Here is a 57,671-nt window from a genome sequence, read left to right as displayed (position 1 = left end):
GCACTTTGCTTACCGAAGTTTTACAAGCAGCTGAGCAAATCAATGCTACAGTCATTGATATGCGTTTTGTTAAACCATTAGATGAAAAAGTCCTTTTGCACATTAGCCAAACTCATAATATACTTGTCACTATTGAAGAAAATAGTATTAAAGGCGGTGCCGGTAGCGGTGTCGGTGAATATTTATTATCGAAAAAAATAAAATGTGATGTTTTAAATATTGGACTCCCTGATAAGTTTATTTCTCAAGGAGCGCAAAGCGAAATTAGACAAGAGATGGGATTAGACCAAAAGCACATTATCGATAAAATTAATAATTTTATGAATCAATAGGTTAAATATGGAAACTCAAGCTGTCACTATTCAAATTTTTGGACGAACATTAAAATTTAATTGTCCGGTTGATGAAGTCGACGCACTTAATTGTGCAGCAAAGGATCTTGATGCGCGCTTAACAAATTTACGAGAAAAGTCTCCACAAGTTGGTAGCGATCAACTTATTATGACTGCCGCGCTAAACATTTCTTATGAATTAACCAAAGAAAAAGAAAAAAGCAATGAGTTTGGTAATCGGCTTAAAATGTTACAGCAATTACTTGATTCTGCCTTAAATCCCAACAATTAACCATTTAAATTGTAAATTTAATACAAATGGTATTGTATGATCCGTTAAATTTTGTATTATGGTATCCATCTCTGAGATGATCGCGATGCGGGTTAGTCCCCTGAGCCGATATTCTTAACTTAAGAACGGAGTGACTTTTAGTTGGTGTGTATGCCTTACTTGTAAGGAAACCTAAAAATTAAAACACGATGTTCACCTTGAACCTTGGGTTCAAGGGTTACGACCCTAACGACATCTTGGAGTGTTCTTTCGAACTTGCAGCAACAGTGAAAACTGATGAATATTAGGCAAATTATCCGTCAAAAAAGACGACAATTATCTCCCGATGAACGTGAGATTGCACAACAAGCTATATATCAAAAAATTGCCCGTCACCAAGCGATTAATGCTGCAAAAAATATTGCTATATTTTTATCATTTGATGGCGAAGTCGAAACCCAACCTATAATTAATTATTTATGGCAACAAAATAAATCTGTTTATTTACCTATTATTCACCCATTTTCCTCCAAACATTTACTCTTCTTAAAATATACTAGCCAAACTCAACTTATAAAAAATAAATTTGGTATATTAGAACCAGAATTAAATAGATTAAATGTGCTTCCTTCCCGCCAACTGGATATTGTTTTCACCCCGCTGGTTGCTTTTGATCAACGAGGTTATCGTATGGGAATGGGTGGCGGATTTTATGACCGATTACTAGCAGATTATCAAACCCAACAAATTTTACCTATTGGGCTTGCATTTGCTTGCCAAAAAGTACAACAGCTAGATAACAAACCATGGGATGTTCAATTACCTGAAATCATCTATGCTTAAATTGTTTTATTTTTTATTGAAACTATAAATTACAATTATTCTTATTATAAAGAATAAATTGTAACAGTTTTACCTTCATATCTAGAAATTCTGCCTAGATATAAAAATTAGTTTATTAGGAAAACGAAGATTCAAAATAAAAAGACTTGCCATAATTAGACACCTAAAATAAATAGAATAACCGTTGTTTAAGCAAATTTAATGGCTCATGGTTTAAACTGGAAACCATATTTTTGTTTATATAAGGCATCTTTTTGTCACTAAAAAGTTTGATTAAACAATAAGCCGATCATAATTATGAGAGTAGGACATAGAGATTACCCGTATAAAAACATCTAAAATATAGGATTAAAAGTAATACCCCATATGCTGGCTTATTACTTTAACTCCATAACAAAATTAATAATTTTATTGATTCAAGCTGTTATTTTCTTTTGGCAATAAAGTGAAAATTTTTGGATTTTTACCTAATAATTGCTTCGCTAAATGATTGATATCCTCCAATGCGATAGCTTCAATGATATTTGGTTGTGTCTTTAACTCATCAAAACGATCTCCATCAGCAGCTATTTGTGCCATAGCTGTTAACCAATAAGTAGAACTTGTCACCTTTTCTTGATGATCGAGTAACCATGATTTTTTCGCCTGCTCTAGTTCATCTAAGGTAATACCATCATGTGCTACTGATTGAATCACTTTATCAGCCAGTAAAGTTAAAGCGTTAACCTTATCTGGTGCCGTGGTGAAATTTAACCTAGCCAAATAATAAGGAGTCGGATATTTAATCAATTGTTGAGAAAAAATAATCGTATAAACACCAGAAGCTTGTTCCCTTACATAATGACGTAGCCTTAAATTAACAATATAATCAAGTAATTCAAGTTTCAGTTGATCACTAAGCTGCCATGATTTTTGCTCAGAATAAAGTATGCTGACCATCGATTTATCACTGCTAGCCATTGGATAGGCTTTTTGCATTGAATGATGAATTGGTGTGATACCATTATCTATCCATGTAGTTTTCCTATCAACAACAGGTAAACCTGCAAACCAACATTCCACTAAGGGCTTAATGTCATCAATATTAAAACGTCCAGAAATAATAATATTAGCTGATAGCGGTAAGCTAAACGTTTGTGAATAGAATTGTTTAAGTTGATCAGCAGTAAAATTGATCCAAGGTCCTTTTGGCGAAACGAGTAAACGCTCGCCATGGTTAAAAGCATTTTTATTGATTAAATCTAAAAATTGTCTTTCAACAGGTTGTTTTGCGTAAGCCAAGCCCAATTGTTGTTTGGTCTTAGCTAATCTTTCTGGGTCAAAATTAGCCGCTGTTAATTTCAAATAGAATAATTTAAATAATGATGCTAATTGATCATTGGGGGCTTTTCCACGTAAACCATGATAAAGTAATTCTGCATAAGGGTAAACGCTAACTTGATGTTGCCGTTCAAATTGGTTTAATTTTGCTGCACTATAAGATCCATATCCACTGGCTTCAGCCAATCTTTGAGACCAACGCATAATACCTAATTGTTGATAGGTATCTAGGGATAATCCTCCTGGAATTTGTAATAATATTTCAATATCACTTGATAAAGTATTATCAGGACGAGCAATAACACGAAGTCCATTGCTTAATTGCCACTCATATGCTTTTATTTCGCTGATGTTACGGGTTGTTTTAATCTTTCCTTGCTCTAACGGTACTATATCAAGGTTAACATCCACCTTTTTAAAAGAAAAGTCACCTAGCTGAGTTTGCCTAATAGATTGCCATAATTGTTTGATTTGAGATATATTAATAGCTTTTTCATCACTATCAGGTCCAATAATAGCAATCCGTAAATCAGCACTATTTAACCTTTCAGCCACCATTGTTTGCAATTGTTCTGGATTAACATTTTTTAAAATCTTTTCTGTTTGTGTTAATTGTTGCTGTTTATTTTGTATGGGCAAACTATTGGTGATGTTGTTAACTAATTGATTAGCTAAATAATCATTTTGATAATTACTTTCATTTTCTGATTGTTGTTTTAATTTTGTCAAGATTTGCGTTTTTACCTGCTGCAATTCAATTTCAGATACACGATTGGTTGACATCCGCTGTAATTCAGTAAAAAGATGCTTTATTACATCTAAATACTGTTGATCTTTTGGCTGTGCAAAAATAAGATATTGCATACGTTTATCATCAAATAAGATCCCTTGTTGATTAACTTGAGAATTAGGCAATATCTGATTTTCTACCAATAACGATAACCGTTGATTAAGTAGTGTTAACCAGACTAGATCAAAAACGTCTTCTTTTATGCCTTGTGGTGTATTTAAGGTTGTTGGCAAATTACGTTGTAATGCTAATTGTATTAGCCTTTGCCCTTGTTCACGATCAAGAATAATCTTAACTAATGGCTCACTCTGCGATGCAAAAGCCCTTAATTGAGGAACATCAACAGGTGCATTACCTCGAGGACGTTGACCAAAAAACTTAGCAATCCACTGTTTTGCGACTTTAGTATCAAAGTTTCCTACAACAACTAGGCTCATTCTTTGAGGTTGATACCAATTGGAATAAAAGGTTTTCGCCTCTTCTACAGGCGCATTTTTTATAATATCTAACGAACCAATCGGTGCTCGATCAGCATATAAGCTACCATGATAACGTAATTCATCTAAGATAGTATTAATACGATAAGCCACACCTTGTCGTAAACGCCATTCTTCGATAATAACATCGCGTTCACTTTCATAATCTTTCGATTCAAAAGAAATATGATAAGCCCAATCAGATAATACCATTAATCCCTTTTCTACCTGTTGATCTGTACTAGTTGGTAACGACAAACGGTATACAGTAGAATTAAAGCTGGTCGCAGCATTTATATGGCTACCTAAATGAATACCATGCTCTTCTAGCGACTTAAAACTTGATTTATCTGGGAAATTTTTTGTTCCTTTAAATGCCATATGTTCAACAAAATGCGCTAAACCTAGTTGCTTTTCATTTTCTTGCAAGGAACCACTGTGCACAATTAACCTTAATTCTAATCCTGCTTTTGGGCGTGGTTGTAGATAAACGGTTAAACCATTCTCTAATTGGTAAGTTTCTATTGCTGGATCAGTGTCAATTGGCGTTATTGCCCAACATAAATGAGGAAAATTTAGCAATAAAATAAATAAAGTACGATATAAATAATTTTTTAACATAGTATTTAAACCTTAGATACAAACACATTATCAACAATACTGTTCAGTTTAGCTAATTCTTGACTTGACGGATTAACATTAGTATCTAAATTGATCATGTATTTAACATAATTTTGTATCGGCTGATGAGAAACAAAGATCACTGCGCTTTCAGGCAGTTTTTCTTGTAATAACGAAATAAGTTGATAAACGCTTGGTAAATCCAATGCGGAAGTTACTTCATCTAATAATATCAGATCGGGTTTATTAAGTAATAATCGAGCAAACATTAAGCGTTGCTGTTCCCCACCCGATAGACGGTTGCTCCAATCATCTTCCGTTTCTAATTCACTATTTAATTTATCTAAACCCACCAATGACAACGTTTCAATTAGTGCATCTCGAGCAAAACTTTGCGGACACGCTGGATAAGTCAATAAATTATCTAATCTATCATAGCTAAGCCAAATTTTTTGTGGGATCCACAGATAATTATCTGTGCGTTGAATGACACCTTGATAGTTTGCCCAAAAACCACTAATGGCTTTTAATAGTGTCGATTTGCCTATACCAGAAAGCCCTTGAAGTAATAGAGTATCTCCCTTAGCTAACTCAATATTAGTTGATAATAATACCTGCTGATTATCCGCACTTCGTAATACTACTTGTGCATCGAGTAACTTATCCTTATTGGTAGATGGGATAATAGTGTTTTCAGGTAGCTCATCTAAAAGTCGAATAAAATGATAAAGCCGAGTTACCGTTGCTTGCCAAATAGCAATATCTCGGTATGCATAAATAAACCAACTTAATGCCGATGAAACCTGCATAAAGGCTTGCCTAATCTGCATTAAGCCACCTAAATTAATTAAGCCAGCAATAAATGCCGGTAAGGCAAAAAAAATGGGGGCTAAAGAAGAAACTTGTTGATAACCTACACTAAAAAATGAAAGATTTCTTTCATTATTCATCAAATTTTGCCAATTATGAATAATAGCAGTAAATTTGTTTTGTAATCTAGCTGTTTCTTGTTTTTCACCATGTTGACCAGCAATTGCTTCGCTAGATTGATGACAATAAATCAAGGCTGCACGATAATCAGCTTCACTTCTTTGTTTTTCCACATTAATCTTATGTAATGGTTTGCCTATAGCATGCGTACAAATAACGCCTAATAATGTATAAATAAGACAGACAAAAACCATATAACCTGGAATATAAATATCCATCGATAGCAAAGTAAAGGAAATAGCACCAGATAGTGTCCAAAGAATGGCAGTGAAAGAGATTAACGTCATACATGAACGCAAAAATGAAAGCAATAAATCCAATGATTGTTTGATTAGTAAATAAACATCTTCCGCAATACGTTGATCGGGATTATCTAGTTTATCTTGCCTACATTTAAGGTGATAGTGGTGAGAATGTTTAGATAACCATTGCTTAGTTACCTTTTCTGTCATGTGGTGACGCCAAATTATTAACAATTTCTTTTGTAAATAATCAGCGTACACAACAACCAAAATCATAATAACAATAAGAACTATAAAATCGCCTAATAAACGATAAAGAATTTGCCCATTTAAAGTCTGTAAAGCATTATAAAAATCACCATTCCATTGATTTAATTTAACATTAAACCATACAGTAGATAAGCTTAATACGATAACAGAGAGTAATAATAACCAAGCCACCTTTGATGCTGATGAACACCAAAATGGCTTTACTAAATATAAAAATTGTTTAATTTTTTGCATATTTATGCGGTACTAAAATTTATATTATTTTGACAAAAGTATAACGTTTTATGTAAATTAGAAGTCATAACCAACTTGAATCCAAAACTGACGACCTGGTGCATAAGCATTGACAACTCTATCATTACCAACCTTATCAGCACCATAAACATAACGATCGATAACATTTTTTTTATTTAAAATATTATTAACTTCTACCGAAAAATTAGCTCCTTTAGCAAAACTTGGTGTCCAACCGAGTTTAGTATCCCACCGAAAAGTACTGGCAAAGCGTTCTTTTTCGTATTTTGCCATTTTATTACCCGTAGTAGGATCTATGTAATATTGGTTACTATAGCGAACAGCTTGATGCCGTGAACTTTGCCATTGCACTAAATTATAAAGAGTTAAATCATATTCAGGGATCTTACTTGTGAGCTCAACATTGACTTTAACAGGGATATTAAAATCGGTTGCGGGTAAATCCGATGCATTAATTATTTTACCGTTATACCAAACTTTATCATGGCGAACGTTATTTGCTGGATCATAATGCGCATACCCTAATTCTTTAGGTGAATTACTTTTGCTTTGCTGCCATGAAATAGATGCTGATGCTGTATGTTCAGCATGATAAAACTCAATAGGTAGCCTATTTTTTACCGTTAGTGAAACAGTATCATGCTTACTACGCCCAGAATTATCAAAGGTTCGAACATTTGATCTACCATTATTATATTTAGGACGACTGCGAACTTCATCATAGCTTTCGCGATGCACATATTGTAATTGCCATAAACTATTATCTACGATCTGCTCAATGCCTAAGCTAATTTCGTCATTGTAAGGCGTAGAAAGTGAATCTAACCCCTCAAAATCACTTGAACTTATCCAATCTTCATCAACTTGTCCAGGAGTACAAAAATAATAACAGTTCTTTAATCCTGCATTTTGTGCACCATATAAAGCATAAGCCATCATAGTACGACCATAATAACGGTTAAACCCCGTAGTTAAGACAGTATTACCGTTACCAAAAGCATCAAAACTAGTCACTAATCTTGGGGCCAGATTGGCATCTTTAATAAAACTATCATAATCAATTCGTATCCCTGGACGAACAGTTAAGCGACCATATTGCATTGTATCATCAGCAAATAGTGTGTAATTATCATAGCTTGCTTGATAATGACCTGCTTGGAAAACTGAAGCATGATCAGCAAAAGAGAGCCAAGGAAGAGAATCCCATGTACCAGTATAGGTATAACGATAAAAATCTTCATTGCGAATATAGCGAGCTTTGGTTTTTGTCAATTCAAACCCCATAGAGGGCTCATGCGTTACATTCAACCAATTAATAGGCATAAACTCAAGCTTTGATTTAAATCCCCAATTATTTTGTTTAGTGGTTAAATTACCAACGCCTCCCGAATGATATTGCACGGGATTTCGCCAATCAGAATAATCAACTAACGTAACAAAATAATTTTGATCATTGGTTCTTTTATCTTCTAGCATTTGATAACTAGTGGTCACATCTAATTTGGCAAAATCAAACTCATGCATTAGTTGCAACGCCATACTTAACCCATTGTGCTTAGTATCATAGCCAGAATTAGCTACAGTTGCAGCAAAGGAATAATTATCATACTTAGAATAATTGGCCGAAAGATTGACGATTGTTTGGTCAGTAGCATACCAAGTAAATTTAGATGAAAAATTATCTGAAACGCGTGTTTGGTTTTTCATGCCACCGTTTTTTCGAATTTCAATCAAATCATCTCCTTCTAATAATAATGAAGGGCCTTGATAAGTGACTGAAGAAATATCCGATTCTCTTCTAGATGCAGCAAACATCAAACCTAGATTGTCGGTAATCCCCGTTTCAAACCAACCACCAAAATTTTGTTTACTATATTTAGGTTGAAATCGACTCGGATGACTTGCATCATTTGCTGAACTATCAAAATTAATTGCTGGATCAACATGTGTCTTATTCCATGAAGAGTGAGTTTTACGATAAAAAATACTACCATTAGTCTCATGATTCCAATGACGACTAATCACATCCACAACACCACCTGTAAACCCACCATATTCAACAGGAATATTATTGTCATATAATTTAATTTCATTGATTAGACGACTATCAATGTAAAGACCTTGTTCATCACTATCGACACGGGTATTGGTTACCCCTAATCCAGGATCAACCGGATCGACATCATTATTAAAACTAATGCCGTCTAACTGATAATTGTTCTGATAACTAGTATTGCCATGAATTGAGATATCGGCTGGTTTAATCTCTCCTTGAGTCATACCATTATAACTACTATTAGACATTTGTACTGCTGGTGACGTCTTTAATAGATCGGTGATGTTACCATCACCTGTATTCATTTGCGTTATTTGAGCAGAATCAACCGATTGTGGCTTCGATATTTTAGGAATAGGTGATGTCACAACAATAACATCATCTTTATTTTTGACTTCATCATCACTATTTTCGACGATAGTTTGACTGATTTGATTTTGCTTGGCGAAAACTGCAGGATTATAACTAACTAACAACAAAGGTAAAGCCGATATTACTACTTTTTTCATGTAAAAAATCCATCCACAAATATAATAACGATGCATTCATCGTTAAATTTTCACTTTATAATAATAATGATAATCATTCTTAATAATATTTCATCATAAAATTTATATTTGTCAATCGGAAAGAATAAATTTGTTATCAAATGGAGATAAATAGAACAATAACAATTAATTAATAACATTATAATTTTTATATTATTTTAATTAATTGAACGTTTTCAAAGCTTATTTAGTTTTAGTTTTGTTATTTAAATGGAGCATTTCTATATACACATAGGGGCCTTACCATCGTTACACAATAGGAGCTAATCACTAGTTGGTGCCCCCTTGTATTAATGTTTAGATGTAACCAAAAATCATTTCTGTTAAACTCTCTATGTTTTTATACTGAAACGGTATAGACTCCTGAATATTTTTAACAAGAGTTGATCTATTTAGAACCAATAACCAATAAAATAGGTGATAACCCCCATATAAATGAAAAATTCACTCAACCTGCTAGCCCAGCAACGAATAAGAAAACAGAAAAATTAATATGCACTTTGATGATGATATGGCATCAACCGGCAAATATTTAGCGATTCAAAAAATAGAAAACAGAAGTTTCAGCGATTTTGGATAAAATACCTTATAGTTTCCTAGAGGATTATTTTAAGCATATAATGTAAACAGTTCGACGTTTCTAATAGATTATGTTGGTTGAACAGGTGTGAAGTAATTATTAAAGGTTTTATTGAAACAACTTAATGTTTTACAAACCAATATTTGTAATATCTTCAAATCAAAAATATTCTACTTGAAAAGTAAAATATATTTTTTTAAAGTAGGTAAGATCAATTTAAAAATGATCTTTTTTATCACGCTCTACAAGTCCCAAACAAAGTCTCTGGGACACAATATTCAAAAAACGATTGAGTATTTATCCCTCAAGGCTTTTTTAATATCATATAAAGGAGTGTTGCAATGTCAGAAAAAAAAGAACTAACCAATAATAACGGTGCCCCAATAGCCGATAATCAAAACTCTCGAACTGCCGGTCCCCAAGGTCCTGTGTTGATAGATGATTTTCAGCTTATCGAAAAACTTGCTCATTTCAACCGTGAAAATATCCCTGAACGACGAGTTCACGCCAAAGGTTCTGGCGCACATGGTACTTTTACTGTCACTAATGATATCACCCAATATTCTTACGCCAGTCTATTTGCCAGTGTTGGTAAACAAACTCCAATTTTTGCTCGATTTTCATTGGTAGGAGGAGAGAGAGGCTCATCTGATACAGCACGGGATCCACGTGGGTTTTCAGTCAAGTTTTATACCGACCAAGGTAATTGGGATATCGTAGGCAATAATACCCCGGTATTTTTTATTCGTGATCCACTCAAATTTCCTGACTTTATTCATACGCAAAAGCGTGATCCCAAAACTAATTTAAAAGATCCACAAATGATGTGGGATTTTTGGTCTTTATCGCCAGAATCACTTCATCAAGTCACTATTTTATTTTCGGATCGTGGTATTCCTGATGGTTATCGTCATATGCACGGTTATGGTAGCCATACCTATAGCTTAATTAATAAAGATGGTATACGAACTTGGGTTAAATGGCATTTTCGAACCGAACAGGGGATCAAAAATATCCATCCTAAAAAAGCAACGGAAATAGATGGAACCAATCCAGATTCTGCACAAGAAGATCTGTTCAAAGCCATTGAGCGAGGAGACTATCCAAAATGGCGGCTTTATATACAAGTTATGACTGAAGAGCAAGCCAATAACCATCCTGAAAATCCGTTTGATGTCACAAAAGTGTGGTCACAAAAACAATATCCATTAATCGAAGTCGGCGTGATGGAACTCAATCGTAATCCAGAAAACTATTTTACGGAAGTTGAACAATCTGCCTTTGAACCAAGTAATGTGGTGCCTGGAACAGGTTTATCCCCAGATAAGATGCTACAAGGTCGAATTTTTGCTTATGCCGATGCACACCGCTATCGTATTGGTACTAATTATCAACAATTGCCGATCAATGCTCCAAAATGTCCTGTGCATAATTATCAACGCGATGGTGCAATGCGTTATTACAACCCTGATAATGCCCCTAACTATGAGCCTAATAGCGTAGATAGTGCACCAAAACAGCAACCACAATATGCCGAACCGCCAATGCATGTACCTGCTGGGACAATGGATAGGCATGATCATCGTGTGGATGGCGATTATTACTCACAGCCACGTGCATTATTTAATTTAATGAATCCCGATCAAAAACAACTGCTTATTGATAATATCGTTGGATCTATGAAAAACGTAAATCGAGACATTCAAATTAGGCAGCTCACACACTTCTACAAAGTGCATCCTGATTATGGTTCTGGAATTGCCAAAGGACTAGGGATCGATGTTGACCTAATAAAAAGCTAGTACTTAAAATAACAATGCCGACTAAAATTGGTCGGCATTTTCATTTTGATAATGGCACTATTTATAACTTAACTATTTGCTTCAACTCATTCAATAATCTTGAGTAATCTACTTTAGTAAAGTCAGTGACATCAACTTGAATCAAGTTACCTAAAACAAATTGATCATACTGCCGCATTTGGCAAACTTGATAGAATTGATCCTTAGTGATTAAATCATCAGCAAGATTTCGATTTTCTAACGTATCGCCATAATGATAATGTTGCATAATATGGCATAAATGGCGCTCAGGTGAACGATCACGCAGGTAACGACGTTGCCATATCACATCAAAATCAGCAACTAAGCGAATGGTTATCACTTGATAGTGATATTGCTCAGCAAATTCACTCAGTTGCCTTTTTTGCTTATCACTAAATGGATATTCAGAAATAATCACCCTTTTACCTGCATCCATATACAGTTGTAAAACACCGTAATAAAATTGCCAAACTTTGTGTTCTAACGCTTCCTTTTCAGCTTTACAATTAAAGCCAATAGACTCAGCATATAAAATTTTGGCTTCATCGGGTGTGATAACAAAGCTATCTTTAAATTGCTGTTGCAATTGATTAACTAGATAGGTTTTTCCCGTACATGGACAGCCTGCCAGTAAAATTAAATATTTCTGCATGCTTACATACCTTAGTTAATACGACTATTAACGTTAAGAAACAAACTCATTTTATGTTTGACAATTTCTTTAACCGCTTGATTAGCGGGAATAATATTGTGCCGTAATGATTTATTCACTTCAGTATCAGCAAACTTATCTTTGGCAACTTGCGTCCAATTAACTAAGAGCTCTGTGCCAACATTAAATTTACGAATACCATTATTAATCAGTTCTGGGTAATCTTCTTCTTTAACACCAGTACCACCATGAATAACCAAAGGAATATCTATCATAGCGTGAATCTCTTTTAATAGTGGAATATTCACCTCTGTTTTTGATTTAAACTGTCCATGATTAGTACCAATGGCAACAGCTAATGCATCAATACCCGTGGCTTGAACAAACGCTAACGCATCTTTCGGTTTGGTATAAACTCGATCGTTAGGATCAACATGAATGCCCTCTTCTGTTCCGCCTATCGTGCCTAATTCACCTTCGACCGATACGCCACGTGCATGCGCATACTCAACCACCGCACGGGTTTTTAAAATATTTTCTTTAAATGGTAAGGATGAGCCATCAAACATCACCGAGGTAAAACCACTATCGATAGCTTCTTTAATATCATCAAAATTTTTTGCATGATCTAAATGTAATACAGCATCAACAATCTCTTCATCGGCGATTGCTTTTACCGCATTAACCAATACTTTAAAGCCAATATAGCGTGCGGTATCAACGCTAGTTTGTATAATAATTGGTGCACCTACTTCTTTCGCTGCGCGTAGCATATCAGGCAGCATTTCTAAGTTGTGCGTGTTAAACGCACCAACAGTAAAATTGAGTTTTTGAGCTAATAAAGTGACATCTTTTAGTGTGGTATACATAATCATTTCCTTTAATCTCGTTGAACCGTAACTTGTTTGGCAATGTTGCGCATGGAATCCATCTTATTCATCCAAAAATCAATATCGTCCATTGAACCATGTTTTGCGGCATCGGCACGTTTATGGTTGTACAAATTCATTAATGCTTTATAACCTTCTCCAATTGATTTTTTATGTTGTAAACTCTTTTCTAAATACTCAATTGCAAAATCAACACGATCTAATTGGCAATAAAGAAGCCCTGTTGTTTCACATAATGAGGCTAAAGTTACCGCATCATCTGTATGATCAATTTGTTGTAACAATTGACTAATTGATTGTTCAATTTGGTCAATTTGTGTTGATGTCAGGCTACTTGTTATGTCTGGTTTATCAACCAACTCTTTTTTGGGCTTACTTTTTTTAAAAAAGTTAAACATAGCAAACTCCTATCCTAAAAATGCTTTAATAAAGGACTTAAAATCCATGCATAAAGTAACGCCGCTGTAACTGTATCAACATCGGTTGCTGTAGCATTAATAAAGCCCATTTGATTAAAGATAGTCACCAGTAATGCAGGTAATAAAGTAATAAAGAAACCATGCGCAATACCACCAATGAGCGCACCACGGCGACCACCAACAGCATTACCGAATATGCCTGCGGTACCACCAGCAAAAAAGTTAGTTAACATTCCAGGTAAAATCATGGCTAATCCAAAAGCTGGCAACGTCAACATCGCAATCACAGTACCAATTGATGTGGTAATAAACCCTAATATGACTGCATTTGGGCTATAAGGAAAAAACACAGGACAATCAAGCGCCGGTATAGCATTAGGAACCACTTTCATTGCAATACCTCTAAACGCAGGTACAATTTCGCCGAGCAATAACCTAACGCCAGCTAATAACACATAGATCCCCACAACAAAAATGATGGCTTGCGTAAAGGCATACATCACATAATGTTGGCTACCCGATAATGTTGAAGCATACGCCTCGCCGGCAAAAAGAACCGTAATAATATAGAGTGGGATCATAACGACCATAACTGACAGATAGGTATCTTGCAAAAATTCAAATGATTTAGGTAATTTCATCTCTTCTATTGAACGTTTGTTTTCACCTCGCTCCCCCACAACATAAGCAACACCCGCTTCAAATAAATAACCAATTGTACAAAAGTGACCAAGCGCAATGTCATTAGATCCCGTCACTTTACGAATAATCGGCTGTGCAATAGCTGGCATAAATACCGCAAAAAGTGCACCAATAAAACCGCCAACTACAATTAGCACGACTCCAGAAAGTCCAGCAAAACTACCAAATACCGTGGTCATGGTTGCCATCCAGAGAATAGCCTGACCAGTTAAAAAGATATATTTCCAGCGAGTAAAACGGGCAATTAGAATATTAAAGATAAAAATCATCAAAAAAGTCAGAGCAATATCACGACCTAAACCTAACTGATTCATGGCTTGACCATTAATCGCTTCAATAGACGGGATAATCCCTTGCATATCAAATCCAGCGGTAAAAATGTGCCCGAAATAGGTCAAACTGCCAACAATGATACTTGATCCCGCATTGAGCACTTGAAAGCCCAATAATGTTTTAAGCGATCCCGAAATAATTTGACCTACTGATTTACGTTGCAACATCAAGCCAAACATAGCAATGAGACTAATTGTTATCGACGCTTGCGTTAAAATATTATCGATAATAAAGTTAATTACGTTCATAGTATTCTCCTATTTGGCAATTTAAAGCAGTCCTTTTTGTTGCAATACTGGACTTAACTTCTCATCTATTTCAGTTTTTGAGACAATATTTTTGAGATAAACAATTGAGGTCTGTTCACGGATATTAAACTTAGCAAACTGTGGGCGAAAATTTTCAGCAGTGATAATAATATCGGCGTTCATAGAAGCAGCAGATGAGATATCAGTATGATCCAACTTGGCATCAATTCCTTTGGCTTTTAGCACATCTTCAGTCGCCATTTGCGCGGCAAAACTACTGCCTAATCCCGCACCACAAACAAATAAAATAGTTAAATTACTCATTTTCAATCCTCCTATAATTTAATGGTTCAATCCGAATTAGGTTCATTAAATAAAATGTTCTTAAATTGCTGTACCGAATGACACATTGTTAAGCTTTCAAGTTTTTGTTCATCATTAATCAACTCAATCAAACTACGCATAATATTGAGATGAGAAAACGAATCGATAGCAGCTAAACAAAATATGATTTTGACAGGTCCCATTTCTGAATTACCAAAATCCACGGGATGACGGAGAGTCACGACACTCACCCCTAACTGGTTTACGCCATCTTCAGGGCGAGCGTGTGCCAACGCTAAATTTTTGCCTATAACGATATACGGACCATATTGCTCGACCGACGTAATCATGGCATCAATATAAGATGGTAAAATAAATTGTTTTTTTAATAATGGCTCAGCCGCAATTTTGATCGCTTGTTGCCAATTTGAACTATCTTGCTGCAATATAATGTCATTATCGGTAAGAATATCTTTCAACATAGGCTGGATTTTCCTTTTATTGATTTTAAGATTATTAATCGCTAAACATTTTTCGAGTTGGTTATAAATAGGTGCTGACATGATGCCACCACTTTGTTGAATCAAATCAACCAATGAATAGAAAAGATCGGTCGCATCAACCAAATGATTTACAACGCGTTGATTAGCCCTGTGCTTAGCTAAGAAATCAGTGATAATAGGATGATTTTTCTCTTTTAAAATCGGTTCTAACACCAATACTGGATGAGCTAAGTGCGGTAATGGAAAAGTAGAAAATATTAAGTCAAAATCGAGTTGAGCTAATAAATTCTGATCATTACGTCCCAAAATGGCTAGTACATCAATATTAAAAAACTCTTTAAGTGTTTCTGCTAATAAGTTAGAAGTTGCTATACCATGGTCACAAAAGACCACTGCTTTAAAATAGTAGCTTCGCTCTTGATTAATTGCGCTTGCAAAGGTAGAAAAATGAATAGTTAAAAAGGCAATTTCGTCATCAGATACTTTATGAGTTAAGGTCGTTTCAAGTTCTTGCATAAACATAGCAATAACTGAATAAATTGCACCATAGTTTTGTTTGATGTTATCGAGTAATGGATTAATAATATGAATATTATTACTCACTCGCGCAATAAGACCTGCTAAATGTTTACATAAATTTTCGTACAGCTGTTCTTGTTTAGTTGAAAATGGAATTTGTGTTTTTTCTTCGACATAATTAACTAACTTAATCGCTAATAACTGTGCATTTACCCACTCTATATAGTTATTGATATCCTTGGTATTGAACGCTTCTAGCATATAAATAATGTATTGTTGTTCTTGCCTATTAACTTGCAAAGCAACATGCCGACAAACCAAATGAATAAATTTTGCTATTTCGCCCAAATCATTATTATTAAAATCAGTTCTTATCATGGTGAGATGATGTTGCTGCTGGTTTCTAATTACCCAAATAGCAGTAAAAACAACCAGTTGTTGAATATAAATCTCATCATGAATCTGGCTAATAGTTTGGTGGGCTAATTTTAATAAGTCACAGATAAGAGATTGAGGAATATAATTAAACAATGACTGCTGTATCAAGCTTAATTCATTTAATGGTTTATCAAATTCTAAATTACCTGCGAACTGATTAATCGCTTCATACATCATTAAACGAATAGAGCGTTCCAATCCAACAAACTGCATACCTTGTTTAGGCTGGCTGATTAATTCAATATCATATTTTTTCAGCCGAGTTTTAAGTTTTCTAATATCTTCATCTAAAACACTTTTTGAAACAAAAAAAACACTTTCTTTATGACTGAGAATGGTTGGAGAGGCAGAAAACGCAATAGACAGTAACAAATCAAACTGACGTTCATCTTTACTTAAAATTGATGAAGTTGGCACGCCCAACAATGCGTTGTGAATTAACTGTTTTTGATCTTGCGTCGCATTGATTATAAAACCTTTACTACGCACTGTTGAAATTAAAGGAAATTGTCTTTGCGTTAAAAACTCATTAATTTCTTGGATTTCATTGCGAATGGTTCGCGCACTAATCTGAAACTCTTCCGACAACATCTCGGAGGTGATCGGATAGTCGATTGAAATAAATTTCTTAAATAACTCAATGGTTCTTGTTCGCATAAGCTTATTCACCTATTGACTTCATAAATTAAGTATAAGTGAGATAGATTTGCTTACCTAGTTGGTATTTTTGCCAATAAAAATGGCAAATTAGTGATAGAAAATTCAATAAAAATGGGAAGAATAAAATAGCATTGAGCCAAGCCAAGCAATTGGATAATGTCTATCTATAGAATAAAAATAAGGTGTAGCAAAAAGCTGTGTTGTTTAAATTTCATGATTAAAATAGTCTTCTAAAAAGGCATAAGATGTTTTATCGGAAATCGCTTAACATGTTGCTTTCTATCCTTTGAATATTCAAATAGTTGCTAATTATGCCACATCACCATGAAAGTACTTCTCACGCTTTCTTATTCATTTAAGGGCAAGCGGTTTTGTGAATATTTGATTAATCTGACGGTTATCACACGTTTTAATAAATAGATACTGCAAATTCGTAATTAATCATGAAACGGTATAGACTCCTGAATATTTTTTACAAAAATATAATCTAAAAGTGAACACCACATCTTTATTAAAATCGCTATCGCTTTCAGCTTTCCCATGCATTTAAGGATAAGCGGTTTTGTGTATATTTGATTGTTCTGACGGTTATCACACGTTTTAATAAATAGATACTGCAAATTCGTAATTAATCACGAAACGGTATAGACTCCTGAATATTTTTTACAAAATATAACCTAAAAAGTGAACATAGGGTAAATACCTAGCTTATTTTCGTATTTTATATTCAATAAATTTTTCAACATTCAACAAACATTCAATGCTGTAATTGGTGGTTTTATAATATTCTTTCTTATGGGTTAAGGAGCAAATAGCTTCAATCAAGCTTTGTCTAGCATGTTATCAATAGTTAGATGGTGACTATAAAGGATTTAGTCCAACCTGTTGCGGTTATCTTTTTTGTGATATAAGCGCTAGATCGCTTGTCGGTGATCTGGCGTTATTATGTATATTTTTACCGTAGTTTCTAAAATTACCGTAAACAACGCCTATATAAGAATAATGTGAATAAGATCATCTTAAACCGTATTGAGTATAACCAATACGGTTATGACCATTGAGATTAGGTTTTGATAGTTGATTTTTGCCGAACAATTTCAAATAAACAAACACCAGTTGCTACCGACACATTAAGTGATGACACAATGCCAGCCATGGGGATGCTGACTAATTCATCACAATGTTCTTTTGTTAAACGGCGCATCCCTTCACCTTCCGCACCCATCACCAAAGCAAGTGAAGTCGCTGTTGATGTTTTATAAAAATCGGTTTGATAAAGTGTTCTATCTGCCTCGCCAGCAGTGCCCACAATCCAAACTTGATATTCATCTTGTAACATTCGCATCGTGCGTGCTAAATTGGTCACTCTAACCACCGGTACACTTTCAGCTGCGCCACAGGCAACTTTTTGTACGGTGGAATTAAGCGGTGCTGAGCGATCTTTTGGCACAATAATAAAATCGACTCCAGCGGCATCAGCGGTTCTTATGCAAGCGCCTAAATTATGCGGATCGGTCACACCATCTAAAATTAAGATAACGGGGTTTATCTGCCCTTCCATAAGTAAAGGAATATCATTTTCTTGATAACCTCGACTTGGTTTAACCATGGCTAAAATGCCTTGATGCACACCGTTTTTTGACTTTTCATCTAACCATTGACGGTTAGCTATTTTCACTGGCAAACCAAGTTGCTCTAACTGACGTACAACGGCAATAAGACGCTTATCTTCACGCCCTTTAATAATAAATACTTCAATAATTCTTTCTGGCGAACGCGCTAATAATGCTTCAATGGCGTGCAGGCCATAAACTGTTTCACTCATTTATCTGCTACTCTTTTATCTTATTAACTTATTTGGTTTTATTGACTGATTTTGGTTTCGATTTGCTACGTTTTTTACTTTTAGCTTTCGCTTCAACTTTCGTGTTTTGTTTAGCACTTGATTTAGCCTTCTTTTTGTTACTTGGCTTAGCACTACTTTCGCTAGTTGATTTTTTGCGTTTTCGCTTAAGCGGCAAATCAGCATGCTGATCGGTTTGGGATTGTTTAGACTTCTCTTTTGCTGTTTTACCTTGGCGTTTTGGCTTATTATTACTGCCAACCAGTGAAAAATCAATTTTACGTTCTTCTGGATTAACATTATCGACTTTTACTTGCACTTTATCGCCTAAACGATAAGTAAAACGTGTATTTTCACCAATTAAACGATTGTGCGAAGCATCATAAATATAATAGTCGTTTTCTAACGAGGAAACATGCACTAAACCATCAATGAAAAAATCGTCTAATCGAACAAAGAAACCAAAATTAACCACGCTTGAAATCGTACCGTTAAATACTTCACCGACATGATCTTGCATATAATCACATTTGAGCCAATCAACCACATCACGCACGGCTTCGTCAGCACGCCGTTCGGTCATTGAACAATGTTCACCAAAATAGAGCATTTCGCTGGTGGTATAGCAATGTCCGCCAGTCTTACTAGTTTTTTGCTGTTGGTCAGCTAAAATCCATTTAATCGCTCGATGTAATAACAAATCTGGGTAACGACGAATTGGCGAGGTAAAGTGCGCATACTCTTCAAGCGCTAAACCAAAATGCCCTCGATTTTCAGGATCATAAATGGCTTGCTTCATGGAGCGTAAAATTACTGTTTGCAACATATCATGATCGGGACGCGTTTCAACCACCGTCATTAATTCGGCGATATCTTTCGGTTTTGGACTGGCGCCACCACCTAGCGATAAGCCAAGTTCACTTAATACGCTGCGCAGATTGCTCATTCGATCTTCATCTGGCCGGTCATGCACACGAAATAATGATGGCACTTGCGCATCAATCACTAATTTTGCTGCCGAAACATTGGCTAAAATCATACACTCTTCAATAATTTTATGTGCGACATTACGTTGTGCAAGCTCAATACTTTCGATACGTTTATCGGCATTAAAGATAAATTTCGGCTCGTCTGATTCAAACCCTATCGCACCGCGTGCAATTCGTGCATTATCAAGCACTTTATATAATCCATACAGATTCTCAAGATGTGGCACTAACGCTTGGTAATGTTGACGTAACTCTTTATCACCCTCTAAAATTTTAGCCACTTTAGTATAAGTTAATCTAGCATGTGAATTCATCACTGCTTCATAAAATTCATAGCCTGTTAATCGCCCTTTGTTCGACACAGTCATTTCGCAAACTAAACATAAACGATCAACTTGTGGATTTAACGAACAAAGTCCATTAGATAATACTTCAGGAAGCATTGGTACAACTCGTGATGGAAAGTAAACCGATGTACCACGCAAGCAGGCTTCTTTATCTAAGGCCTTATCAGGCCTAACATAATAACTTACATCGGCAATCGCCACCCATAAACGATAGCCCCCACCACGATTTTTTTGGCAATAAACCGCATCATCAAAGTCACGTGCATCTTCACCATCAATAGTCACTAAAGGCAATTGACGCAGATCTTTTCGCCCTTTTTTAGCACTTTCTGGCACTTGTTCGGTAAATTTGCTCACCTCTTTTTCAACAGCTTGTGGCAATTCATAAGGAATTTCGTGGTTTCGCAGTGCAATATCAATCGCCAAATTAGTCCCCATGATTTCACCAAGCACTTCTTTTATGATGCCAACGGCTTTTTGACGACGTTCCGGACGTTGCTGTAACTCAACCACGACCACCGTTCCCATACGAACTGTGTGTTCAGGTTTGCCGGCAATTAAAATATCAAAGTTTAAACGGCTGTCATCCGGTACAACAAAACCAACGCCTTGCTCAACAAAATATCGCCCGACAATTTGATTATTGCGTGGTTCTAAAATTCGTACAACCCGAGCTTCCATTTTTCCACGGTATTTAGTACCCATTGGCTGCGCTAAGATCACATCACCTTGTAAAACTTTTTTCATTTGCTCTGGCGATAAAAAATAGTCCTCAGGGTTCCCCTCTACCCGCAAAAAGCCAAAACCATCACGGTGGGCAATAACCTTACCTTTGACCATGTCAAACTTTTCGGGCAAGGCATAACATTTGCGACGCGTAAACACAACTTGCCCGTCACGCTCCATAGCCCGCAAGCGACGATGCAACGCCACTTTTTGTTCTTCATCTTTAATAGCAACAGCTTGGGCTATTTTTTCTAAACTTGCCGGTTTTGCTTCTTGTTTAAGGTAATCTAAAATAAGCTCACGGCTAGCAATGGGGGAATCGTACTTCTCGGCTTCGCGGTCAAAAAATGGATCTTTTATCATAAAGGGATATCCTGTGACTAATATTAGCGCTAGCATAACATAGAGTGCTATAACTTAAAATGAAGATTCAATTTATAAACAAGAATCAAAGAGTTCTTACTCTATTTCAAAGTAGAATTGTGTCTGCATTCGGTTCTATACTTAAAAAATAATAAGAATCAAAATCCAAAACAATGAATTACAAAAACATAGAAAAAATCTTTACATCTGTATTAAAAATCATTGATTAGGCTTTAATTACATTGCTGGAGTTGTTCGTGGCAAGTTTGTTCGATGACTCAACAGATAATTGGTTTGAATTGATATATGAACATATTGTGTTGATTTTTATTTTGTTAACTATTTATGTATTAATGATATTTTTTTAATTAGAAATGATTAATTCCCTAACAATATCAATTACGCTCACCGTGGCAACATCCATATCGCAATTTTATCACCGCCTGTTGCCTATTTTATCAGGGGAAATGGTTTCTATAATTTAATGGCTTTTATACTTTTTATAATTATAAATATGCTGCCTGTTATCTTACTATCGACATAACCTTAGTTTGTTTTCCTCACAAAACAGTCAATTAAAAAATTAAATAAAATCAATACCTTTCCTGACCTATTTTTTGGTAAAAAATAAAGCTTTTTTTCAGAATAGAATGGATTAAATGTGGAGGGTTGGGGAGCGAACGTTTGCAGTTTAGTGTTCAAAATAAATATAGCGATCACGTCCGAGTTATAGAATTAGCAAATTCCCTAACAACCCACGCTTTGACTGAAAAATGTGACCTGCGCCAGCCCGCGCGAAGTAAAACAAACAACATAGCCAATTATTTTTTGGGGGTTATTATTTTTTTATAATTATCTGATTATTTTAATTACCGATTATACGGCGTTAAAGAAACGAACCGAGCAGATCAGTCACCGCTTGCATTTCTAAACCGCCTATACGGCGTTAAAGCTATTCTCCATCTAGCTGATAACTCAGGATCTTTTCTAAACCGCCTATACGGCGTTAAAGTAAATAAGATATATTTCATTTGAAAGTGTATTTTTCTAAACCGCCTATACGGCGTTAAAGTTTCAATAAAAAGTGGTGAAATTGTTGTGCTTTTTCTAAACCGCCTATACGGCGTTAAAGACCCCTAAATCGCTTTCTTGTGCTTTTTTAGTTTTCTAAACCGCCTATACGGCGTTAAAGTCCGCGTAATATTGGTGATGTATTGACCATTGTTTCTAAACCGCCTATACGGCGTTAAAGAATAATCAGTTATGTTGCACCGCAGTTTACGATTTCTAAACCGCCTATACGGCGTTAAAGAAAACATATAATTTTTCTTGAAAAAAGCCATATTTCTAAACCGCCTATACGGCGTTAAAGGGGAGCTCAAAACCGTACTCCCGTTCACCATATTTCTAAACCGCCTATACGGCGTTAAAGCAGAAAAAACATATTCTCCCCGCCCTGTAATTTTTCTAAACCGCCTATACGGCGTTAAAGACATTGAAGAAGCTGACGGTTTCAAAAAATCTTTTCTAAACCGCCTATACGGCGTTAAAGCAATGATATAACAGAAGACGATCTAACTGATTTTTCTAAACCGCCTATACGGCGTTAAAGAATCTTTTGCTCTGAAAGAACCTTTTTCTATATTTCTAAACCGCCTATACGGCGTTAAAGTAGAACTTAAGATTCGATAAATCTTTCTGTATAAAGATAAACAACAATTTTGGCTTTGAAAACCCTTTTTTTGAGCTATTTTTTAATATTTTGATTTTATTTAATTTTAAATCATCGCTAAAAAAAGGGTTTGTAAGATTGTGTATTCAAAAAAAACAGAAAATAAATCAAATAAAATTAATATTTTTCCTGACCACTTTTTTAGGTTAAATAGCTTTTATCTGGGTATGCTGTTTTTGGTTTTGCGGATTGATTAGTTACTAGCGTCCTGACATGGTTGTGTAAACTGTTGAACTTTCTTGAAAATAAATAAAAAATCAAATAAAATCAATACCTTTCCTGACAATTTTTTTGGATAGTGATGCACTGTTTTTTAATAAAAAAAAGCAACTCATAAAAAACACCCAAGGCCATGTTGCTTTTGTTATTCCTGAGTCAGAATGTGCCGATAACAAAATAAGGTCACACGCCAAACAGGAATGTTTGGCGTGTTTGTGCTTTGTCTGGAACATAAATTTGAACAGCTGAGCAAAGCGCAGATAATTTCGAATAGGCGAGTATCAAGATGATACCAGTACGTAACCGCAGACCACAATTCTGCAGCCAAAGCGTGGGTTGTTAAGGAAATACGCTTTAATTTCCTAACTCAGACGTGGCCACTGTAGTTATTTTAATAACCCAAAACTCAAACGTCCGAAACCACTACACTCAATATATTCCATTCACCAATAAAAAAATTTATTATTTTGACCCCAAAACTAGTCAGAAAAACCATTGATTTTATTTAATTTTTTATTTTGTTGTTTTTTCACAAAAAACAATCCATCACCGCTATTTGTTTTGCTCACGCTCAATCGCACGGTAACCAATGTCTTTACGATAAAAACAGCCATGCCAATAAATACCTTTTATGTGCTCATAAGCACGCTGTTGCGCTTCAAGTATAGTATTGCCTAATGCGGTAACACACAGCACACGCCCGCCATTGGTGTAAATGCGACCTTTTTCTAAGCTAGTACCCGCATGGAAAATTTTGCAATCATCACTTGATTCGGCAGGCAGTCCAAGGATAACATCTTGGGTATTATACTCACCCGGATAACCGCCTGCTGCTAGGACTACACCTAATGCGGGTCTTGGATCCCATTTTGATTGTACGGTATCTAATTTGCCATCAAGTGCAGCTAAACAAAGTTTGACTAGATCCGATTGCATTCGCATCATTATTGGCTGGGTTTCGGGATCGCCAAATCGGCAATTAAACTCAATAACTTTTGGATTACCTTCTTTATCAATCATTAAACCCGCATATAAAAAGCCGACATAAACATTACCTTCTTGTGCCATGCCATTGACCGTTGGGTAGATGATTTCATCCATTATTCGTTTAAAAACAGCATCACTCACCACTGGTGCAGGTGAATATGCCCCCATACCACCAGTATTTAAGCCTGTATCACCGTCGCCAACACGTTTATGGTCTTGGCTAGTTGCCATGGGCTCTACATGTTTGCCATCCACCATGACAATAAAGCTGGCTTCTTCGCCATCTAGAAACTCTTCAATCACTACTCGGTGACCGGCATCACCAAAGGCATTACCGGCTAACATATCACGCACAGCATCTTCAGCTTCTTCCACTGTCATGGCAACAATCACCCCTTTACCAGCCGCTAGCCCATCAGCCTTAATCACAATCGGCGCACCCTTTTCACGAATATAGGTAATAGCTGGGTCAATTTCTGTAAAGTTTTGATATTCTGCTGTAGGAATATGATGTCGGGCTAAAAAATCTTTAGTAAAAGCCTTAGACCCTTCAAGTTGCGCTGCTAATTTTGTGGGGCCAAAGATTTTTAACCCTGCTTTTTGAAAACTATCAACGACCCCTATCACAAGAGGAGCTTCGGGACCAACAATGGTTAAATCAATTTGTTCTTGCAGGGCAAAATTGAGTAATCCCCCCACATCGGTTGCTTTGATATTAATATTTTCTAAACCAAATTCAAGTGCAGTACCGGCATTACCTGGAGCAACAAAGACTTTTGATACTAATGGCGATTGTGCGACTTTCCAAGCAAGTGCATGTTCACGCCCACCATTACCTATGATTAAAACTTTCATAAAAGCTCCTTTAAATACTTCAACCTAAAAGGGAGTGTCAATTTTTAAGTTTGACAAAACCAAGCAATCTATTTTTAATGAATTAATGACTCACTGATTTTATAAATGATTAATGTCTAAAATGGCGCATATGCGTAAATATCATTGCAATATTGTGTTCATTCGCAGCTTGGATCACTTCGTCATCGCGAATCGATCCACCAGGCTGAATTACACAAGTGACGCCTGCAGCGGCAGCAGCATCAACCCCATCTCTAAATGGGAAAAATGCATCTGATGCAACAACAGAACCTGCAACGTTTAAATTTTCGTCTTGCGCTTTAATGCCTGCTATTTTTGCGGAATAAACTCGGCTCATTTGCCCTGCACCAATACCAATTGTCATTTTATCTTTTGCATAAACAATGGCATTGGATTTAACAAATTTAGCCACTTTCCAACAAAATAGCGCATCGGAAAGTTCTTGGTCTGTTGGCTTACGTTTGGTGACTACCGTTAATGCATCTGGCGATATCATGCCTAAATCACGATCTTGCACTAACAACCCGCCATTGACACGTTTAAAATCTAAACTTGCTGATGCTGATGTTGACCATTCGCCACATTCAAGCACGCGCACATTTTTTTTTGCTTGAATGATGATGAGTGCTTCTTGGCTGACTGAAGGTGCAATAATCACTTCAACAAATTGTTTATCAACAATAGATTGGGCGGTTTTAGCATCTAACGGTCTATTAAACGCAATAATGCCACCAAAAGCTGAAGTGGGGTCTGTTTTAAAGGCTTTTTCATAAGCGTTTAAAATGTTATCGCTAACGGCAACACCACAAGGGTTGGCATGTTTTACAATCACACAAGCGGGCTCGTCAAATGATTTTACGCATTCAAGTGCAGCGTCAGTATCAGCAATATTATTATAAGAAAGTGCTTTACCTTGCAGTTGCTTTGCCGTTGCAATCGAGGCTTCTTTGGCATCTTGCTCAACATAAAAAGCCGCTTGCTGATGAGCGTTTTCGCCGTAACGCATATTCTGTTTTTTAATAAATTGTAGATTTAACGTTCTAGGAAACTCGCCCGATGGCTCATTGGTTTCACCCATATAAGGGGGGACTAATTGCCCAAAATAGTTAGCAATCATGCCGTCATATTTGGCTGTGTGTTCAAAGGCTTTAATAGCAAGGTTAAAACGATATTCAAAAGAAAGGGAATTTTGGTTATCATCCATCATGTTAATGATATTGGCATAATCATAACAATCAACCACAATAGTGACATCTTTATGATTTTTAGCGGCAGAACGCACCATTGTTGGACCACCAATATCGATATTTTCAACGGCGTCTTCTAACGTGCAATTGGCGTTAGCAACCGTTTGTGCAAAAGGGTAAAGATTGACAACCACCATATCAATTGGCGTAATTTGATGTTGTTGCATCACATCATCATCAATCCCTCGTCGCCCTAAAATGGCGCCATGAATTTTGGGATGTAACGTTTTAACTCGCCCATCCATCATTTCAGGAAATCCGGTATAGTCAGATACTTCCGTTACCGGTATCTGGTTTTCCATTAACAATTTTGCCGTCCCCCCTGTTGAAAGAAGTTCCACATTTCGTTCTGATAAGGCTTTGGCAAACTCTAAAATACCGGTTTTATCGGACACACTAAGTAAAGCACGGCGGATAGGACGAAACTGCTGCATGAGAAGGCTCCGAAGTTAATATCTAAAATCTTAGTTATTGGGCCAACATTATATATAAATTCAAATTAGATGTTTAGCATTAACTTGTTAAAAATGATCGAAACAGTTAAATGATAATATTTGACTTTTGTTCACTCTTAATACGTCAGTTATGATTTGTTCCAGACAAACCAAAATCGTTGCTTGGTGTGTTAACTTTACTCAGCTGTCGACCCATTCTGACGTCAGATTAATGGTTATATTTCCTGTTGGATGTTGGGCACTTTAAAAAATTAGTGTGTTCTCACTATAAAAATATTCAGTTAGCATATTGATTTTATCTAGTATTTACTCACATTGTTCACAACAATTAGAGAAATTACAGTAATTAATATACATAAAAAAACAAAACTAATGCCCTTTTACAGACAAGAGATATGGCGTTTTTATCTAAAAGGATAATCGTTATCGATCTGGCTGAACGCTAGTCTATATCGAGAAAAACAGTCTCATTGCTGCCGATATGCTCAATGATAATGTGCTTCCTTTTTTTGATAGTGAACAAATGCCACTTTTACGTATTCTTACAGACCGAGGTACGGAATATAATGGCCATAAGCAGATCCATGCTTATGAACTTTATCTTAATCTAGAAGAAATTGAACACACCAAGACCAAAGCCTACAGCCCTCAAACTGAGCGATTTCATAACACGATGAAAACACAATGTTATGATGTTTTATTTCGACGTAAGATTTATACGCAATTGAACGATATTGAGTAATGGCTTGAGTTTTACAACCGAGAAAGAGCACATTGTGGAAAATATTGTTATGGAAAAACACCATGGCAAACTTGGAACGGGGCAAAAGGGCAGGTTAAAAAAAGCAATTGGAGAATTTATTTTGTGCATCGGACACTCACTTTGTCAAAATAAGTGTCCGATGAATAATAAGCATCTGTCAGATTAAGTTTGAGCTACCACAACTAAGGCGTGACGCAAAGCCCCTCATATCTAGTATGCGGAGGATTGCGGAATACGTGGCCGTCAAACGTAGCCACAGCAAAGAACGTATTGTCACCGGTTGGGTCACTTACTGGGTAGCCGTCGTCACTGTATCTTGTTCTTCCAAAGTAAAACACCATTTTTCCCCACTCGGTAAAGAATCCAGCCCCGATTCGACGCTGATAGTGATTACCACTTGATGACGGTTTAGCGCCAAAAGCACCATAACATTCGCCGCTGTCTGGATCATTATGACGACAGACTGCATTGGTGAGATCTTTTACTTTCGGAAGTCGATAACCTAAACCATTACACCACTCTGCGTGGGATGGAACGCCAGGGTCTCTGCCATCTGTATCGCGACCGAGGAACCATTTCTGTAATACAAATCCATATGTTACAACCACATTACCATTTCTATCTTTACCCACTAACTCGAATGTCTGCGGTAATTTAGGCTTATAAATGAGACCTGGATATGTTGGATGTTCGCTTATTTCAATGTAATTACCATTCGCATCAATGATATCACCATCTGCTCTAGGACCTGTTAAAGTAACTCGCGTCACATCTTCTGGACCATCCATCCACATATCCCACCCTTCCACTGCTGTTATATGTTGCAATTCTACTGTAGCAGTTATACCCTCATGCGTGACGGGTTCCCAAGTCAACTGACTTGCATCAAACCCTTCTGTATCTAAATCAAAATATAATCCGTCAGCTCCCGTTGTCGGAAAATTAAGCGCATATGAGTAGGGGTCAATTGACTGTACTAGGAATCCTTTTTGTGAGTTCCATATGTCAACGGGACCTGCGTTGTCACCTACGCCCCAAACCAGATTTGGCCTAACGAAGTTGATGAATGGTGTTGGTGATAATATTATTGCATCACTACGATTTCTTTTTTTGGCGACCAATGCCTGTGAATGCCATGAAGACGACAATAACAATAACAATACCAATGCCAACGGAACTTTTGAAGATAATTTAGATAAATGTTTGGGGGATAACTTCGAGGATATCAACGAGATAAGAGAAAAAACTCGTCTAATGTGGTTATTTAAGAAATTCAAGACGGTGGTTTGCCATGTTTGGTGTTTGGTGTTTGGTGTTTAAAATGATAAAGCATTATGGTTTACCTGTCAAGTAAATTGTTGTTTTATTTGTCTTTTATGTTTTCGTTTGCTTGTTAAATAAGCAGTTATTTTAAATTGGTGAAAGTATAACCGTTTAAAAATAGCTTGGCTAGTTTTTTGGAGGAGTTTTTTTAAAAATTTTTTAAAGGTTATTTTGTTAAACTTTACGCAAAGGTTTAAAGAATTGAAAGATTTCTATTTTGATAAAAATAATTTTGCAGCTGAAGGTTTTCAAATATTTTGACCTTTTGATGAAATAAATAGCAACAATAATCAAGTCCGAAATCTAACCAAATCCCAAATAGCTTTGAAGAAAAACCTGAAGAAACTTCAAAACAATTAAGTTATCATATTGATTTTAATAAATTCTTTCTTAATAGCCTGTTAATAAAATCAAGTACTTATAAGATATTTTCAGGGATTTTATGTTTTGTTTAAAGTCTATTTGAATGCAGTTTTAATGCACCATTTTTGATTTTTTCTCGACAAAACATAGGCTAGATTTAAAAGCTTTAAAAAACAGAAAAATAGAAAAACAAATCAACGCATTAATTTTATTTAATTTTTAAATAAAAATTTAAAATAGAATCAAAAAATCAGGCATAAACATGCCTGATTAATGACAAAAGTCAAGTAAGATCTTTAATCATCACTATAACCTAAACTCCGCAATGCTCGTTCATCATCCGCCCAACCTGCTTTGACTTTGACCCAAAGCTCTAGATGGACTTTGTTGTCAAAAAATGACTGCATATCTTTGCGGGCTTCGATGCCTATTTTTTTGATTTTTTCGCCTTTATTGCCGATAACCATTTTCTTTTGCCCATCTCGTTCAACTAAGATTAATCCGTTAATGCGATACATTCCATTGCGTTCGTCTACTTTGAATTGTTCAATTTCAACAGTCACGGAATAAGGTAATTCATCACCTAAAAAACGCATAAGTTTTTCGCGGATGATTTCTGATGCCATAAAGCGTTGCGAGCGGTCAGTAATGTAATCTTCAGGAAAATGGTGTTCGCCCTCGGGTAAGTGTTTTTTGACGATATCTTTGATAATATCAATACCCTCTCCTTTTTCAGCACTAATTGGCACAACATCAAGAAAATTAACTTTTTGGCTAATAGTTTGAATATGCGGTAATAATTGTGTTTTGTCGGTGACGTTGTCAATCTTATTAATCACTAGCAGAACTGGACATTTGCAGTCTTTGAGTTTGTTGGCGACCATTTCGTCATCGTCAGTCCAATGGGTGCCTTCCACCACAAAAATCACTAGCTCCACATCACCAATTGAGCTACTTGCTGCTCGATTCATTAAACGGTTAATGGCTCTTTTTTCTTCAATATGAAGTCCAGGGGTGTCGATATAGATAATTTGGTTATTATTTTCTGTATCGATACCGACAATACGATGACGGGTCGTTTGTGCTTTACGTGATGTAATCGAAACTTTTTGCCCTAGTAATCGGTTTAATAGGGTTGATTTACCTACATTTGGTCGCCCAACAATGGCGACAAATCCACAATGTTGTATTGTTTCTGTCATTTTATACCTAATTGGTTGAGAGCTTCTTGTGCAGCTGCTTGTTCTGCTTTTCGGCGACTTAAACCACGACCTAAATACTCGTGGTTATCGTTGTCGATTTTGCATTGAATTAAGAATTCTTGCTCGTGGTTATCACCAGTTACTTCGACAATTAAATAACATGGGCGTGGACGATGAATTCCTTGTAAATATTCTTGCAATCTTGTTTTAGCATCTTTTTGTTTAATGCCGGGTTGAATTTGGTTTAAGCGACTTTGATACCACGCTAAGATTAGCGGACGAATTGTATCGATGTTGCTATCTAAGTAAATGGCACCAATAATGGCCTCAACCGCATCAGAAATAATTGATTCACGGCGAAATCCACCGCTTTTTAGCTCACCTTGTCCTAAAATAAGGTGATCACCCAATTTAAAATCTTTACCGATTTCGGCAAGTGTTTGCCCGCAAACTAACGTTGCTCGCATTTGGCTTAAGTCACCTTCGTCTTGTTTGACAAAACGGTGATAGAGTTCGTCGGCAATGACAACGCTTAAAATAGAGTCCCCTAAAAACTCTAAACGTTCATTATGCAGTTTATTAGCACTTCGATGAGTAAGTGCTAATTCAAGTAGGGAGATATCTTGAAACTGATAGCCGATTGATTGTTGAATTTGACTAAATTTTTTCATAAGTATAGTTATTAATGTATACCACCAATACGACTAAAGCGAATTCCAGTAGGCCATTGGTCGGGCTGTTTTTCAAAGCTCATCCAAATAGCAGTTGCTTTACCAACAAAGTTACCTTCGGGCACAAAACCAAAGTATCGACTGTCGCCACTGTTATCGCGGTTGTCGCCCATCATAAAGTAATGACCTTGTGGCACAACCCAAGTCGCTATAGGTTGACCATTTTGATGATAATAATATTTTGGATCTTCTAGCGAACCTTGCGTTGTTAAAATATCGTGCTGAGTGTCGCCTAGGGTTTCTTGTTGAATATTCATATTCAATGTCACGATAGAGTTAGAATCAACAATGCCTTTGTCGGCATATTGGTCTAAAGTATAAAAACTCGGGTTTGATTTGAACTGTTCATGCACTTCTTTCCAGTTACTTGGTTTTGGTTCGCTGTAATGTAAATCAAGTGGCTGCGATTGTTGCCCTACACAATTGCTATCCGTTGTTTGGCACGCTGGATAAATTAAAATTTGCTTTTCTTTAATCAGATAGACAATTTTATCACCCGGCAAACCAACAACGCGCTTAATCAGATCCATTTGTGGAATAGTTGGGTGTTTAAATACCGCTACATCACCACGTTTGGGGTGCCCTGTTGGAATGATAACGGTGTTGGTAATAGGATCACGCATACCATACGAAAATTTTTCAACCGCAATAAAGTCACCGATTAAGAGTGTTTGTATCATTGACCCCGATGGAATTTGAAACGGTTCGTATATAAATGAGCGAATAACAAATACCACAAACAAAACGGGAAAAAACGACGCTAAGTTTTCAACCCAACCTTTGGGTTTACCAACTTCGGCAAGTATTTTTCCATCTACTTCGCCATTACTTTGGGTGCGTACTTCTTCAACTTTACGCTGTCTTGCCGGTTTCCATTTAAACTTTTCTAAAAACCAGAAGATACCCGTAATGAATGTTGCTAATGTTAATATGATGGCAAATGTTCCAGCCATTTTTTTTCCTCTTTATATAAATCTTTTTATGGATTTGTTTTAATTAGTTAATCTTTTCCTACATGCAAAATCGCTAAAAACGCTTCTTGTGGTAATTCAACATTACCCACTTGTTTCATGCGTTTTTTACCTTCTTTTTGCTTCTGTAAAAGTTTCTTTTTACGACTTACGTCGCCACCATAACATTTGGCTAACACGTTTTTACGTAGCTGTTTAACTGTTGATCGTGCAATAACATGATTGCCGATAGCCGCTTGAATGGCAATATCAAATAGTTGACGAGGAATAAGATCTTTCATTTTTTCGACTAATTCTCGTCCACGATATGGTGCATTATCTTTATGGGTGATTAGGGCTAATGCATCCACTCGCTCACCGTTAATTAATACATCCAATCTTACCATATCGGCCGCTTGGAATCGTTTAAAACTATAATCTAATGAGGCATACCCACGCGAAGTCGATTTGAGTTTATCAAAAAAGTCTAATACAACTTCAGTCATTGGAATTTCGTACGTTAAGGCAACTTGATTACCATGATAAACCATGTTGGTTTGCACGCCGCGTTTTTCAACGCATAGTGTGATGACGTTACCTAAATAAGTTTGCGGAACTAATATGTTACATTCGGCAATCGGTTCGCGTAACTCCTGAATGTTATTTACCGCAGGTAATTTTGCGGGGCTATCAACATAAATTGTTTCGTTCGATGTGGTTAGCACTTCATAAACAACTGTTGGCGCAGTAGTAATAAGATCAAGGTTGTATTCACGCTCTAAACGTTCTTGGATGATCTCCATATGCAGTAAGCCAAGAAAACCACAGCGGAATCCAAAACCTAAAGCGCCAGAATTTTCCGGTTCGTAAAATAGCGATGCATCGTTTAGGCTTAATTTGCCAAGCGCATCACGAAAAGCTTCATAATCGTCAGAACTAGTTGGGAATAACCCAGCATAAACCTGCGGTTTAACCTTTTTAAAACCCGGTAATGGAGTTTGCGCAGGTGCTTTTGCTAAAGTTAAGGTATCACCTACTGGGGCGCCTAATATATCTTTGATAGCACAAACAACCCAACCCACTTCGCCGCAATGCAAGCATTGTTTGTCAACTTGTTTAGGGGTGAATATACCAAGTCGATCAACATTATAAGTCATACCTGTGCTCATGACTTTGATCTTATCACCTTTGTTTAATTCGCCATTTTTTATGCGAATTAATGAAACTACACCCAAGTAATTATCAAACCACGAATCAATAATCAGTGCTTGTAATGGTGCTGTTGAGTCCCCTTCTGGTGGCGGAATGTCGCTAACTAATTGTTCAAGTACATCAATAACACCAACGCCAGTTTTAGCCGAACAGCGAACAGCATTGCTTGCATCAATGCCAACAATGTCTTCGATTTCAGCTGCAACGCGCTCTGGTTCAGCAGCCGGTAAATCAATTTTGTTAAGAACAGGGACAACTTCAAGATCCATATCTAACGCAGTATAGCAGTTTGCTAGTGTTTGCGCTTCAACGCCTTGCCCTGCATCCACAACTAATAATGCCCCTTCACAAGCAGCAAGTGAGCGCGATACTTCGTACGAAAAATCAACATGACCTGGTGTGTCGATAAAATTGAGCTGATAGGTTTCGCCATTTTTAGCATGATAATCAAGCGTGACACTTTGTGCTTTAATGGTGATCCCTCGCTCACGCTCAAGATCCATTGAGTCGAGCACTTGGGCTTCCATTTCGCGATCTGACAGTCCACCACAAATCTGAATTATGCGGTCTGAAAGCGTTGATTTACCATGGTCAATATGGGCAATAATTGAAAAATTGCGGATATTTTTATTCATATTAATAAATTATAATTAGTATTTCGGTTATTAACGGTTAACTATCTAATCAACTACCTAAAACGCCTTTTGGTTATTACCAGCATTGCAAATAATTATATAGTCAGAAAGAGGAACATTTTACACATTTATCGCAACTAAGCATAGCGATATCGAGAAGTTTGCGCTTATTTCTGGATGATATTTTGTGCAATACGTTCAACCGTGGTACGCGGTAAATTACCAATGACGATAATATTTTTGTGACCTAAGTTAGTTGAATAAATAGTCTGCCCACCTTGTTGAATAATTTGGTGAGATTGCTTAGCTTGTTCAGATGATATGTTAACTGTAAACGAAAATACACCATCTGAAAACAGTTTAGTCGCAATGTCAGAACTATAAAAATTTAAATTATAGGCGGCTATTTCTTTAAATCCTTTAGGTAGCCAAGCTAGTCGCCATTGGTCGAGGGCATTATTTTGTTTTTCGATCGATAATAAAATCGGGTACGTTCGGCTATTGATGTTGTTCATCAGACCTTTTTTGTCAAAATTTTTATCAAGGTTGAGCACTTTTGTCTGGTTAATAATGTCACTATTTTGATCTAATAAGTCGACCCTGAGCGGTAAATAGGTGTCATCATCAATCCAAATCACGTAGCTATAACGATCCTGTTCTTTAGCGATGATTTTGACCAATTGCGCGCTGCGATTAGCGGTTCTTGCTTTGCCTAATGCAATAACGTCATAAATGTTTTTAAGTTCATTAAAATTATTATAGATAACATCAGGAAAAGCCTCGACAATGCGCGAACTAGTAATAGAAAATGCAGGACTGTCAGATTGAAAGTAACTGGTTGCGCCATTATGCAAAATGATCTCTTTATCAGAACCTTCAAGATAGCGCAAATAGGCGTTAATATTTTCCTTTGTAGTAGCACCTAAATGGTAATATTCGAATGTGATTGCATCCTGATTTTTATCTTGCGACAAGAAATAAATTCGATAATCTTGTGTTTGTACTGCATGATTCATTTTGTTTAATAATGCTAAGGCATCCTCAGTATCGTTAGCATAAATGGATACTGAAAAAAACGCAAAAAACAGAGTGAATATAATATTTCTACTCTGTTTTATAAAATGTTCAACGAAATTATTGGGTAATTTCATTTCGAATTAGCGAGCATTTAATCTTTTTTGCAATTCATAATCTTGCACCAGCAATCTGATTTTGTCATATTGCCGTTTTTCAAGTAATTGCTGGTCGTTTTGTTGATGAATCCCCCCCACAGGTGCCACATTCACACCAACAGGTACGGTATTTAGTGTAGGGCTTATACTGGTATTATCTGTTTGACCTTGATGATATTGCACACCAGCAATAATACCAAGGGTTACGCACGCAGCAAGTCCAACTTGGCTTGCTTTGGCAAAAAAGTCTTTAACGTGAATCCAAATTAGATTTTCAGCCTTTGGCAGTGTGGCTGTGTTAATATTTGGTTGATCAGCAAGTTGATTGTATAAATCTTCGGTTGCGATAGCTTGTGCAATTTGATTAGAGATATCTAAAGTTAATGAACTACTATGCAACTGACCGCGCATAGTGTCTCTTACAATATGGTAACGATGCCAGTATGATTGCAAACTTTCATCATGTGACATTTCATCAACAATGTGATCGTTTGTAAACTCACCATCCATAAGTAATGAAAGCTGCTCTTTGCGTTCTATTTGCATAGTAAATACCTTAAATTTATGACTACTGTTTATCAATGATTTTGTAGCCATTAACTGAGTAATGGTTTAATTTTTTCATCTATCGCATCACGTGCTCTAAAAATACGTGAGCGTACTGTTCCAACGGGGACATCCATAATTTCAGCAATTTCTTCGTAACTTAAACCATCGATTTCGCGCAAGGTAATTGCGGTTTTTAAATCATCAGGTAGTGCTTCGATCGCTGCAAATACGGTTTTTTTTACTTCATCTGAAAGTGCTAAATTTTCGGGATTATCAAGATTCCTTAATGAATCCGCTCCTTCGTAACTTTCGGCTTCGCTAGCATCAATATCTGATAATGGCGGCCTTCGTCCTTGAGAGGTCAAGTAATTTTTTGCCGTATTTACCGCAATTCGATACAACCATGTGTAAAAAACACTTTCACCTTTAAAAAGGCTTAACGACCGATAGGCCTTAATAAAAGTCTCTTGTACCACATCAGGAACTTCAGATGCTAGTACATAACGAGAAACTAAATGAGCTAATTTATTTTGATAACGAACCACAAGTAAATTAAATGCGTTTTTATCTCCGTTAAGAACGCGATCAACTAATACTTGGTCTGTTATTTGCTCCCCCATTAAAGGCCTTTCCTTATGTTAATAACTGTCAATCGGCCCTAAAAATTGTGCTGACATACAGTTAGATTCTTAAATTCAAAAAAAGTTCCCATTATTTTAATAGAAATTTAATTATTTTACTTATTAATTGTAAATTTTTACTCTTTTTATACTAAAACACATACTTTCCTGAAACTTTTTGACATGATTATTTTCAAATAAGATCGTTTTTGATCTTTTAATTCAGTGGAATGATCTCGCGTTCGTTACAGCCATTATAAGTAATTTGATAAAACTGAGGTAGATTAAAATTCACTGAGCTACTAGTCGTAAACGTAAAACGATCATCAGATAGGACATAAAATTCGTTGATATCTTTAACCATGTTGTCTTTTGATCCATTGCAATTACGATAAATTTCGACTTGGTTGTGTTCATTTAAGATATAAAGATCAAAACCTGAATCAGTATCTTCAAAAAAGAATTGAATGATCCCTGCATAAGCAACGCTGTCGATTTCTGTCGGTAATTCATTGGTTTCGTCTAAAATATTAAGTGGTCTACCTTGTACTTTGTTATTAGATACCGCCCCATAAAAATCAATCGCATTTTCAAATTGATGACATGAAACGCCTAATCGCTCAAAAAATAGATACCACGAAAAGCCCCCTATTCTTAATGGTTTGACTTGCGTTGAGTTGTTTTGAGTCGTAGTTAAACGTAGATCAATACATTCATCCATGAGCTTTTTCATTTGCTGTTTTATCTCAGCGCTTAAATATTCACTATAACAAAAAATTTCGATTGAATTGGGCAAGTCTGCATCTTTGTGCATGCGATTTAATAACGCCTTAATTGCCTCAAGTACAGAGAGTGCACCACTAAAATGGAGTACGCGAATTTCATTCCATGAATTGCGATACATAAGATCAATTGACCCCACCAAACTTCGCTCATGTTTGCCATAATTGAGCACACTATTGGTCACTTCATCGTCTAATTCAATGTTAGCAGTCGGATCGTCTTCTATATTTAAAATAATGGCTAAGTGACGGATTTCGCATGGACCATATAACTGTTCTTCGGTTGCTGCTGGCACATCAATAGGAAAGTAATTTTTGAGATCTTCGATCAATTGGTTAATTTTTGCGTTATTGCGATTTTCGCCGTCGTGATAATAAAATACGGTAGAATTCGCAATTAACCCGTTAAAATAACACCACCCTACCAATTTTACTAAGTATTTGCTGTATTCTAGATATTGATGGCCAATAATTGTTTGCATCATGGGTCTTTGATTATAGACATACCATCCCGATCGATTGATGCGATCTTCAGCCACATGAATAAATGTTAATGCATCTTCTTGCAAATTATCAGATATATTAAGCTTTAACGTTGTGATCTTGCCTGGTAATACTTCAAAAGCGGCATAGAGCTTGCGCGTTAAGATCGCCAGATCTTGAGGACTAATCAATGAATCTAAATTATTACGACGACCAAAATTGAGTAAATTTCGATAACCTGTCATCATGGTATGCAATAAAATCTCGTGTATTTCTCGTACTTGTCCTATTTTCCAAGTTTGACAAGCATCTAATTTGGCAATTTGTTGCTCATTCCATCCCCACTCTTTCACTAAATCACTCAAAATAGTGCGACGCCATGACGGTGACTGCATTGGAATGGACAGTTTTTCATTCACTTTTAAATAAAAGCAGTTACGGATTAACTCAAGTCGCTGAAAATCATTAATTTCAATGAGGTAGTTACTAATTCTGTCTAACAGCATGTAGTATGAATCTAGATACATTCCTTTATGTACTTTACCATTTTGAATCAGTTCTCTCATTTGATAAGCAACTGGCTTATTTTGTGGGTAAATCCACGAATACGCTTCTAATAACAGAGTTTTAAGTACCGCTTTAAATGGTGAATCAATACTTTTATAAAGTTGCCATAAACTTGCACCGAAATATTCTTCAGCCGATAAACTGCTTAGCGGACCAAAATCAATCCATTGATCTCGTTCAATTAACTTAAGATCAACCATTGCATTAACGCACTTTTCATAAGTTGGATAAGTGATGTTATTCACGGTAAAATTATAAGGTACCGCAAACCACAATAAAAATTTGCCTGCTAATAAATTGGCTGAACGGTAAAACTCTTCAAGCAACAAAATATGCTGCGCAGATCCGCAATTTTCGCCCATTAGACATTCATGATGTTTATTAATAAAACGATCGGCATCGACCACAAATAACGTTAATTTGACTTGTAAATTGTCAGCCCAGTTTTCGATTAAACGACATTTTTTTTGTAAGGCTTCTTTTTGTTGAGCGGTTAAACTGTTTTCAATGCATATCCAAATATCAAGATCAGATTGAACCGATTGCCCAATAGAACAAGTACTGCCCATTGAATATAAAGCTGATATTGCAGGGGAAGCAAGAGCTGTGGTTTCGTTTTTAGTTGCTAAAAAATTGAATTTGCTTTTAAGCAGTTTATTTACATCATCAGGCAATTGATAATAAGCAATACCTGAAGGTATATTATCTTCCATATATCCTGGCAATTCAGGAGAATGATAATGAAAAAGAGCAGGAAGTAATGAAAATACCTGTTGAAATTCAGCAGACATACCAATAAGCGCTCGCTCACGTTTCAAATTGGCAAGATCTTTAAGTTCTTTTTTTATGTTATTGATATAATATTGCATAGCTTCAATTAGGTAAAACACGCGTATTAAACTAACGCATTTGGTAAATCTAGCATGTTATTAGTGTAAGGTAAATAGAACAAAATTTTAAACTCCAAATAAAATGAATAATTATGATCACAATTGAAAACATAACTAAACAGATTAAAAAACAAGAAAGCACTAAATTTGTTGATAATAAAGCGGCGGTGTTATTGCCTATCGTGGATATTGATCAACAATTGCATCTTTTATTCCAAGTGAGATCGAAAAAACTAAAATGGCAACCGGGAGATATCTGTTTGCCTGGAGGGCGAGTTGAATTAACTGACATCAGCCCAAAATACACCGCCAAACGTGAAACTGTTGAAGAATTAGGTATAGACCTTAATCAAATAACGATTTTAGGACAATTACCCAAATTCATTGCCACATTAGGCATGATTATTTATCCATTTGTCGGCAAAATCAATTCACTGGATAATTTACAACTAAACCATGACGAAGTTGAACAAATTTTTACCGTGCCTATCGAGTGGTTTATGCATAATCCACCACAGTGCGCAACAATGTTTGTTGGGCATAAGCCTGCCGATGATTTCCCGTTTGATATCATAGCTAACCGTTCACCAAATTGGCAAAAAAGATCCGAACATCCCGTTTATTTTTATCAATATCATAATTGGGTTATTTGGGGATTAACCGCACAAATCCTTAAACGTTTTATCGAAACAATTGGCGAATAATTATATCGACAAAATAATTTAAACAAAGTGATAACAGGTTTAATTAGTACGAAATTAACACCTTTTTTAACAATTTACTTCATTTTAAGCAATTTGTGCTAGACAATCTGCTATTTGATTAAAAGCTCTTGAGGATTATTACAGAACGTCTTATAAAGGTAGTTAGTTGTTTTACAATTCATTCCTGCCAAAACAACTATATGATGTCTTGACGCTTTTAACAAGTAGACAAGGATAAGGCATTCTGGAGCTCCACAAGTTCGAATAATCTCGAAGCAATACCATTAATCTGCGAATTAAATAAGCGTTAAACAGTGATTTTCTATTTTAATAATCAAAAAGTGAAGGACTCAATCATGAAACGTTTTACCAAAACATCTATTGCTTTAGCTGTATTATTATCTTTACCTGTTGCTAATATTTATGCTGCTCAGCCGTTAACAGCTAAAGAAAGCAGTCTTTTAGTACCACTGAAAGAAATCTCGGTGACTGGGAGCTATTTACAAGCCGATAATGCTGCTGATGATATTTCGCGTGCTGCCGACAAAGAAGGTGCTAAATATTATCATATTACAGCAATGGAAAGCCCTGCTAATGGGACTTCATCAGATCGCGCTATCGTTTATGCCAATATTTATCAATCTAACGCACCAATAGCCGTACAGAAAGATGAAACTACATATAATGGGGTGGTTTCTTATGAACGTTCAAAAGCCCTTTACTATTTACCATTTGAAATTGTTAAATTTAAAGGTAATTACAATAACACTTCTGAAATTACCGAAGCAGCGAGTAAATTAGCTGCTGAAAAAAATGCCTACGCGTTTTATATCGATTCAATATCGCCTGCTAATATTAATAACCAAGCAGAAGATATCGAAGTTTCTTTATACAAACAAGATGCCCCAGTTAGGAATTATATCGTCACAACCGCTATAGAAGGTCAAGATGCTTACGAAATCAGTAGTGAAGCGTTTAAACACATGACCCCATATAACATGATTAGCTTCCATGGTGTATTTAACAATACTGCCGACATTAGTGCGGCTGCACAAAAACATGCCATTGCTAATGGCGCACATTTTTATTATGTAAAAGAAGTATCATCCAACTCAGCAAGCACAGCACAAACTGTTTTTGTGAACTTATATAAATAAGCTTGTACATTACTAAAATAAATCCCATGTGGGCAACTCGTTTGCTCCGTGGGTTCTGATTAAAATCGCTTCAGGTAGTATATTGATTTTTTTAGGTTTTTATTTTACCATTTTTAATTAAAATCAAGCAGTTATACTACAACAGTAAGCTAGCCATATCCCATACTTTCCTCGGTAAAGACTAATTGATATTTTAGTTTTAATTCAAGACCGTGTTTTTATCCGTCGAAAAATATTTAGCTAAAAATATTATTGATTTTATTACATTATTTAATGTGTTTTTGGATGGCTGGGGTACCAGGATTCGAACCTGGGCGTGGCGGGATCAAAACCCGCTGCCTTACCGCTTGGCTATACCCCACTATAGAAAGTGAAAATCACCTTTGATACGAGCTGTGAGATTTGAACTCGCACACATTTCTAAGCTAGACCCTGAATCTAGTGCGTCTACCAATTCCATTATGCTCACATGCAAATAGTGAATAATTAATACACCAAAAATTGATACAAATCAAAGAATGAAATACCAAAATTATGCATATTGGAATGGCTGGGGTACCAGGATTCGAACCTGGGCGTGGCGGGATCAAAACCCGCTGCCTTACCGCTTGGCTATACCCCAATAAAGGATAGAGTTTAAGATTAAATGGTGCGGGTGGAGAGACTTGAACTCACACGCCTTGCGGCGCCAGAACCTAAATCTGGTGCGTCTACCAATTTCGCCACACCCGCACTGAACACTTTCGGTAAAAGTACTACCTAATCTTAATGGTGGCTACGACGGGATTCGAACCTGTGACCCCATCATTATGAGTGATGTGCTCTAACCAGCTGAGCTACGTAGCCATTTCATTCGCAACGTCGTAAGCAACACTGCGAGGCGCATTATGCTTGTGTTACGCCAAATCGTCAACCCTTTTTTTAAGATATTTTGAAAAAAAGTGATGATTGATTAAGATGCAATCAAATCCAGTTTAATAACGCTTCAATTCTCCTTTTTTGTAACTCAACATGGATTTGTTTTCCCGTATAGCCTTCCGCAATAATGTGTTGTACATTGACATTATTGGCAATTTTATAGGCTTCTTTTAAGTAATTTGCTTGTGCAAATGCTGTTGTTTTGACAAAAGCTTCGCTTGCAATAATTAATTGTTCAAGGTGCAAAGGATTGCGCCATACATCTATACCATTTAGTAAAGAAACAATTTGCTCAGCAGATAGTATCTGCACTCGCTCAAGATCGTTACGATATTGCTGAACCATGATGGCAACTTTCGTATAGTTGTTGGGTACTTTAATTTTTCTACATAACGCTTCGACCGTTGATTTGTTAACTAACAGTGCACACAAGACAGCGAAACGGATAGTTAAATCGTTAGTTAACAAGGTAGATTTTTTTAGTGCATCAATAATATTGGTTGATAAATTTAATGATGGAAACAGTAATGTAAGTGCTCCACATTGTGCCAGTACTTGAAAATAGATTTGAGGATTTGAAGTGGACAATGCCTTTTCTGTTTCCTTCCATACTCGCTCTGGTGTTAGATAACTAACCTCACCAGCTGATACCATTTGTTTCATTAATGCTAGCGTTTGTGGCGCGACTGTAAAACCCAATTGGTAAAAACGCGCAGCAAAACGTGCCACACGCAATATACGTAGTGGATCTTCTCGAAAGGCTGGCGAGACATGGCGCAAGATTTTATGATTGATATCATCAACACCATTATAAGGATCGACAATATTACCATTTTCATCCATGGCAATGGCGTTAATGGTTAAATCACGGCGAATCAGATCTTGTTCTAATGTGATTTCTTTACCAAAATCGCAAATAAATCCAGTATAACCTTTACCTGATTTGCGCTCAGTGCGAGCCAATGCGTATTCTTCTTTTGTGTCGGGATGCAAAAATACCGGGAAATCTTTACCGACCTGTTGATACCCTAAAGCCAAAAGCTCATCTGGCGTAGCGCCAACAACAACCCAATCATGGTCGGAAACAGGCAAATGTAACAATCTATCGCGTACACTTCCACCCACAAGATAGATTTTACCCACAATCACATCCAACGATCTTTTTTGCGTCGGCTAGGTATAATTCTTGGCAATATAAGCCCTAAAATAAGACCACCGCCGGCAACAAGACCGCCATAAGTAAACCAAGTTACAATAAGATCACGACGTTTATCATCCACTTGATTTAGCATTGATTCAATTTGTGCGCCTTGCTCTTTAACTTGTTGTTCTAAAGCTTGGTTTCTATTTTGTAGTGTTTCAATGGATTTTTCAGCCGATTGCAATTTTTGGATATAATCACTCACTAATTTTTGTTGATTAGCTTCGGCATTATCAATTTTATCTTGGTATTCTGTCAGTTTTGCTTCTAACGCAGGAAAGCGTTCTTTATAGCTAGGCTGCTCATTTAGTTTACTCGTTTCAATCCAAGCAGCATTGCCATTATTAAGTTGAATGCGGGTATATTTACCATCCGCACTTTTTTCAAGTTCAACAACTTTTTCACCGGCTTTAACAGAGTTAGAATACGCATATTGCGAGCCCGGGCCACGTCGCAAATAGATATCAACATTATCATTCACATATTTGTCTATAGTATAACCATCAAACGAAATGGCAAAAAGCGAAAGTAGCCCAATAATATTTTGTTTTTTCATTATATTACCAATAATTACCCTTAAATAATCACATAATAACATAAAAAAATGGCAATTCGCATATTCATTTTATGATAAATGGTTTTAAAGTTTAAGACTAAGGTAGTCATCACCAAAAATAAAATCGTTTACATTTTATGAGATCTTAATCACAAAATATAAAATTTAAGATACTGTTTGAGACAAATAGCCCTTATTTTATAGGAGTAATTAAATTATAAATTTGGAGCCATTATGAACTATCGTCTAAAAAATAGCTATATCGATATCTTGTTTCGCACAACACCTTATCCTGAATTATGTTATTTTGGTAAACGATTACAAAATTTGCAATCTGAGGTTGTTGACTTGCTAATCCCAGCTGTACCTAATTCTCGTATAGATGTCCATGTACCATTTACTCTTTGTCCAGAAGAAGGATTAGGTAATTTTAGTACACCAGGACTTGAAGGTCATCGAAATGGTAAAGATTGGTCTCCCGTTTTTGCAACCAAAGAAGTTAATCAAACCGATAATGACATTACCATTATTAGTGAAGATAGCATTGCTAAACTCCGTTTAACCAACCATTTCATTTTAGATAACAGCGGCGTGCTTCAATGCCAAAATACTTTAACCAATTTGGGGGACGAACCATATCAAGTTAACCGACTTTCAGTTACGTTACCCATTCCTGAACGTGCACAAGAACTAATGGCATTTAGTGGCCGTTGGATTAAAGAGTTCTTCCCTCATCGAACAAAAATAACACACTGCGGTTATTTACAAGAAAATCGCCGAGGTCGAACATCACATGAGTATTTCCCTGGTATGATGATTGGTACGGAAGGCTTTAAAGAACAAACAGGAGAAGTCTGGGGAATCCATTTGGGTTGGAGTGGCAACCACCGAATTCAAGTTGCCGTTAAAAGTAACGGTAAGCGTTTTATTCAAGCCGAAGCCCTTTATCTTGCAGGTGAAATATCTCTGGCTAAAGGTGAGTCGTTAAGCACACCTTGGTTATATGCAACTTATAGCGATGAAGGCTTAAATAAAATGAGTCAGCATTTTCATCAATACTTGCGTAATAATATTATTAAGTTTTGTCATAACAAATCTAGACCAGTCCATCTTAATACATGGGAAGGCATCTTTTTTGATCACAACCCTGATTACATTATGAAAATGGCCACTAAAGCGGCCCAAATTGGTGTTGAACGTTTTATTATTGATGATGGCTGGTTTGGGAAACGTGATGATGATTATCAAGGGTTAGGAGATTGGTATCTTGATAAGAGAAAATATCCAAATGGATTAGAACCAGTAATTAAACACGTTAAAGACCTTGGTATGGAATTTGGTATTTGGGTTGAACCAGAGATGATTAATAAAAATTCAGATCTTTATCGTGCTCATCCAGATTGGTTACTTGAGCTATCAGGTTACCATCAACCAGAAGGTCGCCATCAGTATTTGCTGGATTTACAAAATCCTGATGTTTTTGAATATTTGCTTGAAAGACTAACATGGTTACTTAGTAGTTATGATGTTGATTATATAAAATGGGATATGAATCGAGAAATTGTGCAACCAGGTCATGAGAGTAAGCCAGCAATTGTAGGTCAAACTAAAGCGCTTTACCGATTACTTGATATTTTGCAAGAAAAATTCCCGAATATTGAAATTGAATCTTGCTCATCTGGAGGTGGACGCATTGATTATGAGATTTTAAAACGTACACAACGTTTTTGGACTTCAGACTCTAATGATGCATTAGATAGACAAATTATTCAACGAGGCATGAGCTATTTCTTCCCTCCTGAAGTAATGGGTGCACATATTGGTGGTGCATTATGTCATACCACATTCCGCGAACTACATATGAATTTGCGTGGTCTAACAGCCTTATTTGGTCATATGGGTGTTGAACTCGATCCAGTAAAAGAGTCTGAGCAAGAACAAAAAGGGTTTGCGCATTATATTAGTTTACATAAACAATTGCGCCCTTTATTACATAGTGGTAGCTTTGTGCGTTTAGATGTCGATGATACTCCAGCGATGCAAAGTTATGGTGTGGTCAGTCAAGACCAAAAAGAAGCTGCATTTATTATTGCTCAACTAACATTACCAACTTATGCTTTAAGTGGTAATTTGCGATTATCAGGCTTGTTAGCTGATAAGCAATACCAAATTGAAGTGCTAGATATGCCCGATAATATCGATCCTAAAATAAACGGTCATGTTATGAAGGCATTACCACAATGGATGATGACTGAAACAACACTGTCTGGTGATTGGTTAATGAATGTAGGCTTACCTTTGCCAGTGCTTGATCCTGCAACAGCAATGTTAATAAAAGTAACCGCTAAATAATATTATTAACGCCCATAACTCAATTTTTTAATAATAAACTGGGGGAATTAGCAATTTTGCTAATTCCCCCAGTTTATTATTAGATTACTACTAAAAAGATTCGAATTGCTAATATGTCAATGATATTATTGGCAAACATTTTTTTTTACCTTATTATAACTATTTAAGTCATATACTAAGAGTGTTGAAAATCAATAATCTTATAGATGCCAGCAAAAAGATTGTGAGTTGACGATTTATTCACCTATATTTTTCTATATTGTTTATAATCAACAAAACTCTATATTGACAAACATTGAACATAAAAATTATAAATATTTTATTAGTAGTAATTAATTAAAAGGTTTTTTATGGCGACAATAAAAGATGTTGCACGTTTAGCAAAAGTTTCTGTTGCAACCGTATCCCGCGTGATTAATAACGCAAATAACGTACGAGATAATACGCGAAATATCGTAAAAAATGCCATGGAAAAGTTAAATTACTATCCAGATGCTAATGCGCGAGCTTTGTCACAACAAAATTCGAATACCATTGGTATTATTGTAGCCGATGTTTCAGATCCGTTTTTTGGTGCAATGGTTAGCACCGTTGAAAAAGTTGCTTCACGAACTGGGCATTTTTTGTTGATTGGCAATGGTTATCATAATGAGCAACAAGAATATAATGCCATTACCCAATTAATTGAGCATCGCTGTTCGTCGTTAGTTGTGCACGCCAAAATGATCCCCGATAATGCACTTAAGAAATTGATGCAACAAGTGCCTGGAATGGTTCTGATTAACCGTATATTAAAGGGATTTGAAAAGCGCTGTATTGCGCTTGATGACCGTTACGGTTCTTATCTTGCCGTCAAACATTTAATTCAACATGGGCATACCAAAATTGGTTATTTATGTTCAAATCATAACATTTCTGACTCATTTGATCGTTTACAAGGTTATAAAGATGCTTTATTAGAACATGGAATCGAGGTTAATGAGAACTTGATTGCTATCGGCTTACCCAATGAAATAGGTGGAGAACAAGCAATGATGTCGTTGCTTGAAAGAAACTGTCATATCACCGCAATCGCTTGTTACAACGACTCAATGGCAGCTGGTGCAATGTCGGTACTTTATGAGAATGATATTAAGATTCCAAATAATATTTCGATTATTGGATTTGATGATCTTGTTTTATCACGTTATTTACATCCTAAATTAACCACTATTCGTTACCCATTACAAACAATGGCAGAACAAGCCGCTGAATTAGCATTAAAGCTGGCTAAAGGTGAAGCGCCACCATCAAATTTAATTAATATTTTTATACCAACACTTACCAAACGTTATTCAGTAAATTGTATAAAATAGTTAATATTTAATGAAATTTACACATCCAGTATATAAACATCAGCAAGCTATTCACTTTTCATCTGAACTATATAAGTAACTTTGACTTAATAATAGTTCAGATGATGAGTTTAATATTATCTCCTATTATGTGAAATTGTCATTAAAACCAAACTTCTGTTTGTACACCAAAACTAATTTGATGATCTTTACCATTAAAATCAAATTGACTAATATCATTTTGCAACGCTTCTATATAAGAAACATAAAAACGGATATCAGGTCGTGAAGATAAAATACTTTTTCCAACTTTGAATGAATGATAAAGTGTAGTTTTATATCCTTCTTCAATATAAGTTTTACTTTTGACTTTATTCTTTTGCCTAAAGTAACCTAGTTCAATACCACTTTGGTTGTAAGTGTCCCATATATAAGCGGGTCTTATTGCTGATTTAAAGCTGGTAAAATCAGTATGAGGAAGATTAAGATCATAAGAGTAAACATCATTACCTGAAGTTAACGCCAAAGCATGAGCAACAATAATATCATCGCTTAAATAGGCTTCACCTTCTGATACGAAGCGATAAGCTTTACCGCCAGTATGCGTACCAATATAGTCGTTATCCGAATTGCTAGCAAACTCTGGATTATTAGTATTAATGTTAGCTAACTGTGAAGCAACGGAATTGGTTGCTGTCTGTAATGTAAACTGATTAAATCCACCAAAAAATTCATTTTGACGCAAAACAAAGCTGCCAAGCCAAGCATTTTTAACAGATACATTATCTTGGATTTTAGATTTATTGGGTGCTGAATAACGCGCATTCACACCAAGCGTTGCATCTTTCCATAATGGAATATCACGATAGCGGATTTCTAGTTCGTTTAAATCAACTTCTTCTTTTTTATACTGGGTAATTTTATTTCCATTACCATCATCTTTAGCGGCTTCTTTTTTATTTTTTACATTTACATCTGCTCTAACTAAAGCTAAATCAAGTGTACCCATTCCAAATTTAAGATTTTCAATACCTATCCCCCCGCCTGCTGGCGTTTTTTGCGTTTTCCAATCAAGCATTTGTATTTCATTATAAGGTAAAGAGTGTTTACCAACCCATAATTTCGCATCAGGAAAACGTGGCACAAATCCTTTTGTTTCTAAATAGATATCTGAAAATTGCATCAGATTATCATCTTGAGTATTAAATAAACCCGCAGCTTTATTTGTTGCAACGTTTCCATCAATCATAACAATTGCATCAACGCGTCTGCCATCTTGATCATAGACTTTTTGCTTAAAGATAAGATCATACCAACCACCATATTCATTACCAAATCGACCTAATGCACCTTCTGCATAATTTTTAGGTTTACCATTACTTGAGGTTGACCAACCACCACGAAAGTAGCCATTATAAGAAAATCCTATTTCATCTTTAATATAATCTTTAAATTCAGCTAAAGTAAATGAGGTTTTTTCTGGATAATTTTCACTTTGTATGGTTTCAGCTTTTGGTGTGTTAACAAGTACAATTTGATTATTACTTACTTGTACAGGACTAACAGGCGCCTGTTGTTTTATAATTATTGCTTTTTGACTATTTTTAAGCGATTTTTTCTGATTATTGATAACCATTTGTTGTTTTTGAAGATGATTATTTAATTGAGCAAGCTGTTTATTAGACTCTATTACTTGCTTTTTCAAATCATTAGACTCTTGACTAAGTGCTAATAATTTTTGCTCTAATAACGCAATTCTTGCTTCTAACTCATCTTGAGTTGCAGCCATAGCATTTGGTAAATAACACAAGCCCAGCATCGTTATTAAAACAATTCGTTTTGGCTTGATTTTACATACTATTTTTTTTGAAATTTTCATTTTTCCCCCTATTCATTATTTAAAAAATAGATAAATATTTTTTAAATTTGAGACAAAAAAAAACCTAAAGAATAGTTATAACTATTCTTTAGGTTTTGCCCGCTATAAGTCGGTAACAATCCAATACCTTTTAATAGGTGGTTTCAATATAACCAATAAAAACGACTATTCAAAAACTAAATACTAATATTGTGATTGATATCACATTAAAAATTATCACTTTATATAACAACACAAACAAGTGTAATCGGTCATTCTTAAAAAAATTGCAAAACAATAAAACATATATTATATAAAAATGTATACGATTACATAAATGTTAACTTCATCACTGTTTTTAATCACCTGTAATTTATAATTTATAAAAGCGCAATGATAATACGAGTAATGATCAGTTATCAGCATTATATAAACAAACCAAATTAGTGGGTGAACTATATGTATCCTTCCTTCAATGAAATAATAAATCGGCACGATTGGAATAACTTATCTGTTTTAAGTATTAATCGACTTGATACTCATCCAAAATTTCATAGCTGGCGAGATAAGCAACAAGCTAAAAATAACAGTAATTCCAATTCGATATTATCGCTAAATGGCGATTGGTTTTTTAGCTATTACTGTAACCCAAAACAAGTACCTGAATCTTGGTTACACAAAGAGGTTGATAACACAACCATTGCTGTCCCTTCTAATTGGCAACTACAAGGTTATGATGCTCCAGTTTATACTAATATTCGCTATCCATTTCCTTATAATCCGCCATTTATACCAGAAGAAAACCCAACTGGCTGTTATTCTCGATATATCAACATCACCAAAGAATGGCTTGCTAAAGGTAATACAAGAATTATATTTGATGGAGTCAGTTCTGCATTTCATCTTTGGTGTAATGGCAAATGGGTTGGCTATTCACAAGATAGCCGAATTGCAGCAGAATTTGATTTAACACCTTTTCTAAAAGTCGGTGAAAATCGCATAGCAGTATTAGTTTTAAAATGGTGTGAGGGAAGTTACCTTGAAGATCAAGACATGTGGCGATTAAGTGGTATTTTTCGTGGCGTCTGTTTACTAAATAAACCTAAATCACATTTACGTGATATTCACATTGACACCTTACTTGACGCTTGTTATCAAAATGCCACTTTATCACTACAGGTTGATGTCCAACATGCGGGAAATATGGATTTATTAAGTGTCGGTATTGAATTATGGCAGCAAGATAAATTAATTGTTAATCATATGCAATCGATAGGCCTACCTTTTGTTGATGAAAAGGGAGGATATACTGACCGCTTACATTGTCAGATACCGATTACCAAACCACAATTATGGAGCGCTGAAACCCCAAACCTTTATCGTGTTGTTGTGAGTTTATATCACACAAAAACAGGATTGATTGAATCAGAAGCTTATAACATCGGATTTAGAACCGTTGAAATCAAACATGGACAACTATGTCTCAACGGTAATCCACTACTGATTAAAGGGACAAATCGTCATGAGTTTTACCCTGATTTAGGATATGCATTGACCGAAGAAGCAATGCTACACGATATTAAGCTTATCAAACAACATAATTTTAATGCGGTGCGTTGTAGCCATTATCCTAATGATCCACGTTGGTATGATCTTTGTGATCAATATGGTTTGTATTTAGTTGATGAAGCAAATATTGAATCGCATGGTATGTTTCCTATGTCTCGCCTATCTGATGATCCTAGCTGGTTTGCTGCTTATAGTGAGCGAGTAACACGGATGGTTCAGCGCGATCGTAATCATCCATCCATTATCATCTGGTCTCTCGGAAATGAATCAGGACATGGATCAAACCACGACGCCCTATATGCTTGGATCAAAAGTAATGATCCAACCCGCCCAGTACAATATGAAGGTGGTGGTGCCAATACTACCGCCACTGATATAATTTGCCCAATGTATGCGCGTGTTGAACAAGATCAGCCCCACCCTAATGTGCCAAAATGGGCAATAAAAAAATGGATCTCAATGCCTGATGAAAATCGTCCACTTATTTTATGTGAATATGCCCATGCAATGGGTAACAGCCTAGGTGCTTTTTACAAATACTGGCAAGCATTTAGACAATACCCTAGATTGCAAGGTGGATTTATTTGGGAATGGGCTGATCATGGTATACGTTGTCAAAAAAAATCAGGTGAAAGTTATTGGGCTTATGGTGGTGATTTTGGTGAAGCTTATCATGATAGGCAATTTTGCTTGGATGGATTAGTGTTTCCTGATAGGACTTCTCACCCTAGTTTAATTGAAGCAAAAAAAGTACAGCAACCATTCCAATTTAAGCTAATTAGTCAAAAACCGTTGATTATTGATATTACAAACGAATATCTATTTCGCCATACTAATAATGAAAGTTTATATTGGGAACTGTTAATTAATGGGAAAAAACATCAAAGCGGAAAAATTAAACTTGATATTCAGCCCGATAGTGCATTACAAGTTACCCTACTTAACGATATACCAAGCAATTTACACTGTGAGGACTTACATTTATCAGTAAGAGTTATTCAAAATAAAGCGACACCATGGTCACCAGCTGGCCATATAGTTGCATGGGAACAGTGGCGACTAGTTAATTCATATATTGCACCCTTAGCTTTTTGCCAAACAAAAAGTAAGCTCACATTGACTGAAACCCAAGATGATTACCTTGTTCATTATAAAAACCAATGTTGGCAATTTAATAAAATAACAGGGCAGCTTTGCCAATGGACAAAAGGAAACAAACCATTATTATCCTCGGCTTTTGCTGATCAGTTTATTCGTGCACCTGTTGATAATGACATTGGTATTAGTGGTGATTTTGATAGTAATAATAATCCATTTGCTTGGATTGAACAGTGGAAGGCAGCTGGTTATTACAACCTTACTCATCAATGTTTGGGCATAAATATCTCACAATCACCCGATAAAATTGTGATTGAAGCACTACATGGATATTTCGTTAACAATAAAAAAGTCATTCAAAGTAGATGGCAACACCTGTTTGATCAAGAAGGCAAGTTGACTTTATCTGTGCAAGTTGATATTGCCAATGATATGCCAGCACCCGCGCGAATTGGTTTAAGTTATCAAATAAAACAGATCCCTAAAAAAGTAAAATGGCTTGGTTTAGGCCCTCATGAAAATTATCCTGATCGAAAAGCCTCGGCTATTTTTGGTGATTGGTCATTACCTTTTGCCGAACTTTACACACCTTATATTTACCCGTGTGAAAATGGTTTACGCTGTGATGTAAAAAAATTGCAACTTAATGAGATGACAATAACTGGGCAGCAATTTAAATTCAACATTAATCAATATGGCACTGAGCAACTAATGGCAAAAACACACCGTCATTTATTAGAACCCAAGTCATGTGCCTATGTCAGCATTGATGCTTATCATATGGGGATTGGTGGTGATGATTCTTGGACACCAAATGTACATCGTGAATTTTTGCTGACAGATAAGCATTATAACTATCAACTGATTTTTAAGTGTTAATTAAAAATACTTAATTCTAAAAAAATAAGGCACAAATAATTAGTGCCTTATTTTTAATTAGTTAACACATCACCCTCAAATAGCTTATCAAGCTCTTCGATAAACGCCTGCTCAGGTAGATGGTAAAAGATGCCATGTTCTGGCATACCACGCAAAAACAGATAGTAAACACCCCCAAAATGGGTTTGATATTGGTAATTTGCTAAGCGACCTTTTAAAAAGCGATGCAAGGCTAAACAGTAAAGTTGATATTGTAGGTCGTAGCGATGTTCACACATCACTTTTTCTAATGCTTCTTGATTATAAGAATCAGCGCATTCCCCTAACCAATTAGATTTATAATCGACCACATAATATTTACCTTCAAATTTAAAGACTAAGTCAATAAATCCCCTTAGCATGCCTTGTACCGAATCAAAATCCAACTCAGGACATATTCTTGATAAGCTATCATATTTTTTACATAAGCTATCTAATTGCTGGCTAGTTACTGTTTTACGTATAGGAAGATAAAATTGTAATTCATTAATATGTTGCCCCATTAATACTTGCGATAATATTAAATTTGGCTCATGCAGTTGTGTTGTCAATACTTGTTGCATCCAATTTGTTGCTACACCACTCCATGCTGGCTCTAAATTGAGTTTTTTTACCATTTGATTACATAATTCATCAAGATTATCTGGTGTGATCTCTTCCATAATGCTGTGCATTAATGTACCCACATATGCCCCTTTCGGAAAGTGGTGGATATCATATTGTATATCAGTTGACGGAGCACTAGCAGATTCAAGTTGGAGTTCATCCCAATCATTAATAATATCGGGATTGTAAGTCGATACTGTATGATTGTGTTTTTGTAACTCAGTATAGCTTGTGACCCGCCAATCACTCGAGAGGTTACGTGAAAACGCATTAGCCGATAAGGATTGGTTTGGCAAAATTTGGGGAATATACTGCTGGCTATCAATTGGTAGTTGAACATCAACCAGATTAGCTATACTTGCAATTGATCGTAATTCACTTTTTAATAAATGATTAATCGCTGATTGGTTTTTCTTCAACGAGGCAAGCCCAATACTACAATGATAAACCGAACGGGTCATGGCTACATACAATAATCGTAAATCTTCGGCAAGACGTTCGTTTTCTATCTGTTGCTTGATCTCATCAGTCAGTAACCATGCATAAGTTAGCTGATAGTCATTGTCTTTATCATGATAAAATTGACTGTCCGACGCACGACACATCGAAATAAATGGTAACCAAACAATCGGAAATTCCAACCCTTTTGATTTATGAATGGTAATAATCTTCACCAGATTTTCATCACTTTCAAGGCGTTGCTGATGATTTTCTAAATTAGGGTCGGGACTAACGATTTGTTTTGTCAACCAGCGAATTAACGCATGTGGACTATCTAATTCATTTGACGCTTCTTGGAGTAATTCACCTAAATGCATTAAGTTAGTTAATATTCGTTCACCATCTTGGCGAGCTAAAATATTTTCAGCTAAATGACGTTTTTTCATCATTCGGCGTAACATAACTAACACACCATAGTATTGCCAAATTGCTTGGTATTGTTTGAACTCTTCCACTAAACTTTCCCATTTATCTTGATCATCAGTGATTTGTTCAAGTTCAGTCATGGTTTGCCCTAATAGCGAGGTCATTAATGCAAGCTTGAGCATTGTTTCGTTTTCAGGCATTAAGACAGCTTGCAATAGGCTCAATACATCTTTTGCCTCTATTGAAGAAAAGACACTACTATGGTTTGATAAATAGACACTTTTAACGCCACAATTAGCTAATTTTTGTTGAATAATTTCGGCTTCACGCCCAGTGCGCACTAAGATCGCAATATCAGCTGTAGTTACAGGTCGTTGCTGTTGTTCATTATCAATTAACATTGTCGAATTAGACAATAAAGTCACAATTTGATTAGCACAACAGCTTGCTATATGTTCTTGATAATCTGTATTGTTAGCGATATCATCAGGCAGTAAATAAGCAGTTAATGCTGCAAACTCTTGGTTGTTAACTTGCAAAAACTTTTGCTGATTGCGTTTTGCTGCCTCCATGGGTAAAAAAGGAATATCTTCAAATATAAATGGATTATTGCAATTAGCAAACAATTGATTAACCGCTTTAACCATCGCAGCTGATGAACGATGGTTGACATCCATGGTAAAATAATTTTCTCCAGTCGATTGTTTAGCCTTTAGATAAGTGAATATATCAGCCCCTCGAAAGCTGTAAATCGCTTGCTTTGGGTCGCCAATAAATAGTAAACCTCGATCTAGCCGTTGGTTATCATAAATACGGTTAAAAATTTGATACTGCGTGGGATCGGTATCTTGGAATTCATCAATCAAAGCAACGCAGTATTTTGACGCAATACTTTGCGCTAATCTTTCACCTGTTTTTGCTTGTAATGCGCGATTAAGTTGCCCTATAAGATCATCAAAGCTCATTTCGCCATTTTTGCTTTTTTCGCTATAGAGCCCTTGTTGAATCACACTGACAATATCCATTAAGATTTGGCTACGTAAGTCAAGCGGTTGTGAATATAGATCATCAATTTGTTCAAAGACAAAATGACAAGGTGCGCTCTTTCCTTCTTTTGTCTTTTCGATTAATACCGATTGCTTAAATTTTTTAAGTTCATCTGGTAATTCAAACGTGTGAGTTGCGCTATTAGCCCATGCTGATACTTTAATTACCCAATTGGGTAAATGTCGGCTACTATAAGATTGTTTGCTAACACCTGATTGCGTAATGATATTGACTAATTCATCAGACAAGGCTAACCAAGACTGTTTGACACTTTCAATTCTTTCAAAATTTTGTTGGTAAAATGCCTTAATTGTTGTACCAATATCTGGATTTACCTTGTTAGTATTGTTAAGTTCCAAACTTAAATAAGGATTGATATCTTTTAATAAAGCGGTTGGATCTTGCCATGTTGCAAGTACTAAATAAGCAAGCTGTTTATCAAGTGGCGTAAAGTAGTGACGCCAAAACTCTTGTGTTACCCTTAATTTCAGTTGAGATTCATCAGAAATTAGCTTTTGTTCAAATAAAACGCCAGACTCAAACGCATGGCTAGTTAAGATACGCTGACAAAAACTATGAATAGTATAAATTGCCGCATCATCCATTGATTGTTGAGCATCTGTTAGCCGTTGTATTGCTAATTTTTGATCATCAATTAACTCAATCAGTTGTTGATAAATCGGATCTTGATGCTGCCCTTGTAGCAGTCCAATTCGCAATTCTTGAATATTTTTTCTTATTCGGGAACGTAGTTCTTGAGTTGCAGCTTTAGTAAAAGTAACAACCAGAATTTCGTTAACTTCTAAAGGTCTTGGATAACTATTTTGACCGATACCAAGTAACAATCTTAAGTAAATAAAGGCAAGTGAATAAGTTTTACCTGTTCCAGCCGATGCTTCAATTAAGGTTCGACCAGTTAAAGGTAAATCAAAAAGATTGAGTTTTTTTACTCCACTTGATGAAACCATTCAAGCTTTCCTGCAGAGTCTGGCAATAAATTAATACAAGCAATGGCAGCAGTAGGAAACATAGGCGGAGAAACTTGCGGGCACAGTTCATTAACTAAATATCCCACCAATGGCAAATGCGACACCACGATCACATTATCAACCCCATCAGCTAACAATAATGTTAATACGTCAACAATATGAGATGGGCTACCACCGGGCACTAAAAATTGATTAGTTTCAACTTTTTCAACATGAACATGCGATGATAATTCAGTCAATGTTTGTTGTGCTCGGAGATAAGGACTCACTAAGCCAAAATCAAATTGATAATCCTGCTGTTTAAGCCATATTCCAGCTTGATTTGACTGAATAATACCATAATCTGTTAATGTTCGACTTGAATCGGATGAAGCAGAAAATCCTGCTTCACCATGTCTCATAATACAAACTTTCATCAATATTTAATTAACGTAATTTTAATTGAAAAATCATGGATTCTGCACCACAGCAAAAAGTGAATTTTACTGATAATTTAAAACCATCATTAATTTTTTCAATATTACTTTCAATTTTGCAAGGCTCGGTTTCAACATCTTTGGCGGCTTGTGTTAATGATGCCAACTTTTGTTGAGCTTCAGATTCTGTCGCAAAAACACGCTCATATTCAGCGCTACAATCTTCGTTGTCAATTATTGTACCAACATCCACACAACAGCATGCTGCTGTTTCGTTTGCTTTACATTTGTTTAAAGAATCTGTCATGCTACACCTCTGTTTAGCCATTAATATTGCTAGTAGTATACTCTCTATCATCACTTAGGGCAAAGTGCTAACTCTGTTTTGTTTTAGTTTTGTTATTTATAATAACTCGATAACTAACCGCTTTAACAAATTTTGATTGAGTTTTTAAGTCATATATCGGAATTATTCGCGTTGTTTACCGTAATTTGAAAATCGACTGTATAACGCCGTCTCCCCCAAACAAGCGATACGGTGTTTATACTATAAAAAATCACGTCTCTGATTTGGCTAACTACTTTATATTTATGGCTAATCGTCCAACTATTTATCGCACTGAAAGATCTCATTAAACATTCAATAACATGACTGCTATTGAATATAAAACACAAGAACAGATAGCATCATTTTCTAGATGAGTTGCGTGCTCACTATCGGATATTTACCCAACTATTCACCTTTTAGGTTATATTTTTTGTAAAAAATATTCAGGATTCTATACCGTTTCGGGATAAATTGAGACTTTGCCATCGTTCATTGGTTAAAACGTGCGCTCGCCATCGTATCCATTAGAAATACACAAAACCAACCAGCCCTAAAATAAATGGGTAAGTCAAAAGCGTAATACGTACTTTAATGGCGATGTGCCATAATCCGCAAATAATGA

At 35.9% G+C, this 57,671-nt stretch carries 37 protein-coding genes, 4 tRNA genes, 1 other RNA gene, 1 pseudogene and 1 CRISPR repeat array (1 of these 44 cut by a window edge); of the genes and pseudogenes, 11 read left to right on the top strand and 32 right to left on the bottom strand.

Annotated features, from left to right (window positions below):
- From dxs to GQ593_RS00770, 4 genes are all read left to right on the top strand, one after another.
- Positions 1-332: the final stretch of a 1-deoxy-D-xylulose-5-phosphate synthase gene (dxs, locus tag GQ593_RS00785; protein ID WP_160430176.1), read on the top strand. Its footprint begins 1,525 nt before the window's first position; only the last 332 of its 1,857 coding nucleotides appear in the window; the start codon falls outside the window, past its left edge; it ends in the stop codon at positions 330-332.
- Between the two features lie 7 nt (positions 333-339).
- Complete coding sequence (gene zapA / locus GQ593_RS00780; protein WP_065638104.1) at positions 340-624, top strand: cell division protein ZapA; 285 nt, start codon at positions 340-342, stop codon at positions 622-624.
- Positions 625-689: 65 nt separating this feature from the next.
- Positions 690-870, top strand: a non-coding RNA gene (gene ssrS / locus GQ593_RS00775) — 6S RNA.
- A 30-nt stretch (positions 871-900) separates the two neighbouring features.
- Positions 901-1,446 carry a 5-formyltetrahydrofolate cyclo-ligase gene (locus tag GQ593_RS00770; protein WP_160430175.1) on the top strand — a complete coding sequence of 182 codons (546 nt, stop codon included), beginning with the start codon at positions 901-903 and terminating at the stop codon, positions 1,444-1,446.
- Positions 1,447-1,854: 408 nt separating this feature from the next.
- On the opposite strand, the gene GQ593_RS00765 is transcribed toward GQ593_RS00770, so the two are convergent.
- The 3 genes from GQ593_RS00765 to GQ593_RS00755 are packed head-to-tail and all read right to left on the bottom strand — an operon-like array spanning position 1,855 to position 8,975.
- The gene (locus GQ593_RS00765; protein ID WP_160430174.1) at positions 1,855-4,653 is read right to left on the bottom strand and encodes a M16 family metallopeptidase; all 2,799 of its coding nucleotides are present in this window, start codon (positions 4,651-4,653) and stop codon (positions 1,855-1,857) included.
- A 5-nt stretch (positions 4,654-4,658) separates the two neighbouring features.
- Positions 4,659-6,389 carry an ABC transporter ATP-binding protein/permease gene (locus GQ593_RS00760; protein ID WP_160430173.1) on the bottom strand — a complete coding sequence of 577 codons (1,731 nt, stop codon included), beginning with the start codon at positions 6,387-6,389 and terminating at the stop codon, positions 4,659-4,661.
- Positions 6,390-6,446: 57 nt separating this feature from the next.
- Positions 6,447-8,975, bottom strand: a complete 2,529-nt coding sequence (locus tag GQ593_RS00755; RefSeq protein ID WP_160430172.1) for a TonB-dependent receptor plug domain-containing protein — start codon at positions 8,973-8,975, stop codon at positions 6,447-6,449.
- A gap of 960 nt (positions 8,976-9,935) precedes the next feature.
- Here GQ593_RS00755 and GQ593_RS00750 point away from each other — a divergent pair.
- Complete coding sequence (locus tag GQ593_RS00750) at positions 9,936-11,396, top strand: catalase (protein ID WP_160430171.1); 1,461 nt, start codon at positions 9,936-9,938, stop codon at positions 11,394-11,396.
- 61 nt (positions 11,397-11,457) lie between these two features.
- Here GQ593_RS00750 and GQ593_RS00745 read toward each other — a convergent pair whose 3' ends face one another.
- From GQ593_RS00745 to purH, 10 genes are all read right to left on the bottom strand, one after another.
- Positions 11,458-12,069 (bottom strand): AAA family ATPase, encoded by a 612-nt coding sequence (locus GQ593_RS00745; protein WP_160430170.1) that lies wholly within the window; start codon positions 12,067-12,069, stop codon positions 11,458-11,460.
- A gap of 11 nt (positions 12,070-12,080) precedes the next feature.
- Entirely contained in the window at positions 12,081-12,938 is an 858-nt protein-coding gene (locus GQ593_RS00740) for a class II fructose-bisphosphate aldolase (protein WP_160430169.1), read from the bottom strand.
- A gap of 11 nt (positions 12,939-12,949) precedes the next feature.
- Entirely contained in the window at positions 12,950-13,357 is a 408-nt protein-coding gene (locus GQ593_RS00735) for a hypothetical protein (RefSeq protein WP_091346059.1), read from the bottom strand.
- A 14-nt stretch (positions 13,358-13,371) separates the two neighbouring features.
- Entirely contained in the window at positions 13,372-14,661 is a 1,290-nt protein-coding gene (locus GQ593_RS00730; protein WP_160430168.1) for a PTS sugar transporter subunit IIC, read from the bottom strand.
- A gap of 21 nt (positions 14,662-14,682) precedes the next feature.
- Positions 14,683-14,985 carry a PTS sugar transporter subunit IIB gene (locus tag GQ593_RS00725; protein ID WP_091346064.1) on the bottom strand — a complete coding sequence of 101 codons (303 nt, stop codon included), beginning with the start codon at positions 14,983-14,985 and terminating at the stop codon, positions 14,683-14,685.
- Positions 14,986-15,011: 26 nt separating this feature from the next.
- A complete protein-coding gene (locus GQ593_RS00720) occupies positions 15,012-17,102 on the bottom strand; it encodes a BglG family transcription antiterminator (protein ID WP_160430167.1) in 2,091 nt (696 codons plus the stop codon).
- Positions 17,103-18,168: 1,066 nt separating this feature from the next.
- Positions 18,169-18,930 carry a 23S rRNA (guanosine(2251)-2'-O)-methyltransferase RlmB gene (gene rlmB / locus GQ593_RS00715; RefSeq protein WP_160430166.1) on the bottom strand — a complete coding sequence of 254 codons (762 nt, stop codon included), beginning with the start codon at positions 18,928-18,930 and terminating at the stop codon, positions 18,169-18,171.
- A 28-nt stretch (positions 18,931-18,958) separates the two neighbouring features.
- Complete coding sequence (gene rnr / locus GQ593_RS00710; RefSeq protein WP_160430165.1) at positions 18,959-21,373, bottom strand: ribonuclease R; 2,415 nt, start codon at positions 21,371-21,373, stop codon at positions 18,959-18,961.
- Between the two features lie 924 nt (positions 21,374-22,297).
- Positions 22,298-23,045: a CRISPR direct-repeat array (repeat unit 28 nt; unit sequence TTTCTAAACCGCCTATACGGCGTTAAAG).
- Between the two features lie 831 nt (positions 23,046-23,876).
- Positions 23,877-25,166: a phosphoribosylamine--glycine ligase gene (purD, locus tag GQ593_RS00705; protein WP_160430164.1), complete on the bottom strand. Its 1,290-nt coding sequence runs from the start codon at positions 25,164-25,166 to the stop codon at positions 23,877-23,879.
- Between the two features lie 109 nt (positions 25,167-25,275).
- Positions 25,276-26,868 (bottom strand): bifunctional phosphoribosylaminoimidazolecarboxamide formyltransferase/IMP cyclohydrolase, encoded by a 1,593-nt coding sequence (gene purH, locus GQ593_RS00700; RefSeq protein WP_160430163.1) that lies wholly within the window; start codon positions 26,866-26,868, stop codon positions 25,276-25,278.
- Between the two features lie 466 nt (positions 26,869-27,334).
- Between purH and GQ593_RS14110 the strand changes: the two are divergent.
- A pseudogene (locus GQ593_RS14110) lies at positions 27,335-27,784 on the top strand (IS481 family transposase); the annotation flags it as partial.
- A 50-nt stretch (positions 27,785-27,834) separates the two neighbouring features.
- Here GQ593_RS14110 and GQ593_RS00690 read toward each other — a convergent pair.
- The 9 genes from GQ593_RS00690 to GQ593_RS00650 form a co-directional block, all read right to left on the bottom strand.
- Positions 27,835-28,812: a hypothetical protein gene (locus GQ593_RS00690; protein WP_160430161.1), complete on the bottom strand. Its 978-nt coding sequence runs from the start codon at positions 28,810-28,812 to the stop codon at positions 27,835-27,837.
- A gap of 822 nt (positions 28,813-29,634) precedes the next feature.
- Positions 29,635-30,540: a GTPase Era gene (era, locus tag GQ593_RS00685; protein WP_160430160.1), complete on the bottom strand. Its 906-nt coding sequence runs from the start codon at positions 30,538-30,540 to the stop codon at positions 29,635-29,637.
- On the bottom strand, positions 30,537-31,211 hold the full coding sequence (gene rnc, locus GQ593_RS00680; protein ID WP_160430159.1) for a ribonuclease III: 675 nt from the start codon (positions 31,209-31,211) through the stop codon (positions 30,537-30,539). Before rnc ends, era begins: the two co-directional genes overlap by 4 nt.
- An 11-nt stretch (positions 31,212-31,222) precedes the next feature.
- Complete coding sequence (gene lepB, locus GQ593_RS00675) at positions 31,223-32,224, bottom strand: signal peptidase I (protein ID WP_160430158.1); 1,002 nt, start codon at positions 32,222-32,224, stop codon at positions 31,223-31,225.
- Between the two features lie 47 nt (positions 32,225-32,271).
- Positions 32,272-34,068: a translation elongation factor 4 gene (gene lepA, locus GQ593_RS00670; RefSeq protein ID WP_085247418.1), complete on the bottom strand. Its 1,797-nt coding sequence runs from the start codon at positions 34,066-34,068 to the stop codon at positions 32,272-32,274.
- 167 nt (positions 34,069-34,235) lie between these two features.
- The gene (locus GQ593_RS00665) at positions 34,236-35,219 is read right to left on the bottom strand and encodes a MucB/RseB C-terminal domain-containing protein (RefSeq protein WP_272914579.1); all 984 of its coding nucleotides are present in this window, start codon (positions 35,217-35,219) and stop codon (positions 34,236-34,238) included.
- A gap of 6 nt (positions 35,220-35,225) precedes the next feature.
- Positions 35,226-35,786, bottom strand: a complete 561-nt coding sequence (locus GQ593_RS00660) for an RseA family anti-sigma factor (RefSeq protein WP_160430156.1) — start codon at positions 35,784-35,786, stop codon at positions 35,226-35,228.
- 50 nt (positions 35,787-35,836) lie between these two features.
- Positions 35,837-36,409, bottom strand: a complete 573-nt coding sequence (gene rpoE / locus GQ593_RS00655) for an RNA polymerase sigma factor RpoE (protein WP_160430155.1) — start codon at positions 36,407-36,409, stop codon at positions 35,837-35,839.
- 217 nt (positions 36,410-36,626) lie between these two features.
- Complete coding sequence (locus tag GQ593_RS00650) at positions 36,627-39,110, bottom strand: class I adenylate cyclase (protein ID WP_160430154.1); 2,484 nt, start codon at positions 39,108-39,110, stop codon at positions 36,627-36,629.
- Positions 39,111-39,223: 113 nt separating this feature from the next.
- Between GQ593_RS00650 and GQ593_RS00645 the strand changes: the two genes are divergently transcribed.
- Positions 39,224-39,835 (top strand): NUDIX hydrolase, encoded by a 612-nt coding sequence (locus tag GQ593_RS00645; protein WP_160430153.1) that lies wholly within the window; start codon positions 39,224-39,226, stop codon positions 39,833-39,835.
- Positions 39,836-40,191: 356 nt separating this feature from the next.
- Entirely contained in the window at positions 40,192-40,992 is an 801-nt protein-coding gene (locus tag GQ593_RS00640; RefSeq protein ID WP_160430152.1) for a YdgH/BhsA/McbA-like domain containing protein, read from the top strand.
- A gap of 286 nt (positions 40,993-41,278) precedes the next feature.
- On the opposite strand, the gene GQ593_RS00635 is transcribed toward GQ593_RS00640, so the two are convergent.
- The 6 genes from GQ593_RS00635 to GQ593_RS00610 all read right to left on the bottom strand — a co-directional run bounded on the left by GQ593_RS00635 (position 41,279) and on the right by GQ593_RS00610 (position 43,667).
- A tRNA-Gln gene (locus GQ593_RS00635) sits at positions 41,279-41,353 on the bottom strand.
- Between the two features lie 186 nt (positions 41,354-41,539).
- Positions 41,540-41,614, bottom strand: a tRNA-Gln gene (locus GQ593_RS00630).
- A gap of 25 nt (positions 41,615-41,639) precedes the next feature.
- Positions 41,640-41,724, bottom strand: a tRNA-Leu gene (locus tag GQ593_RS00625).
- Positions 41,725-41,761: 37 nt separating this feature from the next.
- Positions 41,762-41,838 (bottom strand) — tRNA-Met (locus GQ593_RS00620).
- A 117-nt stretch (positions 41,839-41,955) separates the two neighbouring features.
- Positions 41,956-43,056 carry a multifunctional CCA tRNA nucleotidyl transferase/2'3'-cyclic phosphodiesterase/2'nucleotidase/phosphatase gene (locus tag GQ593_RS00615; RefSeq protein WP_160430216.1) on the bottom strand — a complete coding sequence of 367 codons (1,101 nt, stop codon included), beginning with the start codon at positions 43,054-43,056 and terminating at the stop codon, positions 41,956-41,958.
- A complete protein-coding gene (locus GQ593_RS00610) occupies positions 43,056-43,667 on the bottom strand; it encodes a TIGR04211 family SH3 domain-containing protein (RefSeq protein ID WP_160430151.1) in 612 nt (203 codons plus the stop codon). The genes GQ593_RS00615 and GQ593_RS00610 overlap by 1 nt, the downstream gene beginning before the upstream one ends.
- A 234-nt stretch (positions 43,668-43,901) precedes the next feature.
- On the opposite strand from GQ593_RS00610, the gene GQ593_RS00605 reads away from it, so the two are divergent.
- Positions 43,902-46,019, top strand: coding sequence for an alpha-galactosidase (locus GQ593_RS00605; RefSeq protein ID WP_160430150.1), 2,118 nt, complete (start codon positions 43,902-43,904; stop codon positions 46,017-46,019).
- 350 nt (positions 46,020-46,369) lie between these two features.
- Positions 46,370-47,374, top strand: coding sequence for a substrate-binding domain-containing protein (locus GQ593_RS00600; RefSeq protein WP_160430149.1), 1,005 nt, complete (start codon positions 46,370-46,372; stop codon positions 47,372-47,374).
- Positions 47,375-47,516: 142 nt separating this feature from the next.
- Here the strand turns inward: GQ593_RS00600 and GQ593_RS00595 are convergent, their stop codons facing one another.
- Positions 47,517-49,232, bottom strand: coding sequence for a carbohydrate porin (locus GQ593_RS00595; protein ID WP_160430148.1), 1,716 nt, complete (start codon positions 49,230-49,232; stop codon positions 47,517-47,519).
- A 438-nt stretch (positions 49,233-49,670) separates the two neighbouring features.
- Between GQ593_RS00595 and GQ593_RS00590 the strand changes: the two genes are divergently transcribed.
- Entirely contained in the window at positions 49,671-52,757 is a 3,087-nt protein-coding gene (locus GQ593_RS00590) for a beta-galactosidase (protein ID WP_160430147.1), read from the top strand.
- Positions 52,758-52,810: 53 nt separating this feature from the next.
- Here GQ593_RS00590 and recB read toward each other — a convergent pair whose 3' ends face one another.
- Genes recB through GQ593_RS00575 form a run of 3 tightly spaced genes read right to left on the bottom strand, consistent with a single transcriptional unit; the run spans position 52,811 to position 57,028 of the window.
- A complete protein-coding gene (recB, locus tag GQ593_RS00585; RefSeq protein ID WP_160430146.1) occupies positions 52,811-56,284 on the bottom strand; it encodes an exodeoxyribonuclease V subunit beta in 3,474 nt (1,157 codons plus the stop codon).
- Positions 56,263-56,721, bottom strand: coding sequence for a phosphohistidine phosphatase SixA (gene sixA, locus GQ593_RS00580; protein WP_085247388.1), 459 nt, complete (start codon positions 56,719-56,721; stop codon positions 56,263-56,265). Before sixA ends, recB begins: the two co-directional genes overlap by 22 nt.
- 10 nt (positions 56,722-56,731) lie before the next feature.
- Positions 56,732-57,028: a YfcZ/YiiS family protein gene (locus GQ593_RS00575; protein WP_085247387.1), complete on the bottom strand. Its 297-nt coding sequence runs from the start codon at positions 57,026-57,028 to the stop codon at positions 56,732-56,734.
- Positions 57,029-57,671: the final 643 nt, after the last annotated feature.

It is taken from the genome of Gilliamella sp. Pas-s25 (assembly GCF_009795885.1).
GTDB lineage: Bacteria > Pseudomonadota > Gammaproteobacteria > Enterobacterales > Orbaceae > Gilliamella.
Note: the sequence above shows the minus strand (reverse complement) of the source record. Positions and strands in the feature narration are given on the sequence as shown.

What these genes read in the sequence shown, in the direction of transcription:
- rpoE (WP_160430155.1), bottom strand. Translation starts at nt 36,409, where the DNA reads ATGGGGGAGCAAATAACAGACCAAGTATTAGTTGATCGCGTTCTTAAC.
- lepA (WP_085247418.1), bottom strand. Translation starts at nt 34,068, where the DNA reads ATGAATAAAAATATCCGCAATTTTTCAATTATTGCCCATATTGACCAT.
- rlmB (WP_160430166.1), bottom strand. Translation starts at nt 18,930, where the DNA reads ATGAGTGAAACAGTTTATGGCCTGCACGCCATTGAAGCATTATTAGCG.
- GQ593_RS00575 (WP_085247387.1), bottom strand. Translation starts at nt 57,028, where the DNA reads ATGACAGATTCTTTAAACAAATGTAAAGCAAACGAAACAGCAGCATGC.
- GQ593_RS00645 (WP_160430153.1), top strand. Translation starts at nt 39,224, where the DNA reads ATGATCACAATTGAAAACATAACTAAACAGATTAAAAAACAAGAAAGC.
- GQ593_RS00750 (WP_160430171.1), top strand. Translation starts at nt 9,936, where the DNA reads ATGTCAGAAAAAAAAGAACTAACCAATAATAACGGTGCCCCAATAGCC.
- GQ593_RS00650 (WP_160430154.1), bottom strand. Translation starts at nt 39,110, where the DNA reads ATGCAATATTATATCAATAACATAAAAAAAGAACTTAAAGATCTTGCC.
- zapA (WP_065638104.1), top strand. Translation starts at nt 340, where the DNA reads ATGGAAACTCAAGCTGTCACTATTCAAATTTTTGGACGAACATTAAAA.
- GQ593_RS00760 (WP_160430173.1), bottom strand. Translation starts at nt 6,389, where the DNA reads ATGCAAAAAATTAAACAATTTTTATATTTAGTAAAGCCATTTTGGTGT.
- GQ593_RS00605 (WP_160430150.1), top strand. Translation starts at nt 43,902, where the DNA reads ATGAACTATCGTCTAAAAAATAGCTATATCGATATCTTGTTTCGCACA.
- purH (WP_160430163.1), bottom strand. Translation starts at nt 26,868, where the DNA reads ATGCAGCAGTTTCGTCCTATCCGCCGTGCTTTACTTAGTGTGTCCGAT.
- recB (WP_160430146.1), bottom strand. Translation starts at nt 56,284, where the DNA reads ATGGTTTCATCAAGTGGAGTAAAAAAACTCAATCTTTTTGATTTACCT.
- sixA (WP_085247388.1), bottom strand. Translation starts at nt 56,721, where the DNA reads ATGAAAGTTTGTATTATGAGACATGGTGAAGCAGGATTTTCTGCTTCA.
- GQ593_RS00590 (WP_160430147.1), top strand. Translation starts at nt 49,671, where the DNA reads ATGTATCCTTCCTTCAATGAAATAATAAATCGGCACGATTGGAATAAC.
- GQ593_RS00600 (WP_160430149.1), top strand. Translation starts at nt 46,370, where the DNA reads ATGGCGACAATAAAAGATGTTGCACGTTTAGCAAAAGTTTCTGTTGCA.
- GQ593_RS00665 (WP_272914579.1), bottom strand. Translation starts at nt 35,219, where the DNA reads ATGAAATTACCCAATAATTTCGTTGAACATTTTATAAAACAGAGTAGA.
- GQ593_RS00720 (WP_160430167.1), bottom strand. Translation starts at nt 17,102, where the DNA reads ATGCGAACAAGAACCATTGAGTTATTTAAGAAATTTATTTCAATCGAC.
- GQ593_RS00660 (WP_160430156.1), bottom strand. Translation starts at nt 35,786, where the DNA reads ATGCAAATAGAACGCAAAGAGCAGCTTTCATTACTTATGGATGGTGAG.
- era (WP_160430160.1), bottom strand. Translation starts at nt 30,540, where the DNA reads ATGACAGAAACAATACAACATTGTGGATTTGTCGCCATTGTTGGGCGA.
- GQ593_RS00765 (WP_160430174.1), bottom strand. Translation starts at nt 4,653, where the DNA reads ATGTTAAAAAATTATTTATATCGTACTTTATTTATTTTATTGCTAAAT.
- GQ593_RS00610 (WP_160430151.1), bottom strand. Translation starts at nt 43,667, where the DNA reads ATGAAAAAACAAAATATTATTGGGCTACTTTCGCTTTTTGCCATTTCG.
- lepB (WP_160430158.1), bottom strand. Translation starts at nt 32,224, where the DNA reads ATGGCTGGAACATTTGCCATCATATTAACATTAGCAACATTCATTACG.
- GQ593_RS00735 (WP_091346059.1), bottom strand. Translation starts at nt 13,357, where the DNA reads ATGTTTAACTTTTTTAAAAAAAGTAAGCCCAAAAAAGAGTTGGTTGAT.
- GQ593_RS00595 (WP_160430148.1), bottom strand. Translation starts at nt 49,232, where the DNA reads ATGAAAATTTCAAAAAAAATAGTATGTAAAATCAAGCCAAAACGAATT.
- GQ593_RS00755 (WP_160430172.1), bottom strand. Translation starts at nt 8,975, where the DNA reads ATGAAAAAAGTAGTAATATCGGCTTTACCTTTGTTGTTAGTTAGTTAT.
- GQ593_RS00740 (WP_160430169.1), bottom strand. Translation starts at nt 12,938, where the DNA reads ATGTATACCACACTAAAAGATGTCACTTTATTAGCTCAAAAACTCAAT.
- rnr (WP_160430165.1), bottom strand. Translation starts at nt 21,373, where the DNA reads ATGATAAAAGATCCATTTTTTGACCGCGAAGCCGAGAAGTACGATTCC.
- rnc (WP_160430159.1), bottom strand. Translation starts at nt 31,211, where the DNA reads ATGAAAAAATTTAGTCAAATTCAACAATCAATCGGCTATCAGTTTCAA.
- GQ593_RS00640 (WP_160430152.1), top strand. Translation starts at nt 40,192, where the DNA reads ATGAAACGTTTTACCAAAACATCTATTGCTTTAGCTGTATTATTATCT.
- purD (WP_160430164.1), bottom strand. Translation starts at nt 25,166, where the DNA reads ATGAAAGTTTTAATCATAGGTAATGGTGGGCGTGAACATGCACTTGCT.
- GQ593_RS00725 (WP_091346064.1), bottom strand. Translation starts at nt 14,985, where the DNA reads ATGAGTAATTTAACTATTTTATTTGTTTGTGGTGCGGGATTAGGCAGT.
- GQ593_RS00770 (WP_160430175.1), top strand. Translation starts at nt 901, where the DNA reads ATGAATATTAGGCAAATTATCCGTCAAAAAAGACGACAATTATCTCCC.
- GQ593_RS00730 (WP_160430168.1), bottom strand. Translation starts at nt 14,661, where the DNA reads ATGAACGTAATTAACTTTATTATCGATAATATTTTAACGCAAGCGTCG.
- GQ593_RS00745 (WP_160430170.1), bottom strand. Translation starts at nt 12,069, where the DNA reads ATGCAGAAATATTTAATTTTACTGGCAGGCTGTCCATGTACGGGAAAA.